Source organism: Bacillus sp. UNCCL81 (assembly GCF_900112535.1).
In the GTDB taxonomy this organism is placed as follows: Bacteria; Bacillota; Bacilli; order Bacillales; family Bacillaceae_G; genus Gottfriedia; species Gottfriedia luciferensis_B.
This window is the reverse complement of the sequence record NZ_FOMF01000004.1, coordinates 1-57671: the sequence shown is the minus strand read 5'-3', so window position 1 is coordinate 57671 and position 57671 is coordinate 1. Positions and strand designations below refer to the sequence as shown.

Genomic DNA, 57671 nt, shown 5'->3' with positions numbered 1-57671 from the left:
CCTGGATTTGTAGATAGCCTAAACAAATTACAAGTTGGAACGACTTCAATACCTTTAGCTATCGGATTAATTTTAATGATGTATCCGCCATTGGCAAAAGTACGTTACGAAGAGATAGGAAGAGTATTTAAAGATGTAAAAGTATTATTTTTATCATTAATTCAAAACTGGTTAATTGGGCCAGTATTAATGTTTTTATTAGCAATTTTCTTTTTAAGAGATTATCCAGAATATATGGTTGGTTTAATCATGATCGGTTTAGCACGATGCATTGCGATGGTGATCGTATGGAATGACTTAGCTGATGGAGATCGTGAATATGCGGCTGGATTAGTAGCCTTTAACTCCATTTTCCAAATGATCTTTTTCTCTGGTTACGCATATTTCTTCGTAACAGTATTACCAAAAGTTTTTGGTTTAGAAGGAATGTCAATCGATATTACAATGTCAGAAGTGGCAAAATCAGTTTTCATCTATTTAGGAATTCCGTTTTTAACAGGACTATTTACAAGATTAATTCTTGTAAGAGCCAAAGGTAGAGATTGGTATGAAAAAGAATTTATTCCTAAAATCAGTCCAATTACGTTAATTGCATTATTGTTTACAATTGTTGTGATGTTCTCATTGAAGGGAGAAGTAATTGTAGAACTTCCTTTAGATGTTGTTCGTATCGCAATTCCTTTATTAATCTATTTCATCATTATGTTCTTTGTTTCATTCTTCTTAGGAAAGAAATCGGGAGCAAGTTATGGAGTTTCAACAACTTTAGCTTTCACAGCTGGTAGTAATAATTTTGAATTAGCAATTGCAGTGGCAGTTGGAGTGTTTGGAATTAATTCAGGAGCGGCATTTGCAGCAGTAATTGGTCCATTGGTTGAAGTACCCGTAATGATTGCGTTGGTTAACGCAGCGTTGTGGATGAGAAGAAAATATTTTTCAAAAGAAACAACAATATAATTTTAAACAAAGGTGAAATAATCATGGCAGATAAAAAAACAATTTACTTCTTATGTACTGGAAACTCCTGCCGCAGCCAAATGGCAGAAGCATGGGGGAAACAATATTTAGGAAATGAATGGAATGTCTTATCAGCTGGGATCGAAGCACACGGTGTGAATCCAAATGCAATTAAAGCAATGGATGAAGTTGGTATCGATATTAGAAATCAAACATCAGATGTAATCGATCATACCATCTTAAACAATGCAGATTTAGTTGTGACTTTATGTGGTCATGCGAATGATGTATGCCCAGTAACACCACAACATGTGAAACGTGTTCATTGGGGATTTGATGACCCAGCAGGTCAAGAATGGAGAGTATTCCAAAGAGTTCGTGATCAAATTGGACTTCGTATTAAACAATTTGCTGAAACTGGGGAATAGTAAAAGAACCTTCTATCATTGAAGGTTCTTTTGTTTTCATTGATCTATGGGACTCTGGTATTCACCAAAAGATTCAAAACGGTCAATTTTCTTTTTGATGTCCTCTTTTTACAGCCTCTTCTGAAAGTGCTGTGAATATTTGAAAGGTAATACCGAATTTGTCGGTTACTATAGCGTAGGCAGGACTAAAATGAACTTGTTTCAGTGGCATCACCACTTGACCATCTTCTTTCAATAATTCGTAAAACTTATTTGTTTTCTCTATTTCATTGGTAGTAATACAGATGTTAACATTGTTTCCGTTTCGATATTGTAAACCTGGAAACATATCAGCAATCATAACATTGGTCTCGCCGATTTTTAAGATTGCATGTGCTACTAAATCCTTTAAATTTTCTGGTAGAGGGGAATTCGGATCTTCTGGTGCATCCCCGAATGTTTGGCAAAATAAAAGATTTGCATCGAGTGATTCCTTGTAAAAATCAATAGCTTCCTTCGCATTTCCATCCATCATCAAAAATGAATTCAGTTGTACTGTCAAACTAAACAACTCCTTTAGATTTTAGTGTATTATGTTTGTTTAAATCTTTGGTAAGGTTAGTAATCAAATATTTAAATGAGGCTGTATTGTTTCCTACATCAATATTGATTACACTTACAAGTGTAGTGCCTAAAGGTGACAAATCTAGGCACCATTAAGAGGTGTTTTTATGAAAAAATCAGAACGAATAAATCAAATACTTCGGTTCATCAATCAAAAACAGCAATTTACACTTCAAGATTTAATGCAGGAATTTCAGATTTCAAAAAGGACAGCGCTTAGAGATGTAGCTTCCTTAGAAGAAATTGGAGCTCCAATATACGCAGAATATGGTCGTTATGGAGGATATCGTTTACTTAATCAAATGAAGCTTCCACCTATTTATTTTAATAATCAAGAAATCCTTGCGCTTTACTTTGCAATGCAGTCTCTTCGAAGCTTTTCAAATTTACCTTTTCAAGTATCCTATCGTACAATTCATGAAAAATTCATAGATGTACTGTCGGAATGTCAAAAACAAGATATAGAGAGGATGCAAAATCGCGTATCCTTTCAACATACTGAACAAATTAAAGAAAGCATGCATTTAGAAATATTATTAATGGCAGCAGTTCAAAATATTGTACTAAAAATAACCTATCAAAACAGCGTTCGTACTATTCATCCGATTGCTATATACGTAATGAAGGGATATTGGTATTGTCAAGCATATGATATGGATAAAACCGCTTACCGTGTTTTTCGCTGTGATCGTATCACTTCGGCTGAAATAACAACCATTCAACCTTTGGAGGAATTAAAAGAAATTACTAAGCAAAATTCCCATTCACTTTGGAAGCCGTCAGAAAATGCAATACAATTTAAATGGTTGATCAATCAAGCAGGAATAGAACTATTTGAACAGGAACATTATCCATCCATGAAATTATTCTACGAGTTGGAAAATGCATATATTATTGGTACATATGAGCCAAATGAACTTGGCTTTATCATTAAATATCTTGCCAGATTTGGACAAACAGTAAAAATCATAGAGCCTACTAATTTAAAGGAAACTTTACGACAATATTATAGAGATCTTCTTGAAAATATATAATCGACGGGTTCCATCATGAAAAAGAAAAGGGTTTAAGCAATTAACGCAATGCTTTAGTTGAATAAGAGTTCCTAAAGGTTTTCAAATTAGACAACCTTTTATAATTCAAAAATCAACATTTATATTTTACTGAGACTTTTGTTTATTATTATTTTACTTTTTTCAGATTTATGGATTGTATTGTTTTTGAAATCATATTATGATTATACTTAATTATTCCGATACGAAAGGTTGGTTTTGTGTATGTCTAATTCAAAAATAAATACAATTCCATTACCTTTAGTTCGTACAAATCAATGGACGATCTTTATTTCTGTTATTTTGACTTGGGTCACTGGTCAGTACTGGCTACTACTTATTCCTTTAATTAGTGGTCTTAGTGGATTACTTTTTGATTTCCATCCAATCATAAAATTTGCTAAACTTTTTTTAAAAAAGAAACCATCGAGCTATCCGCAAGAAGATAAAGGCCAACAAAATTTTAATCAAACAATTGCAGTAACCTGCTTATCTCTAGCATTTATTGGTGCATTAGTTGGTTGGAACGTATTATTTTATGTGTTTTCAAATATGGTCGCATTAGCATCGTTTATCGCAATCAATGGATTTTGTATTGGATGTTATATTCATTTTCAATGGAACCAATATAAATACCGAAAAAGCTTAAGGTAAATTAAATAAAAATCAGAGTCTTCTCATTAAATGAGAGGGCTTTTTTTATGCTATGAAATCCAATATTCTTATCATAAATAGAAGTTGATTTTGAAAATATGGAAGAATAATTGAAACTCGTAACATATAAATAATTGGTTTATTCCAATTATTTGTATGATATATGCTATGATATAATAATAAGTCTTTTATTGGTGGTGATTTGGATGGAAAAAGCTCAATTCTCAGAAGAACTTATGAGATATATTTCAAATATGAATCGTGAGAATTCTGTTGTTCAGTTTTCTGTACCAGGCAAAGGACGATTCACACTTGTTCTTCAAGAAGAAGAAAATTCTATTAAAGCAGACATCGAAGCAAATCCTGAAATAGAGATTATGATTAGGAAAAGTCAGGAAGAGTACAAAAAAGGATTAGGGGTGTCAACATCTGAATTTTTAAAATCAATTTCCCCTAAGGATTTCATTTAATGATTTTTAGAAATGTTATATGGCTACCTAATGTACGAAATAAACTTACCCAATTTAGAAGTATAAGATTTACTCCAGAAGAAACATTTGATATTATTTCACAAATAGTCTTAGAAACAGAAGATTTATTAAAAAATGAAGTCATTGGAAAAGCATATACTGAAGAATTTGGAAATTATAAAGGAATATCAAGAGTCGTAATTAAAAAATTTCGAATTTATTTTGAAAGGGTCAATAACGATATAGTTATTGTAGCAATCGTATTTCCAAGTGAAAAATAATAAAAATCAGAGCCTTCTCATTAAATGAGAGGGCTTTTTTTATGATATGAAAACATAATTCGGTATAATAGAACTAATATTTGAAATTGTGGTGTTCTCCAAGGATTTTAAGGAAAGTTAAACGAAAAATAAGGGGTAACTTTAAAAATAAATGAAATAGATAAAATGATTGCTTCAGGAAGGAAGAATACAAATAATGATTAAATGGAAAGAAGATATAGTTATTAATACAAATATCGAAAAAGTATGGAGTCTATTTTTAGATAAAAATATTAAGAAAATAATGCCAAAAGTTGAAGAGCATAATTTAATCGATAAAAACGAAAACGAAGTAGGTGCAAAGCATCAGCAGAGTTATAGAGAAGGAAAACGTGTAGAATCTTATATTGTTGAAACTTTAGCATACGAAGATACTGAATCATATAAAAAAAAGCAAATCCATTTTGTTTTAGCAAATGCATTTGAAACGAATCTAACATTTACAGTAGAAAAAATCGACGAAACACATACAAAATTTATTTATGAAGGCACGAATGCTGGAGTAAATTTTATCGGACGAGCAATGTTAAAACTAGCTAATCCAAAGGGGAATAATTTAAAAGCAGTACATGATTTTTTACAAAGAGTCGAACAAGAAGCTTTAAAGGAACAGGATTAAGCTTCTAAACAACAAAAAGGAGAACATCAAATGCTCTCCTTTTTTATTATTTTGATACTTTACTTAATAATTCATATGAATATAAACGTGCTGCATGATCGAAAACAGAACCATTTACCATAATCTCATCCGCTTTTGTTATATTTAAAACTGTTTGTAGTTTTTCAGTAACGGTTTCGATTGTACCAATAGCAGATAGTTTCATTTGATTTTCAAGTGTTTCTTTTTCAAATGGATTCCAAATTTCATCCATATCATCAACTGGTGGTTTTAAAAGAGCTGGTTTACCACCTCGAACTAAGTTTAAAAATGATTGTTGCTGTGTTGTGAAAAGTCTTTTTGCTTCTTGATCTGTGTCAGCAACGACAACATTTAAACCAATCATTGCATATGGTTCATCTAATACTTCAGAAGGTTTAAAGTTATTATGATACAGCTGCATTGCTTGGACTGTATAGTCTGGTGCAAAGTGCGCTGCAAATGCAAATGGTAAACCTAATTCAGCAGCTAATTGAGCACTAAAGCCACTTGATCCTAATAACCAAATTGGTATATTTAAACCTTCACCAGGTACAGCTTGAACCGTTAAACTGCCTATTCCACCTGACGGATTAAAATAATTACGCAATTCTTCTAATTGAGCAGGGAAGTCTTCGTGGCTGCGTAAATCTCTACGTAATGCTCTAGTTGTAGACATATCACTACCAGGGGCACGACCTAATCCGAGATCAACACGACCTGGGTGTAGTGATTCTAATGTACCAAATTGTTCTGCTATGACTAATGGAGCATGATTTGGTAACATGATGCCTCCTGAACCAACACGAATCGTTGATGTTCCACTTGCAATATGTCCAATTACAACGGAAGTAGCTGAACTTGCAACTGCAGGCATATTATGATGTTCGGCAAACCAGTAACGGTGATATCCCCATTTTTCTGCATGCTGTGCTAAATCAAGACTATTTTTAAACGCATCAGCAGGAGTGCTTCCTTCAACAACTGGTGCTAAGTCTAATACAGATAAAGGTATTTCACTTAAATTCTTAGCAACTTTATCTTGGAAACGATTATTCATCATAAAATTTTCCTCCTAAAAAACGATTTTCAATATATGGAAATAACGAGACGTTTTCATTTGATAAACTGTGTTTTAATTATATACAGTATGCTAAGATTATAGAAAATCTAAAGAGATAATACAAGCTTTTGAACTTGGAAATATTTATACACGAAAACTTCAGATGGTAACAAGAAGTACTTTTGGTAAAAAGAAAAAAATTTGTAAATAAATGTATAGAATAAATTTTTAGAATCATACTATCTTTAATCTGATAAACAACATCAGAGCATCCAAAAGACAAAGGAGTCGACAACATGGCAAACAGAAGATCTTCAAATCAATATGCTTCACCAAATGCAATTTCAGCAATTGAGCAAATGAAGTTCGAAATAGCTTCTGAATTTGGAGTGCACTTAGGACCAGACACAACTTCACGCGCTAACGGTTCAGTTGGTGGAGAAATTACGAAGCGTCTAGTTCAAATGGCAGAACAAAGCCTAGGCGGATATGCTCGTTAAATAAAAAATTAGGATGGAAAGCAAACTTTCTATCCTTTTTTTATTGTCTAAAAACAACTAGATCCATCCAATTAATCGTTATCTACTAATTTAAACAAGATTCAAAACTACTATATACTTGCAAGGGAAACAAAAACGGGGGATAATAATATCACTGGATGGTGATAAATGATGTCAAGTTGTAAAAATTCCGTTACACCTAAGTGGTTCGGATTTGCTATTCAGGCATTAGTTTTACTAGCAACAACAGAAGGGGTTACACCAAGTAAAGCAATCGCAAAACATATTAGATCAGGTGTTTCATTTATGAGAAGAATCATGGCTCCCCTCGTAAAAGAAAAAATAGTAGAAGCAAGAGAGGGACGAGATGGCGGCTATTTATTAGCTAAGTCACCAGAGGAAATTACCTTAAAACAAGTCTACATTGCCCTACAAATGACAGAACCTCTATCAACCGCATTAATTGAATCCACATCTGACTGTACTAGTGGACGTGTAATGAACAACGTATTTTCAGACTTTGCAATTGAAGCAGAAGAGCACTTACTTGGCTTTTTATGTAACTATACTTTGGCGGATTTTGTAAGACGTGCCAGTCATAAAACAATCGAATCACTTTGAAAATATCGTACATTTGGATGTACGATATTTTTATTTTGTTGGAATCGTATTTAAATAGAGCCATCGCAAATAAAATAGTGCCATCGCAAATAAATATCAGGAATCGCAATTAAATTGTGCCAACGCAAATAAATTTCAGAAATCGCATTTAAATTGTGCCAACGCAAATAAATTTCAGAAATCGCAAAGAAAATAGAGCAATCGCAAATAAATATCAGGAATCGCAAATAAATATCAGGAATCGCAAAGAAAATAGAGCCATCGCAAATAAAATGTCAGGAATCGCAAAGAAAATAGTGCTATCGCAAATAAATGTCAGGAATCGCAATTAAATTGTGCCAACGCAATTAAATGTCAAAAATCGCAAAGAAAATAGAGCCATCGCAAATAAATATCAGGAATCGCAAATAAAATAGAGCCATCGCAAATAAATATCAACAATCGCAATTAAAATAGTGCTATCGTAAATAATTTTCGGAAATCGCAATTAAAAATAACAAAATCGCTATTAAAATATAAAAGAGAATCGTTTACGTTAGAAAATATCAAATTTTTGTATCAATTGAAGTGATTTTTGTTCAGATACACGATCGATTGGACTCTTTTAATGAATTAAAGTGAACTGATAATACATTTTTTTTAACAAAATTCTTTCTCTCAAAGGATTTCAACAAGCGTAAAATTCTAATTTTGAAAAATTGGTTAATCAAAATAATAAAATGCACTTGAAATGAGAACAGTTATCGCATATACTGTATTTAAATCACTAACTTACAAAAAGTAACCACTTAATATCAATCACACTATTTTTTTATACTTTACTGTCTTCGAATAAAGAACAGTAAACGAAATAAAATCAAATATAGTATAAAACTCTAAAAATAACTGCGCTTAAATTAAGTTCAGTATAAAACTAAAAAGGGAGAGATTTTTAAATGAAATGGTTTACCCGAATTATCCAAGGGATATTAATTATTGCATTTCTACTGTCTGGATTTGTGAAATTAAGTGGCAATACTCAGATGTTACATGATTTTAAAGAGGTTTATGGTTATTCAAAAAGTATGATGTATACGATTGGTTCATTTGAGGTGTTAGGGGCAATTGGTTTATTAGTTGGTTATTGGAAGATTATATTAGGTAAGCTTGCTTCAGTCGGATTGGCAATTATTATGGTAGGTGCTGTATTTACTCATTTACATGCGGGTCAAGGCCTGAGTGTTGCAATGGCTCCATTCATTCTGTTAGTGTTAACATTAATTGTACTATTTTCTAGAGGAGGTAAATTAAAATGAATTTTCATCAAAAGCCTAAAGTTTATGCTCCAACAGTAGAATTAAAAGTTGCGAATTTAGAGCGTTCATTAGCATTTTATCAAGAGGTTATTGGTTTAAAAGTTTTGGAACATTCAACTACAAATGCTAGCTTAACTGCGGATGGGGTAAATGTTTTAATAAGATTAGAGCAGCCAGACAATGTTACACCTAAAAATGAGCAAAATACAGGATTATATCATTTTGCGTTATTAGTACCTACTCGAAAAGATTTAGGTATCGTGCTTAAGCATCTGATTGAAACTAGAAATCCACTTCAAGGTGGTTCGGATCATTTAGTGAGTGAAGCAATTTATTTAGCGGATCCAGATATGAATGGAATTGAAATTTATGCAGATCGTCCATCGGAGAATTGGCAATGGCATAATGAGTATGTTGTTATGGATAGTAAACGATTAGATGTAGAGGGTCTTTTAGCACTTGCTGAGAATGAAGCTTTTACTGGACTACCAAAAGGCACAATTATGGGGCATATCCATTTACAAGTTTCTGATTTAAATAGCACAGAGAAGTTTTATTGTGAAGGACTTGGATTTGATGTTGTAACGAAATATGGAAGCCAAGCTTTATTTATTTCAACTGGACGTTATCATCATCACATCGGTTTAAATACTTGGCATAGCGCAGGAGGAGTTGCATCTTCTGATAGCAGTGCAGGATTAAAGAATTTTACGTTGTTATATCCAAGTGAAGAAGAAAAATCGGTGGTAGTCAATCGTTTAAAGAATATGGGCGCTTCTGTTTTTGTAGATAATGGCGTAACATTTACAAAGGACCCATCAGGCATAACAATCCAACTTTTAGTTGGTAATGAAAAATAAAAATACAAAATATTTGAGTACCAGACTGAAGAGAGATTTTCAACTACTATGTTGTAAATGTCTCTTTTTTTCGTTTCTCATTTTTTCGTTGCTTTCTATCATATTTTTTCAATAAAAATAATATATTTGAACAACATGTACATTTACTAACTATGGGAGACGGGAAGAAAAAGGGAGAGTGAAAAAGTGTTACATATTGTGGTTTGTATAAAACAGGTGCCTGATACAAAGATCATTAAGATGAATCCTAAAACGAATACGATGGACCGTGCGAGTGCTCCAGCAATATTAAATCCGTATGATGCTCATGCTGTAGAGGAAGCTGTTCGAATTAAGAATAAATACGGTGGAACAGTTTCGGTTATTACGATGGGGCCACCACCGGCTGTTAAAGCTATAAGAAAATGTATTGAAATCGGTGCAGATGAAGGGTATATGATTTCGGACCGTGCATTTGCTGGGGCAGATACTTTAGCGACAAGTTATGCTTTGACAAAAGCGATTGAGAAAATAGGACAAATTCAAGCGATTGATTTAATCATTTGTGGAAAGATGACAATTGACGGTGATACTGGACAAGTTGGACCAGGTATTGCACGTCGTTTAGATATACCGCCGTTAACATCAGTTAAGAAGGTTCAAGAAATTAATAAAGATGAAGGGTATGCAATTGTTCATCGGAAAATAGAAGATGGACATGAAGTAATTAAAACGAGTTTACCTTGTTTATTTGCAGTTGAGAAGGAAATCAATGAAGTTCCTTATTCATCACTTACAAATATGATAAAAGCTGCAAGGTATAACCCGACCATTTGGGCCGTGAAGGATTTAGAAGATATTGATATTAAACAATTAGGTTTAAAAGGTTCACCAACAATTGTATCAAAAGTATGGGCTCCACCAAAGGCTAAAGGTGGAACGGTTTTTGAAGGAACTTCATTAGAAAAAGTAAATGAACTGATGAAGATTTTAAATGAGAAGAAAGAGTTATTTGAAGTGAAAGGAGGGGTATAAATGGATTTCTCAGAGTACAAAGGTATTTGGGTGTTTATTGAAGAAAACGATAAAGTCATTGCACCCGTGTCACTTGAATTGCTTGGAGCTGGTAAAGAATTAGCTGAAAAACGTGGTTGCGAACTAGCAGGATTATTAATTGGTGATAATGTGAAATCATTAGCCTCTACGTTATTTGAATACGGTGCTGACATCGTTTATGTATATGATGACCCAATTTTTAAGGATTATCGTACTGAATCTTACATGAAAGCAGTACTTGAATGCTGTAACAAATATAAGCCCGAAATCTTACTATATGGCGCAACTTCTAAAGGGAAGGATTTAGCAAGTGCAGTTGCAACAGACTTACCTACGGGTTTAACAGCTGATACAACAGTATTAGATGTTGAAGAAGATACAGGACTATTATTAGCTAGTCGTCCTGCATTTGGTGGAAATATAATGGCAACTATTCTTTGTAAGAAATATAGACCTCAAATGGCTACCGTTCGTCCAAAAGTAATGAAAGCGCTCGCTCCGGTTCCTGGTGCTGAAGGAGTAGTGATTGAAGAGGAAATTGACTTAAAAGAAGAAGATATTCGTACAAAAGTATTAGAGATTGTACGTGCAACAACTAAGAAGGTTCGCATTGATGAAGCCGATATTATCGTAGCTGGTGGCAAAGGATTAGGTAGTAAAGACGGATTTCAGTTGATTCATCTGTTTGCTGAATCGATTGGAGCGGCTGTTGGAGCAAGTCGTGATGTAGTTGAAGCAGGTTGGGTTGAACATCATCATCAAGTAGGTCAGACTGGCGTGACGGTTACACCAAAAATTTATTTTGCAATTGGGATATCTGGCGCAATACAACATATTGTTGGGATGCAAAATTCAGGTCTCATTATTGCGATAAATAAAGATCCGAATGCGGCAATTTTTCAATCTTGTCATTACGGCATCGTAGGAGACGCATTTGAAATTGTTCCAATGCTGATTAACCAATTTCAAGAAAGTTTTTCTTTAAAGGAGGAAAATCACGATCATGCCGGAAAAATTTGATGTAATTGTCGTTGGAGCAGGCCCAGCAGGAATTTCATGTGCATACGAGCTCGCAAAAAATGGTGTTAATGTTGTCCTTATTGAAAGAGGAGAGTATCCAGGTTCGAAAAATGTTATGGGTGGTGTATTGTATCGAAAAATGATGGAGGACGTTATTCCTGAATTTTGGAAGGATGCACCAATTGAGCGTGTGATTGTAGAGCAGCGAGTTATGATGCTTGATAAACAATCCGCTACAACCTTTGGCTATAAAGGTCTTGAATTTGCTGAAGAACCTTATAATAATTTTACGGTTCTTCGCTCAAAGTTTGATCAATGGTTTGCTCAAAAAGCAGTAGAACAAGGTGCATTATTAATCAATGAAACGGTTGTTCTGGAGTGTATTGTTGAAAACGATATGGTTGTAGGGGTAAGAACAGATCGACCTGATGGTGATTTATATGCCGATGTGGTAGTACTTGCTGATGGCGTAAATTCACTTTTAGGAAAATCTTTAGGTTTCCATAAAGAATGGAGACCAGATGAAGTCGCTTTAGCTACAATGGAAATATTAAAGCTAGATAGTAAAATAATTCAAGATCGATTTGGTCTTGAAGGTAACCAAGGGGTAGCAATCGAGCTATTTGGAGATGCGACAAAAGGCATAGTTGGCACAGGATTTTTATATACCAATAATGATTCTCTTAGTATTGGGGTCGGTACATTATTATCAGGAATGATTGAAAACAAATTGAAACCTTATGATTTACTTGAATACGTTAAGAATCATCCGATGATTAGACCGTATATTCAAGGAAGCGAACCACAAGAATACCTTGCTCATTTAATTCCTGAAGGTGGGTACAAATCGATTCCTAAATTAGTAGGAAATGGAGTATTAGTAATTGGTGATGCAGCACAATTAGTAAACGCAATTCATCGTGAAGGTTCAAATATGGCAATGACATCTGGAAGATTAGCAGCAGAAACCATTATCGAAGCAAAAGCGATTGATAACTACTCTGATGTTGCTTTAAAACCGTACGCTGATAAATTACTAAATAGCTTCGTAGGACAGGATTTGAAAAAATATAAAGATGCAACACATCATTTTGAAAAATTCCCTCAATATTTCGAGCAATATATTCCGCTATTAAATAAATCTGCCAGCCAAATGTTTACAGTAGATGGTAAATCTAAATGGGAAAAACAAAAGAATATCATGAGTAATATTGGAGGAGCAAAAGCTAAACTTAAGCTTGCGAAAGATGTATACAAAGCATGGAAGGTGATGAAATAAATGAGTGAGACAAAAAAAGAAAGTACAATCGAAGAAAAGCAGTATCTCGTTCGTTTTAATGCTGATACAAAATCGCACTTAACTGTACTAGATTCCGATATTTGTATGACAAAATGTCCCGATAAAATCTGTACGATCTTTTGTCCAGCAGAAGTTTATAAATGGGAAAATATTCGAATGCATGTTGGATATGAGGGATGTCATGAATGTGGAAGTTGTAGAATAGGCTGTCCTCATCAAAATATTAAATGGGAATATCCGAAAGGTGGGCACGGAATTATATTTAGATTGGGGTGATCGAAAATGTTCTCGATAGGCAACTATGTTATGTTTAGCTTAGATGGTGCTGTGGGAACGGTTATGGAAACTAAAGATAATCATTGCTTAGTAGCTTGGGAGGATCGTGTTTGTAGTTGGGCAAGTTTCGATCTACTAAGGAAAATTAGTTGCGCAGAATTAATTCAACTTTTCACTCCAAAATAATTCACTTTTTTAAATGAATCGATATAAAGTTGGGGGCTATATGAGAGGTAAAACAACCTCCATATAGCCCCCATTTACATATTAAATCACGGATACAACCTCAAAATAAGACAACTACTACTAAAAAAAGGAAAACGGAAAAAATCTATCACATTAACCCGTATATCATAAAAACAATCCTATATGTTCCTTTTTCTATTTTCACTTTTTTTGGTTCTTGGATAGGTACTTTATCAGATTTGGATTTACATCCTACTCTATTCTTACAGGATTTAATTAAGTTATCGCTGTTTTTAGGTTTAGATAATTTTGTTTTTTCTTTTTGACCAGTTTCTAGCTTAGAGTCTTCAATTTTATAAATTATTTTGGATGGCTTAGTTGTTGTGTCTTTTTCTGTTGCTTCTATTTGTTCTGCTTCATTTGAAGGATCTGTAAAAGAGGTAAAAATAAATAAAACAAATAGGGCCCCAGTAATAATAAAATTCTTTATAGACTTTCCGTTCATTTTAAAGAAAGAGTTAATCCCCTTAATAATAAAAAATAGGATTCCTATAAGACATAGTAATTCAATAAAGGTGTACAATCGTTAGCCTCCCTATATTTCGCCACCTAATAACTATTCGTGATAGAGGACTAAATTCCCTTTTTAAAGTTAATTGGAGCGTTACTAAAGTATAGGTAAATTCCATCGGATAAAATAGTGGGTGCTATTTTCCTATGTGTAACTATTTTTTTTAAGTACTTTAGTTGTTATTGGCTTGTAATTAAAGATGGAGTGGGGTATACGTAAAATGTTCATAAAAAAATAACTCCTTTAGAACTACTTATGATCTTTTCTTTAAGTTCGTCCACTCAAACATTTAATAGGAAGATTTCTATTAATATAGAAGTGTCTAGTGTTTAGTTAAATTTTAAATTAACACCTGTCCACTTAGACGAAAAAGTCCCCGAATTGATCTAAGTTTTTTAATTTAGGATACATTATTACACAAACCTAGGGGACACTAAAGGAAATAATAAAATAATTACGTGCCAACATTTCATAACTATATACTTTTAAGTGCTAATGTTATTAATAGATATAGTATCTAACAACTATATCTTTTTTATTTGAAGTTTAAGGACAACGTCGAAACCGACATTAAGGTTAAAAGAATTAGAATTTACCAAAACTATACAATTCCAACGTAATAATTGAGAAAAGCAAAGCTATAATTAAATTCATTCAATAAAATACGAATAATATCATTGACTAAATAATAGATTGAATTTATATTTAATTTTAAATATTCGAACAATTAGGGGTGCTTAGATGGGAAATGCATTAGTGTTTCAGTCAGATTTTGGATTACTAGATGGAGCAGTTAGCGCTATGTATGGTGTTTCTTGTAGTGTAAATCAAGATATTAAGATTTACGACTTGACCCATGATATACCTCAATACAATATTTGGGAAGCTTCTTACCGACTTGTACAAACAATGAATTACTGGCCAGTTGGAACAGTATTTGTTTCAGTTGTAGACCCAGGGGTAGGTTCAGATCGTAGAAGTATAGTGGCTCGCACAAATACGAATCACTTCATTATAACACCTGATAACGGAACGTTAACACATGTAGGCAAAATATATGGAATCGACCAATTAAGAGTTATTGACGAAGAAATTAATAGACTACCAAATTCAAGTGAATCCTATACTTTCCATGGGAGAGATATATTTGCTTTTACAGGTGCAAGATTAGCTTCTGGAATAATCGACTTCGAAAATATTGGTCCAGAAGTTGATTCAAATTCTTACATAAAATTACCAATTAAAGAATGTCATAGTGAAAACAATTCGATAACAGGAACAATTGATATACTTGATGTTCGTTATGGTAGTATTTGGACGAATATTGATCGATCAGAATTTCTCAAACAAGGTGTTTCTCATGGAGACTTTGTCGAAGTATTAATTACACACCAAGGAAGAAAAGTATACAAAGAAGCAGTAAAATATGGAAAATCATTTGCCGATGTAGCAATTGGAGAACCGATCTTATATGCAAACAGTCTAGATCAAATGGCAGTTGCTGTAAATCAAGGCTCATTTACTGATGAGTACGGAATTGATACAGGTATAGAATGGGAAATAACACTTAAAAGTAAGTAGAGAAAGATCGTACAAGTACTTTGGGGTTAGGAGAAATAGTTTTATTTTTCCTAATTCAAAATTTTAGTAATTTTTCATTGGAATTTTAACTTGGAAGTTTACTTGTATTTAAGTAAGCTTCTTTTTTTGCAGTGAATTTAAATCGGGGAATAGGAGATTTTGAATTAAAATTTATACAATTACGTGAAAAAGTTCACGAAATATATATTTTTTAATCTATTAAATTTCTAATATCTAGGGGATTTGTAAAATTAATAGTAAAATTTTAGTGAATGTTTTCACAAATTATTCACAGACAATTGTATTTTCGTTTACTATAATTGGGTGTAACTTCTAGAGATGTTAAGTCCTTTTTTGAAAGCATCTTTATATGAAAAATTTTTGTAAGGGGTTTGATTAAATGAAAGTTTCAAAAATTGTAGCAATTGGCGTAGTAAGTTTTTCAACACTTGTAGGAGCGGCAAATACATCTTTTGCAGCTGTTACGTCTCAAGCAAATTCAAAAGCAGCTATTAATTTTACAGAAGGGTCTGGTCCTGTAACACCAGTAGATCCAACCGACCCATCAACACCATTAGAGCCAATTGGTCCTACTGATCCAACAGATCCACCTACAGGTGAAACAGGTCCGTTAACTTTGGACTTTGTTTCTTCAGTTCAATTTGGTTCGAAAGAAGTTTCAACAAGTGAACAGGTTTATTCTTCTACATCTAAAAAGCCTTTTATTCAAGTTTCTGATCGCCGAGGTACTGGTGCAGGGTGGAAAGTGACAGCAAAAGCTAGTAAGTTTACAAACGGTACAACTGAAACACTACCTGGAGCGATTCTTACTTTTAAAAATGGTTCAGTTGTAACACCAGGTAGTGGAACACCCCCAACGCCTGCTCAAACGATTACACTAAATACAGATGGATTAACTGAATCTTCAGTTGTTACAGCTGAACCTGGTACGGGACTTGGTACTTGGTTAACAAGATGGTTAGGCCCAAATCCTGATGTTAATGATGGTGCAGTAAATAATAATGTAACATTACAAATTCCTGGTGGTTCTGCAACAATAGGAAATCATGAAGCTGTTGTTACTTGGACACTAGTCGATGCTCCAGGTGTATAATTGAATCTACATATAAAAGCTTAATCGATTTTTTATTAGCCTGATAGGTACTTTCTATTAGGCTTTTATATTTTTCCGATTAAAAATTCTGTATAATTTAAACTGTCGTTAAGAACATCTTAGAAACTAAAGGTGGAGATTTTATTGGAATCGCATACTAAATTAGCAAGTAGATCAAGTAGGTTGTTAGCAATATTGGTTGATGGATTTATAACTTTTCTTTTTATTTTTGTCATTTCGATAATTACTGGAATGACAAAGTTTTCAGCATTTTTTAATCCTAATAGAGTAGACAAATTTGATATTGGATCTTCCATACTATCCATTATTAGTATCATTATAGTTTTTATACTGATCCCTACATTTGTTTGGAAAGGTCAAACAATTGGAAAGCGCTGGTTAAATATTGCAGTCGTTAAGATTGATGATCAAGAAGTAAATTTAAAGACGATGATTATTAGAGAAATTTTTTTCATTTTAGGATACATAAAAATACCATACTTTTCATTATTAGTAGGTTGTGTTGCATTTATTGATCCGTTTTTCATTTTTTCTTCTGAACGAAGAACACTACATGATTTAATTGCAAATACAATAGTAATTGATGTTTAAAATAAAAAGAAAGCTCATTATGTTATCTTTTTACAGGATGTTGAAATATAAAATGGTAAATAGGGAAAACGGATATAAAATGAACATTTATAATGATGAAATTATCATTTTTTGGATAATCTTTTAATGGTTTTAAATGTTAATATGTTTAAACAATTTATTATGCCAATAACACTAGAATTAGTTTTTTTCAGAAGATAAAAAATTATGAGCTAATTTTTACAAATTCAATTGATTAATTTAGTTTAATTAATGTTGCTTTCAATTGACCTACAAACTATCTATAAACAACTGTTAGATTACTCTAAGTAAAGGCTATTTGATTAGGATTTATGGCAGACTTTTTTTGATGAATAAGTTGATTGGAACGAAAGGGTGCTCGACTCCTATGGGATAAGCGGGAAGGCTGAGACCCCGCAGGCTTGCCGAGGAGGCTAAAGAATCTCGCCCCATGGAAAGCGAGCATCCTGTAGTGGAAATCAACATCACTCTACCCCTTTTACGAAAATTTGGTAATTTAATTGACAAGGTTGTTTTTCAACAACATGTAAAAAGAAAGCTCAGTGAGCTTTCTTTTTATTTTAATATTTTCATTTGGCTTATATGAGCACGAGTTTCTTCAGTACCTAATTCATAAATCATTGCATAGGCTTGTTTTAAAAAATAGTCATATCCATCATTGTTTTCTTGGCTCCAATTTGTGATTGGAATGATGAAAGCAGTTTGAATACCTGCTGCTTCATCATAACTGTCAATCTGATGGAAAATTCTTTCGAGTCTATGTTTTTCATCGATTGTAGCATCGATTTCCAACTCATAAGGTGCGTCCCCCTGATTTGGAACAATTGTTTTTGCTTGAACGGACACATAATATCTCCTTTTTTCCATATAAATCTCCCTTTTACGTATTTTTGGTTATCGTTTTTATTATCCTCACCGACCAGTGCTTTATTCAAAATTAATAATCAGCTCAAATAGAACTTAAAAAGGAATTACATAAATAATATTGAAATATAAATTTGATATTAAGATAATTTAGGTATAGATGAGGGGGGATTTTATGAAGGGACTATATCGAGACTTTTTTCTTCATTTCGATATTATTGTAATGGGGGTACTTTTTTTAGTTGGAATTATTTATAGTATAGGATTTCATTTTTCGTGGCTTACTGTCTTAATTTTTATTATAGGATTAATCTTTTTTATGTTTAGTGAGTACGTAACACATCGTTTCATTTTTCACATAAAGGCACCAAAAAATAAACTATTACTTAAATTTATGAAAAGAATTCATTACGATCATCATACGTATCCAGATGATTTGAAATTGTTATTTTTACCGATATGGTATAGCATTCCGAATTTAGGATCACTTTGTATAATTTATTTTTTGATATCGAAAGATCTAATTCAAACAATCGCATTTGGTTCAGGTTTAGTTTTTATGTTACTCGTGTACGAATGGAAACATTATGTAGCTCACAGGCCAATTAAACCTATAACGAAAGTAGGACGACAGATTAAAAAGCTACATATCCTGCATCATTTCAAAAATGAAAACTTTTGGTATGGTGTATCGACACCTATTTTTGATGGGATTTTTGGTACATTAAAGGATGAGAAGGAAGTAGTAACAAGTAATACCGCGAAAGCCTTAGAAGAAAGAATGTAAACTACAAGGGAAAAAGGTATCTTGGAGGAAAAATGATTTACTTTTTATCATTTTTAAATGGTAGTTGTTGCTGCATTATTGCCGGTTGTACGTTTTATATTATTAAAATAATGAAAGAAAATGCCTAGTGTTTACACTAGGTTTTTTTGTCGGTTTAAAGCTTCTTTTATTATGAAACAACCTCTATTTTATGAACTTTTCCTAATAAATTAATATTTTATAAAAATTGAAAAAAGGGTAAATATTTGATTGGTGTGCTTACTATACTGAGAATAAGGGGGGGATGATTGTGTCATTAGATCAAACTCATTTAGAAAATGTTTATAGACAGATCAGAAGAGAGAAATTCGAATGCCTAAACTAAATTACAAAAAAATTATGCTTTTAGGATTTGGATTTTTTGCAATCAGTCTTACTTGGTCGGTCTATAATGCTTTTATGCCAAAACTTTTAAGCGATTATTTAAAGTCATCTGCTTTAATCGGATTTATTATGACGTTTGATAATTATTTTGCACTATTTTTACAACCTGCCGTAGGAATGTATAGTGATCGTTTAGATACACGATTTGGTAGAAGAATGCCATTTTTAATGGTCGGTATGCCACTTGCAGCACTATTTACCTTTTTAATTCCAGTGCATAAAACACTTTTTATGTTGATCTTTTTTATTGTGTTTATGAATTTAAGTATGAGTATTTTTCGTTCTCCGGTAATAGCACTTATGCCTGATTTAACAAGAGTTGAACAAAGAAGCAAGGCGAATAGTGTCATTAATTTTATGGGTGGAATTGGTGCTTTAATTGCGTTCTTTGTAGGTTCAATTTTGTGGGATCTAAATAAAGGATTTCCTTTTTACTTGGCAGGATTTTTAATGTTATTTAGCTTTCTAATTCTTTTTTTCTTTATTAGAGAAAAAAGAGATGTCCTATATTATGAACAGGCTGAAGAAAAGGTAAAATTAAGAGAAGGTTTTCGTTCAGCAATTCAAAATAAAAGTGCATTATTTCTATTATTAGCAATTCTGAGTTGGTTCACGGGATTTAATGGAATTGAAACTTTTTTTACACGTTATGGGGAAGTTTATTTAGGAGTAAAAGTTAGTGCAGCGGCGTTTTCATTTGCTTTCATATCATTAGCATTTTTAATCTTTGCCATTCCTGCCGGGTTTATAGGAACAAAAATTGGTAAGAAACGAAGCATATTAATCGGTATATTTGGAATTATCATTGGTTTTGTTGTTTTATTTTTCTTAAAGGATTTATTATTCATCCGAATAGTCTTTTTGATTATGGGATGTTTATGGGCATTAGTAAATATTAATTCTTATCCTTTCTTAGCCGAGATGGCACCTATTGGATTTATTGGAACATATACAGGTTTATATTATTTGTTTTCATCAATTGCTAATATTATATCACCACCATTATTAGGTGCAATTATGGATTTTATTGGATACAAGTTCATGTTCTTGTATGGTTGTTTCTTTATTACAATTTCATTCTTTATGATGCTTAAAGTAAAAGATATTCATAAAACAGTTGAAAAAAATTCAAATGCATCTATATAAATTTGATGCTTTGAATTTTTTTGGCTGAGTTTTTTAAATTTTAAGCTCAGGTTTCACATAATTAAAATGAAAAAACAAATAATAATCAATGCTGATATTTCAGTGTCTTTAAAAGAGTATTTTTGAAAAAAACATTAGTTAGGAGCACTACAAAATGACAACTAATATCAATAAATTGATTGATCATACAGTTTTAAAACCTGAAACAACTAAATCTCAAATTGAAAAATTATGTCAAGAAGCAAAAGAACATAATTTTGCTTCGGTTTGTGTGAATCCAACTTGGGTCAGTCATTGTGCAAATTTGTTAAAGGGCTCTGAAGTTTTAGTTTGTACTGTAATTGGGTTTCCTTTAGGTGCCAATACAAAAGAAACAAAAGCGTTTGAAACGAAGAATGCAATTGAAAATGGAGCCGGAGAAGTCGATATGGTGATTAATATCGGAGCTTTAAAAGATCAGGATTATGACACTGTTGAACAAGATATAGCAGCAGTTGTTAATGCAGCAAAAGGTAAAGCATTAGTAAAAGTAATTATTGAAACAAGTCTTTTAACGAATGAAGAAAAAGAAATGGCTTCTAAGCTTTCTGTAAAAGCTGGAGCAGATTTCGTTAAAACATCTACAGGATTTTCAACTGGTGGTGCAACTGTAGAGGATGTAGCATTAATGAGAAAAACAGTTGGACCTGATATTGGGGTTAAAGCATCTGGCGGCGTACGTGATCTAGCAAGTGTAAATGAAATGGTTAAAGCCGGAGCAACTCGAATAGGCACAAGTAATGGAATCACAATTGTCCAAGGAAACGTAGCAACAGAAGGCTATTGATTCCTTTTAATGGCAAAGGGTGTTAAGTTTCAAACTTGACATTTACCTGTTGACCTATCAATAGTTTATGTATTATAATCGTAAAAGACATGTGGAAAAGTGTTTCTTTTTTACAGTGTTTTATTGATTGTAAGTGGTAGCTTGGAGGGAGGGAAAAGTAAGATGTCTAAAACAGTCGTTCGTAAAAACGAATCTTTAGAAGATGCTCTTCGTCGTTTTAAACGTTCAGTTTCTAAAACTGGTACGCTACAAGAAGCAAGAAAACGCGAATTTTATGAAAAGCCAAGTGTAAAACGTAAGAAAAAATCAGAGGCAGCGAGAAAACGTAAATTCTAAGAGAGGGTGTTACTATGAGTCTTCTCGAACGTTTGAATTCAGATATGAAACAAGCGATGAAGGAAAAAAACAAAGACAAGTTAGCAGTTATTCGAATGGTGAAAGCGTCATTACAAAATGAAGTAATTAGCTTAGGGAATAATGTGACATTGTCAGCTGATCAAGAGTTAACAATTTTAACTCGTGAAGTGAAACAACGTAAAGACTCCCTCCTGGAATTCGAAAAAGCTGGTCGTCAAGACCTTGTGGATAAATTAAAGCAAGAGTTACTGATTCTAAAAGAATACTTGCCTCAACAATTATCTGAAGAGGAACTTCTTGAAATTGTACGTGTTACAATTTCAGAAGTCGGTGCTACATCAAAAGCTGACATGGGGAAAGTAATGAGTGCAGTTATGCCTAAAGTAAAAGGACAAGCTGATGGCTCTTCTGTGAATAAAGCTGTAGCAAGTCTGTTAAAATAAACGTCTATTTTTAGACGTTTATTTTTTTTGAGTACTGCAGTACTTCGGAAGTACAATTAAAATGTTCAAAAGTGCAAATAAATTTCACTAACTGCAATTAAAATCTTCGAAAGTGCAAATAAAATTTCCGAAACAGCAATTAAAATCATCGAAAGTGCAAATAAAAATTCAAAAACTGCAATTAACTTCTTCAAAATGATGCTTCAGTCCATTAAATCACATAAATCTGCTTAAATTTTCACGAAAACAATACGGTTCACTAAAAAAATAACCTAATTTCTTATAAAACCGCTAATTAGTTCTTTATCCACAATCCCACAGCTTCACCTTCTTTAGTCAAGGTGTAAACTTTATCTTTTAATTAAGCTCCCATATCCAGTTTGGTTGTATATTTCTTCCTTCTTTTTAAAATCTGCATAATTCCAATTTAGAGAAAAATCCCATCTAAAGAGTCAATGAAAAAATTATTAATATTTTAGTCAATATTTAACTAAGTGTGTGATTTATATCACATATAAAATTAAAATTATTCGGTATGATGAATTCAGATAAACAATGCATTTGTTTAACATCTACTGGTAAGGGAGAGATGAATAATGACACCGTTCGGGGATTTACACAATGATCTTGGTGGAATAGCATTTGCTTTAGGTTGGTTAATAATTGTCGTACCATTTGCATTTACATTAATCTATATTACAAGAGAGATGGCAATTGGTGATGAAGAACGACTTCAAGATGAGATTAAGCAAGGGGTTCATGACTATGCTAGATTAAATAAAAAACTAGTCAAAACAGAAACAAATCATTCACCACAAATGGAAACAACTATGGCTAAAAGGCCGATATTTATTAAGTTGATAGTTTTGATCGTAAGTGTACTCATCACTTATGTTACAGTCAAAGGGATATACGGTGATGGGAAAAGTGATCTAACTTCAATTGGTCTTGTAGTAATGTGGAGTCTTTTCTTTCTCACACAAGGGGTACTTTGGTGGGTTGCTACTTCACAAGGAAAACAAGATGTTTATCAAGATGTTACAATCCAAAGAAGAATGTAAAAACGTAAATAAATTTAAACCGAGAATAGTTATTTGTTCTCGGTTTTTTACTATGTGCCATAACTGAAAATCAATTATAAGTGGGCTCATTTTAGAGACATTCGATACCTAAATTCTGTGGTTGATCTTCCGTACACACAGACGCCAGTACCCATAAAACCTAGCTTCCTCTCCATCATCTAAAATCAATAACCCATACATATAAAAAATCCAACTATTCATCTTAAATTTCCTTTACCTTTTTCTTTTTATATCATACCTTCTCAAAATTCATCATAAATATGATATGAAAGGGGGAGGAGTCTATCTTGAAAAGATTAGCGCATAATTTAAAAACATGGATGTCAAGTAAGATGGACTTACCACCAGATGTACTATTGGAATTACCACGTATTACGATGTTAGGTCAACTACATATTTATATTGAAAACCATAGAGGCTTACTTGTGTATTCGGACAATGAATTGCGTTTGTTAATGAAGCAAGGGCAGTTGTTGATTAAGGGGAAAGATTTTATTTTGAAGACGATGTTACCTGAGGAGATTTTGTTGGAAGGCGAAATTGAGCATGTGTATTTTATTAATGAATAACATCTAGAACTTACACCATGATCAGTCTAATGAACATGGGGGATTAGGATGAAAAACCAATGGACTTCAAAACTTACGGGGATGGTTCAAGTAAAAGTGATTGGGCTTGGACCAGAACGTTTTTTAAATGAATGTATGCGAAAGGGGATTCCACTTCGTGATGTGAAGAAAAGTGGAACAAATTCAATCACGTTTACAATTGAGTTGAAAGATTATAAAAGGATCAAGAATATTCCTCGCAAAAAAGAGTATAAGGTTTATTTTATTGGCAGGAAAGGGCTGCCTTTTGAAGTTAAACGAGCATGGAAGTATTTTGGATTTGTTGTAGGGGTTGTTGGCTTTTTAGTTGTATTATTTTTACTTTCAAATATGGTTTGGCGAATAGATATAAAGGGTGCTTCACCTGAAGTGGAATATAAACTCCGGAAAGATTTAACTGCGATGGGTGTTAAAACTGGAGCATCTCAATTTACTTTACCTAGAATGCAAACAATCCAGAAAAAGCTCCAAGATGATAATCCAACATTAACCTGGATTGGTGTACAATTAAATGGGACTACCTTTCATTTTGAGGTAGTTGAAAAGCATATACCTAAGCCTGAGAAGGCGTTAAGTCCACGTCATATTATTGCAAGTGAAGAAGCTGTCATTTCAAGTATGTTTGTTGAAAAAGGGAAACCTCTTGTCGTAAAGAATGACTTTGTGAAAAAAGGTCAAATATTAGTATCTGGAATAATCGGAACAGAAGAACATCCTATTTTAGTTCCCGCAGTGGGCAAAATCATGGGGGAAGTTTGGAGAGAGGAAATTATTAGTGTTCCTTTAGATACTCCGTTTACGGTGCTTACAGGAGAGAGAAAAACTAGTTATTATATTGGAACTAAGGAAAATAAAATAAAATTTTGGGGTTTTGATAAGAATAAATATAAGTCTTTTGAAGATGAAAATAGTTCGTATCAATTTAAATTTTTAAAATGGAAATTGCCGATTTTTTTCAGTAAAAAGACTACTCTGGAAAGTGAAAAATATGTAAGAACATACTCTAAAGTGCAGGCTGCTCAACTTGGAAAACAAATTGGTAAGAAGGAATTAATGAAAAAGTTAAGTCCGGATGCCAAAATTTTACAAGAAAAAGTTTTGCACGAGTCAATAGACAATGGTAAAGTTAATTTAAGAATGTATTATAAAGTTTTAGAAGATATCACAAAAACGAAAACTATTGTTCAAGGGGACTGAGTAATGCCAGAACAACTACTAACGATTAATCAACAACTAGAGGATCCAAACGAAGCAATTGCCTTATTTGGTACAAACGATAAGCATCTAGAAATAATTGAAAATTTGCTTGATGTTAAGATTGTGTCACGTGGTCAATCTGTACAAGTTTCAGGTACGAATGAAGATGTGAAAACTGTTGAGCAAATCATTCAAGCTCTTTTAGAGGTTATTCGAAATGGAGTGAGTATTACATCGAGGGATGTTACATACTCAATTCAAATGGCTAAAGAAGGAAGGCTGTCATCATTTGCTAGGTTGTATGACGAAGAAATTATTAAGAATTCAAAAGGTAAACCAATTCGAGTTAAAACTTTTGGACAAAGACATTATCTTCGTGCAATTCAATCAAATGATTTAGTATTTGGAATTGGACCTGCTGGTACAGGTAAAACATATCTTGCAGTTGTCATGGCTGTTCAAGCACTAAAAAATAATAAAGTAAGTAAAATTATTTTAACAAGACCTGCTGTGGAAGCTGGAGAAAGTTTAGGATTTTTACCAGGAGATTTGAAGGAAAAGGTTGACCCATATTTAAGACCATTGTATGATGCCTTGCACGATGTTTTAGGACAAGAGCATACTGTACGTTTAATTGAAAGAGGAACAATCGAAATTGCTCCTTTGGCTTACATGAGGGGACGTACGTTAGAAGATGCCTTTGTCATTTTGGATGAAGCTCAAAATACGACAATGGCTCAAATGAAGATGTTTTTGACCCGTTTAGGATTTGGCTCTAAAATGGTTATAACAGGAGACCCTTCACAGGTTGATTTACCTAAAGGAGTAAAGTCTGGTTTAATATCAGCTCAAAATACACTTAAAGGTGTTGAGGGTATTGGTATGACAATCTTGGAACAAACTGACGTAGTTCGTCACCCACTAGTACAAAAGATTATTCAAGCTTATGATTTAGCAAAAGAATGATTCGTAGTGACCCTACATTGATAGGGTCATTTCGTATTTTTATGATGAGGTGCATTTCTAGAAAGGGGAAACAATGAATAGTTTGCAAGCTTTAATTCAGCGTTTTAAGAATCAAACTCTTGTCATTTTACTATGTACTGTTGCATTCAGCTTATTAAGTTTTCTTCTTTTAGTTAGTCATGTTAGACCGGTAAAATACGACATTCAGCTATTATCAATTGCTGATGATAATATTTATTCACCTATCACGATTGAGGACAAAGGAGCTACGGCTAAAAAGCGACTTGAGGCTGCAGCAAGAGTTGAGGATGTATATAAATATGAGGAAAGTTATACACAAAAACGGATCGACATAGTAAATTCAATTTTTGATATTGTTACAGAAGTGAAAAATGAAAATGCAAAAAGTGATAATCCGACAGGACAAGCATTAATTGATAAAGAAACAAGTGATGTTAAGAAAAAACTGCCTGACGATATTCGTAAAAACTTAGAAGATAGTGTATTTAGCACTTTAGTTAGATCGTCAGAAGAACAGTTAAATATTACGAAAGCTTCGTTAAATACGGCGATTAACAATGTAATGTCTGAGGAAATCACGACGAACCAAATCGAAGAATCTCGTGGGAAGCTACGAAACGAATTATCATATGTAAGCGTTAATCCCTCACTAAAGGATGCGATGATCTCAATTGGTGAATTTGCGATTGTGCCAAACTACTTTTTTGATGCAGAGGAGACAAAAGAGAGAAAACGTCTAGAAAGTGAAAGTGTAGATAGTGTTTATATTTTACAAGGACAAGTCTTAGTAAAAGCTGGAGAGACAATTACAAAGGAAAAATATGATCAATTAAAATTAGTTGGCTTAATAAAAAACAAACAGTCGATTCAACCGTATATTGGATTAATTCTATTAATTGGAGTATTGGCGTACTTCGTATTGAAGCAAACGGCTTCATTGAAAGAAAAAGGGAATATATACATCGTTACATACTATAGCATTGTAATTTTTACAATCTTAATTTTGAAAATTGTAAGCTTGTTTCAAAAAGTTGAGTTTTCTGGCCTTGTATATGTAGCTCCAGTTGCGATTGGAACTTTATTGATAAAGTTTTTATTAGGTAATCGATATTTAATGGTTTCTTCTATTATTTTCTCTATTTGCGGTAGTTTAATGTTTAACGAAGATGTAAATGGCGCAATTAATTACTCGACTGGAATTTATATTTTATTTAGTTCAATCGCCGTTTTATTTTTAAATGAGGTCAAGAATAAGCGTTCAATGATTCTCCATGCAGGATTTTTAATTTCGCTTGTTAATATTGCTACTCTGTTTTCTTTGATTTTAATACGAAATGGACAATATTCATCAGTGGAAATTGGGATTTATTTATTAATGGGACTTACTTCCGGAGTTTTATCAAGTGTCATTACGATGGGGATTTTACCTTTTGTAGAAGATTCGTTTGGAATGGTATCCTCATTTAAACTTGTTGAGTTAGGTAGTCCAAATCATCCTTTATTAAGAAAAATATTATTAGAGGCTCCTGGTACATACCATCATAGTATAATGGTTGCAAATTTAGCTGAAGGTGCTTGTGAAGCGATTGGTGCAAATGGTTTGTTAGCTAGGGTAGGAGCATATTATCATGATATTGGTAAAACGAATAATCCAGGATTCTTTATTGAAAATCAAATGGGTGGTCATAATCCTCATGATCGTATTAAACCGATTCAAAGTAAAGATATCATTTTAAGGCATGTAAGTGATGGTGTAAAAATACTAAAAAAATATAATTTGCCAAAAGATATAATTGATATTGCAGCGGAGCATCATGGTACAACTTTATTAAAGTATTTTTATTATAAGGAAAAAGAAACGAATCCTGATGTTAAAGAAAGTGATTTTAGATATCCAGGTCCAAAAGCTCATTCAAAGGAATCGGCAGTTGTAGGAATTGCTGATAGTGTTGAAGCAGCAGTTCGTTCGTTAAAGGACCCTGATATGGAAAAAATCGAGGTATTAGTTTCTTCCATTATGCATGATCGTTTGAATGATGGTCAGTTTGCAATGTGTGAATTAAACTTAAAAGAATTACACATTGTTGAGAAATCATTGTGTGAGACTTTAAAAGGAACTTTCCATTCAAGAATACAGTATCCAGATGAAAGATAAGGTGAGAAAATGGTTCAACTAGAAATTGATTTTATAGATGAAACAAATGAAGTGACTAATGAACAACAATCTGATATAAAGGGTTTACTAGAGTGCGCACTTGAATATGAGGGTGTAACGGGTGAGGTTGAAATAGCAGTTTCATTTGTAGATGATGAAAGAATTCATGAAATAAATAAAGAGTATCGAGAGAAAGACCGTGCTACTGATGTTATTTCATTTCCAATGGAAGAATTAGGAGAAGGAGAAATTGAAATCATTGGAGTGGACTTACCACGTACTTTAGGTGATATTGTCATTTCGATTCCTACTACTAAAAGACAGGCTGAAGAGTATGGTCATTCGTTCCGACGTGAATTAGGTTTTTTAGCAGTTCACGGATGTTTACATTTACTTGGTTATGATCATATGAATGAAGCTGATGAGAAAGTGATGTTTACAAAACAAAAGGAAATATTAGAAAAATATGGCCTTGAAAGACTCTAAAAAAAGAGAGCCATTATTTAATTCTTTTGGTTTTGCATTTAGTGGTATTTTTAAAGTCATTAAAGATGAAAGAAATATAAAAATCCACTTATTTGCAGCTCTTATTTCAATCGGCCTTGCGTTTTATTTACATATTAGTCGAATAGATTGGTTAATCCTTCTGCTTATTATTACAATTGTCATTTCGCTAGAGCTAGTTAATTCTTCAATTGAAGCAGTTGTAGATTTAGCATCACCTAATAAACATCCTTTAGCAAAAAAAGCGAAGGATGTAGCAGCTGGGGCGGTGTTAGTCGCTGCAATCGTTTCAATCATTATAGGTGCTTTGCTATTTTTTCCGTATTTTACTATACTACGTTAATAAGACCCCACTTTCGTGTTCGGGCTTATAATAGGAGGCTACATAAATGGATAAACAACAACTTATAAATGAAGCGATAAAAGCTAGAGTAAACGCATATGTACCATACTCGAAATTTCAAGTTGGTGCAGCATTACTTACGAAGGATGGTCAAGTTATTCGTGGTTGTAATATAGAAAATGCATCATATGGGCTAACGAATTGTGCAGAACGTACTGCATTATTCAAAGCTTATTCAGAAGGCATTACGGAGTTTACAGCAGTAGCAGTAGTCGCTGATACCGAGGGACCTGTTGCTCCTTGTGGGGCATGCCGTCAAGTTTTATTTGAACTTAGTGGTCCAGATACAATCGTATATTTAGCAAACTTAAATGGAGCAATCCAAGAAACATCAGTAAAAGAATTATTGCCAGGAGCATTTACATCGGAGGATTTGAATGAATAAAGAAAGTTATAAATCAGGTTTTGTCTCAATTATAGGTAGACCAAATGTAGGGAAAAGTACATTCCTAAATCGAGTAATAGGTCAAAAAATAGCTATAATGAGTGATAAGCCTCAAACTACTCGTAATAAAATTCAAGGCGTTTTTACAGAAGATGATGCACAAATTGTCTTTATCGATACGCCAGGAATCCATAAACCAAAACACAAACTTGGTGATTTTATGGTAAAAGTAGCTCAAGACTCAATTAAGGATGTTGACGCTACGTTATTTATGGTAAATGCCAATGAAGGATTTGGTCGTGGAGATGAATTCATTATTGAGAAGCTGCAAGGAAGTCGTAGTCCAGTTATTTTAGTTATTAATAAAATTGATACAATTCATCCTGATCAGTTATTTGATTTAATCAATAAATACAAAGATTTATACCAATTTGCTGAAATTGTTCCGATCTCAGCATTACAAGGGAATAATGTCGATCGCTTATTAAAAGTTATTAAAACTTATTTACCAGAAGGTCCGCAATATTATCCTGCAAATCAAGTAACAGATCATCCTGAAAGATTTATCATTTCAGAATTAATAAGAGAAAAAGTATTGCATTTGACTAGAGAAGAGGTTCCACATTCAATTGCTGTTATTATTGAGCAAATTGAAAGAAGACCAGAAGGAAATGCGATCTACGTGAATGCAACAATTGTCGTTGAAAGGTCTTCTCAAAAAGGAATCATTATCGGTAAGCAAGGCAGCATGTTAAAAGAGGTTGGCAAGCGTGCTCGTTTAGATATAGAAAACTTGCTTGATACAAAAGTATTTTTAGAGTTATGGGTTAAGGTTCAAAAAGATTGGCGTAACCGTATGTCTCAATTAAGAGATTTAGGATTCCGTGAGGATGAGTATTAATAGGCAAAAATCAAGGAATTTGGGCTTAGTATCAGGGGTCCAGTAATATTACCACTTGTTCAAAAAGGCCCAACATATTTTTCTTGGTTTTGCAAGCTTTTTATTTGTTATTTTAATAAATTTTATACACATGAAAATCGGGAGAGAAGGTCACATTATAAGTAAGCAGGGAAAGTAATTGGCTATAGGTAATGAGCAATGAGTTGTAGCTATTCTTGAAAGGTGGTTTCTCAATGTTGAATTTTACCTGGGATGTCTTTTCTAAAACTGGAAATGTTGAGACATATTTATTGTTTAAGCAGCTTGAACAGGAACATGTGGATCAGAAAAGTTACATTGATGAAGAAATAGCTGATATTGATTCCCTACATACTTAACCTTCATCCAATTGGATGGTGAGTTAATTGTTACAGCGTGTAGAAGGAATTGTATTACGGGCAAACGCTTATGGAGAATCAAATGTTATTATTACTCTCTTAACAAGAGAATTAGGTAAGATAGGAGTTGTGGCAAGAGGAGCAAAGAAGACAAATAGTCGACTTGCTTCTGTTACACAACTCTTTACATATGGGTCGTTTTTAATTCAAAAAGGATCTGGCTTAGGTACTTTAAGTCAAGGAGAACTGATTGATTCATTTCGTGAATTAAGAAGTGACTTAGTTGCAACTGCGTATGCTTCGATTGTTGTAGAGCTTACTGATAAAGCGGTTGAAGAGAAAAAAAATAATCCGTATTTATTTGAATTAGTCCTTCAATTACTTCAGCACATGAATGAAGGTGCAGACGCTGAAGTTTTGACTTATTTATTTATGACGAAAATGGTACCTGTATTAGGATATCATCCATTTTTTGATCAATGTGTGAATTGTAGATGCAGTGCAAATGAAAATATATTTGTAGCCTTTTCAGTTAAAGAAGGTGGGTTTTTATGTCAGCGTTGTAAACACACTGATCCATATGCTTTTTCTGTTACTGAAAAATCGGTTAAGTTAATGAGGTTATTTTATCATTTTGATGTAAATCGACTTGGGAAAATTGAGGTTAGTGAAGCGACAAAGAAGAACTTACAACAAATTTTATTTTCTTATTATGATGAATATAGTGGAATCTATTTAAAGTCCCGCAAATTTTTAGAGCAATTAAAAAATATGGATAATTTTCTGAAAACTAATAAAAATTCAGAAACCTAAGGAAGGAAATAGGCTACCTATTTCCTTCTTTCTTTTTTAAATTGTAAAAATAGTATATAATATTTATTAGAGAGTATAACATATTGGATAGTTAGGGGTGAGGGAAATCGAACTGACAAAGCGACAAACTCAAATACTTGAAATTGTAAAAAATAATGGACCAATTACAGGTGAACATATAGCTGATAAGCTAGCACTTACAAGAGCTACGCTTCGCCCGGATTTAGCTATTCTTACAATGACTGGTTTTTTAGAGGCAAGACCACGAGTAGGATATTATTACACAGGAAGAACAAGCGGTGCACAAGTCATTGACAGAATAAAAAAATTGACTGTAAAGGAATTTCAGGCGATTCCTGTTGTAGTAGATCGAAGTTCATCAGTGTATGATGCAATTGTTACAATGTTTCTTGAAGATGTAGGAACGTTATTTGTTGTTGATCAAAATTCGATTTTAACAGGAGTACTTTCCAGAAAAGATTTACTCCGTGCAAGCATAGGAAATAAAGATTTGCATACATTACCCGTAGATATTATCATGACAAGGATGCCAAACATTACAATTTGCTATAAAGATGATACAATTTATAATGTAGCTAAGAGTTTAATTGAAAAACAAATTGATGCTGTCCCTGTTGTTCGTGAAAGTGAGCATGGACTTGAGGTAATTGGTCGATTTACAAAAACAAATTTTACTCGTGCGATTGTAGACTTAATGAACAATGATATGTTTTAGTAAAGTTAAGAGGTGAACATATGGGCAATTCAATCGTTTATGTTGTATCAGATTCTGTTGGTGAAACAGCAGAGCATGTCGTAAAGGCGGCTATTAGTCAATTTCATGAAAAATTCGAGATTAGACGTGTACCATACGTTGAAGATAATGCAACATTAATTGAAATAGTTCAAGTAGCAAAAGAAAATAATGGTATTATTGTATTTACATTAGTAAAACCTGATATGAGAAAGAAATTATTAGAAGAATCGCAAAGTGCTGGTGTAATCGTTTATGACTTAATCGGTCCATTAATCGACAAAATTTCAACGATTCATAAACTTGAACCTAGAAATGAACCTGGTGTTGTTCGCAAACTAGATGAAGATTATTTCCAACGTATAGAAGCAATTGAATTTGCGGTTAAATATGATGATGGAAGAGACCCAAGAGGTATTGAAAAAGCTGATATAGTCTTAATCGGTGTATCAAGAACATCAAAGACTCCTTTATCACAATATCTTGCTCATAAAGGATTTAAAGTTGCCAATGTGCCTTTAGTTCCAGAAGTTGATCCACCAGAACAACTACTTAAAGTTCCAAAAGAAAAGTGTATTGGACTAATGATTTCTCCAGAAAAGTTAAATCATATTCGAAAAGAAAGATTAATTTCATTAGGACTTCACGACGGAGCTAGTTATGCTAATATTTCAAGAATTGAAGAAGAACTAAAACACTTCAATAATGTTGTTAAACAAATTGGCTGTAAAGTTGTAGATGTTTCAAGTAAGGCAGTTGAAGAATCCGCTAATGTAATATTAAATTACTATTACCAAAATAAGCAGATTAGATAATTTTTTAAAATTAAAAATGATGATCGATCTATTTAGACTGACACATTAGAGTAATCTAATGTGTTTTCATCTTTTTTAAATAGGAATTTAGCTAAATTAGGAGCGTTTGTAAAAGATAAATTTCTTTAGTACTTATTGCTAGATTTCTTAATTAAAATAGATTATAATAAAAAATTGTATGAAATGAACTAATAATAGGTTTAACTTTTTATACTTACGAATAAACTATGAATATGTGCTTCCTAGTTTATTGAAAGATGGAAATAAAACTACATAAATCGATACATGTTTTGAAGGAATTACAAAAGACGTGTAGAAATTAATCATAAGCGATAAATAAATGGGTTTTAAGAAAACCAGAACCAGCAGTTGAATGCAATGCTTATGAACTACTGTTTAGCACTTCATTTTAGATAATTATTAATTCATATATGACTTTATAAAGTGAATTAACTTAAGTTAAAATATATGGAAATATTTTTGTCGAATCATGAAGGAATACAGTGAGTTTTATCGAATAAAATAGTATATGGAGCTGTCAGTATGGGAAACAGAATTCCCGATGAACTTGTCGAACAGGTTCGTCAGTCAGTTGACATAGTTGATGTAGTAAGTGAGTATGTTCCTCTGAAAAAACAAGGAAGAAATTATTTTGGACTTTGTCCTTTTCATGGAGAAAGCACACCATCTTTTTCTGTGTCTCCTGAAAAACAAATTTTTCATTGTTTTGGATGCGGTGCTGGAGGAAATGCGATTTCTTTCATTATGCAGCTTGAAGGACTTAACTTTCAAGAGTCTGTCCATCAGCTTGCAATAAAGGCAAATATCACTTTACCTTCAGATACAGTTGACACAGTCAAGAATCCACAAGCTACTGAACAAGGCATTATGCTTGAAGCTCATGAGTTTGTCAAAAAGTACTATCATCATCTATTAGTTAACACAACAGAAGGTAAACAGGCATTAGAATACCTACTTAACAGAGGAATTTCTAGAGAGGAAATAAAGCATTTTGAGCTTGGGGTTGCTTTAGATTCTTGGGATGCTGTTACTAAGGTGTTAGAAAAACGTGGCTATCCAATGCCGATCATGGAGAAAGCTGGTCTAGTTGTTCGAAGTGAACGGGATGGTAATTACTATGATCGATTTCGAAATCGATTAATTTTTCCAATTCATAACCATCAAGGAAAAATTGTTGCATTCAGTGGAAGAATAATGGGTGAAGGGTCACCAAAATATTTAAATAGTCCTGAATCTTCAATTTTCCATAAAGGAAAATTATTATATCAATTTTACCAAGCAAAGAATGTCATGCGAAAGCAAAATCGGGCAATTCTGATGGAAGGTTTTGCAGATGTCATTTCTGCGTTTAGAGCTGGTGTCCATGATGCAGTTGCAACCATGGGAACTTCATTAACAGAGGATCAAGCGAAAGTCTTGAAAACATCTGTTGATCAAATTATTATTTGCTATGATTCAGATCAAGCTGGTATTAACGCAACTGATAAAGCAGCTAAAGTTCTTCAAAAAGAAGGATTTACAATTAAAGTTGCACAAATGCCTGATGGCTTAGATCCTGATGAATATATAAGAAAATTTGGTCCAGAAAAATTTAATACCTCTATTATTGAAGCTAGTGTATCATTAATGAGTTTTAAAATGCAATATCATCGAAAAGGAAAAAATCTTTTAGATGAAACTGTTAAATTTCAGTATATAAAAGAAATGCTACAAGAAATTGCTAAACTAAGTCAACTGATCGAACAAGATTATTACTTAAACCAACTCTCTAAAGAGTTTTCTATCTCGATTGAAGTACTTAAGAAGGAATTTGGACAATATAGTAATCAGGCAAATCGTATATCTAATGTAACAGAAGTAAAAACTGATATCAAACGCGATATTACTACTAAGACACTTCTTCCTGCACATGTTCGAGCGGAACAATTACTTTTAGCTCATATGTTAAATAGCAGCGACGTGGCTGAAAAAGTAAGACAGCAATATCAGGGTCTATTCTACAATAATGATTATTCCGAGATTATAATCCATCTTTATGCTTATTATGAAGAGGGCAATGAGTCTAATATAAGTAAATTTATGAATTACCTTCCTTCAAAAAGGTTACTTGAAGTAGTTTCAAAAATTGTCAATTTACAGATAGCACCTGAACTAACAGAGCGAGAGTTAAAGGATTATTTAGATGCATTAAACAACTATGATAAACAACAACGTATACGTGAAAAAGAAATAGATCTGAAAAAAGCCGAACGTGAAGGAGATTTTGTAAAAGCTGCAACGATTCTCCAACAAATCACACAGCTAAGATCTAGTATGAAATATGTTAAATGATTCGCGAACTTTTCGAAGGAGGGGAACAGATGGCTGATAAATCGGCTCGTTCTAAAGATACGGAAACAGAAGTAACACTTGATCAAGTAAAAGCATTATTAATTGAAAATGGTAAAAAACGTGGTGTAATTACATATGAAGAAATTGCAGATCGTTTAAATGGATTTGAAATTGATTCAGATCAACTTGAAGAATTTTATGAGCAACTAGGTGAACAAGGTATTGATATTGTTGGTGACGCTGATGATGAACCTAGAGGAACTCAATTAGAGAAGGAAGAAGAATTTGACTTAAATGATTTAAGTGTTCCTCCTGGAGTAAAAATTAATGACCCAGTACGTATGTACCTTAAAGAAATTGGCCGAGTTGATTTACTTTCTGGACAAGATGAAATCAATTTAGCGAAACGTATTGAAGAAGGCGATGAAGAAGCGAAACGACGCCTAGCGGAAGCGAACTTACGATTAGTAGTAAGTATTGCAAAACGTTATGTAGGACGCGGTATGCTGTTCCTAGACCTTATTCAAGAAGGTAATATGGGATTAATTAAAGCCGTTGAAAAGTTTGACTATCGTAAAGGTTATAAATTTAGTACATATGCTACTTGGTGGATTCGTCAAGCGATTACTCGTGCAATTGCTGACCAAGCAAGAACGATCCGTATTCCAGTTCATATGGTGGAAACAATTAACAAATTAATTCGTGTTCAACGTCAATTGCTTCAAGATTTAGGTCGCGAGCCATCTCCTGAAGAAATTGGAGAAGAAATGGATTTACCACCAGAAAAAGTTAGAGAAATCCTTAAAATTGCTCAAGAACCAGTTTCATTAGAAACACCAATTGGTGAAGAAGATGATTCACACTTAGGTGATTTCATTGAAGATTCTGAAGCAACTTCACCAGCTGAGCATGCAGCTTATGAAATGCTAAAAGAGCAATTAGAAGATGTTCTTGATACATTAACAGATCGTGAAGAAAATGTTTTACGCCTGCGTTTTGGTTTAGATGATGGACGCACTCGTACTTTAGAAGAAGTTGGTAAAGTATTTGGAGTTACACGTGAGCGTATTCGCCAAATTGAAGCAAAAGCTCTTCGTAAATTACGTCATCCAAGCCGCAGCAAACGTCTGAAAGATTTCTTAGAATAGGATGTTTTAAAAAAGTTTATCCTTTATTGGGTAAACTTTTTTATTTTCATTTAAAAAATTAAAAATGAAAACGTTTTAATTAGTAAATATGTCATGATTAAAATTTTGTCAAAATATATCGAATGTCCGTACTAAATAGATAAATGTAGTGCTATGCTACATACTAAGTATTGCGAAAACGGGTGATCTTTTAATAATTTATTCTAAAGATGAATCAAAGAATAATTTAAGTAAAAATGGTTATTATAAATTATTATGGAGACGCTAGTTCGAATTCCATCATTTTAAACAATTGGATACCTATTTACTTTATTTTACAGAATTGTCTTTAAATTTGCAAATACTCATTTTCTTTACTTTTTTAATAATTTTTATAATTAGTTCAATACTACTAAATATAAAATAAATGGTTTGAAGACATATTACCTATATCGTAATAGCAATTATTTATTAGCGTTTTTAATAGAATAAGTTAAATTTTTTGCTTAAGCATTATTGTGTAAATAATTAAGATCAAAGTAAAAGTTTAATGGGTGACGATGGTTTTAAATGGTTTCTTAAAAAAACTTACTTATTTCATTTATCAAGAGGTGAGTTTATACAAATATAATTTGCAAATATGCTATACAGAATTTAATTCTTTATAGTAGGAAGGTTTATATAATTTTGAAATCGTTTAACAATTTTTAAATTTATCCAATATAATACTTTTTTTATTGTTTTTAATCGTATACAATAATAATGTTATAGTAATTAATTTTATTTTTTTAAGGGGTTACATAAGGGGGATCATAATGAAACGAAATCCATTAATTCCTTTTGCTCTAATTGCAGCACTAGGAATCGCAGTCATGCTAATTATTTCATTAAAAGGAGCAAAACAGGCTGATGAGATTGCTAACGGTGATAAAAAACCGGCGCAAACAGCATCAACTAAGCCAGATGAAATATATGCTCAAACATGTGTTAGCTGTCATGGTGATCAATTACAAGGGGTAGTAGGACCAAACTTAACTAAAGTAGGTTCTAGATACTCAGAAGATCAAATCAAAGACATTCTTAAAAACGGTAAAGAAGGCGGAATGCCAGCTGGTTTACTTCAAGGACCACAATTGGATGCTGTTGCTAAATGGTTATCTGAGAAAAAATAAGCAAGCATATAAAATGACCTCTTCGTTAAGAAGAGGTCATTTTGGTTTCTTGACTACTATAGTGTAAAATGATGTTATGAAAAATAAATTGAAATGGTGATTTTGTTATGAATGAAGTAAATTTATCAAAGCGTTTAAAAAGAGTATTTGATTACATACCAGAGGGCACGAAATTAGCTGATATTGGGTCAGATCATGCTTATTTACCTTGTTATGCAGTTTTAAATAAAAGATGTACCTCAGCAATTGTAGGGGAAATTACAGAGGGTCCATATAATTCAGCACGTTCTACGATCCGTCAAAGTGGTTTAGAAGGAATCGTAGAAGCGAGAATGGGAGACGGGCTAGAGGTTTTAGTGCCAAACGAAGTGGATGTCATAACAATAGCTGGAATGGGTGGTTCTTTAATTTCTAGCATATTAGAAAAAGGCAAAGAAAAACTTCAAGGTGTTGAAACGTTAGTATTGCAACCAAATATTGGTGCACATCATATTAGAAATTGGCTTGATTATGAAGGATATTCTCTTGTGGAAGAAGATATATTAGAAGAGGATGGAAAAATCTATGAAATACTAGTAGCTTCTAAATCAAATCCGAATAGTGCATACAGTGAAAAGAAAGAGATGGAGCTATTTATAGGTCCTTACTTATTAAAAAACAAAAATGATGCATTTAAGAAGAAATGGGAGCATGAAAAAAATAATTTTGAAAGAATCTTAACTCAACTTGAGTCAGCAAAACAAACAGAGGAATCGGTTCAGAAAATGAAAGAAGTTGATCAGAAACTTGAGTGGATAAAAGAGGTGCTTTCATGAAATCGATAAATGGTTTTCAAGTAGTACAGCAATTCGAAGAACTATTCCCTAAGCATTTAGCTGAGGAAGGTGATCCAAATGGCCTTCAAATAGGTACATTATCAAAACAAGTGACAAAGGTATTAATTGCATTAGATGTCACAAAAGAGGTGGTAGAAGAGGCAATTTCAGTTGGTGCAAACCTAATTATTGCTCACCACCCTATTATTTATCGTCCTTTAAAAAAGATTGATACAGACAGTGAACCGGGTAAAATTGTGGAGCTTTGTATTAAACATGATATAGCTGTTTTTGCAGCACATACAAATGTTGATATTGCAGAAAACGGTGTGAGTGATTTTTTAGCTGAAGCTTTACAATTAGAAAATACGAATGTTCTCGCTCCTACATATGTAGAAAAATTAATAAAGTTAGTTGTATATGTACCGAAAACACATGCTGAAATTGTTTTAAATGCAATTTGTGATGCTGGAGCGGGTCATATTGGTCAATACAGCCATTGTACCTTTAGTTCGAATGGAACAGGGACATTTATGCCGTTAGAGGGAACAACACCATTTATCGGGCAACAGGGTCAATTAGAAGAAGTTGATGAGGTAAAGCTCGAAACAGTTGTTCCACAATTAAAATTAAAACAAGTTCTTAAAGTGATGCAAAAGGCTCATCCTTATGAAGAAGTAGCATATGATACATACACATTAGAAAATGAAGGCAAAACATTCGGGATTGGGAGAATTGGAAGCCTTAAAGAAGAAATTTCATTAGAAGAATTTGCCCATTATGTGAAAGAAAAATTAGATTTACAAGGTGTAAGAGTGGTTGGGAACTTAAGCGATCGAGTAAAAAAGGTTGCAATTGTAGGTGGAGACGGAAATAAGTTTGCCTATCATGCAAAAAGAAATGGCGCAGATGTTTATTTAAGTGGTGATATCTATTACCACGTAGCACAGGATTGGAAAATGCTAAATTTAAATATAGTTGATGCAGGTCATAATATCGAAAAAGTAATGAAATCAGGTGTTAAACGTCTTTTAGATCATAAATTAAAAGAAAAAAACCTGGCTTGCGAAATTATCGCTTCAACGATCCATACTGATCCATTTACTTTTATTTAAACGTTTTTTGCGAATTAAAAAATAGGACTTCCGGGTTAAAAATCCAGAAGTCCTATTTTTTAGTCTTTAATTCTAACTTTAGGTAATATTTTACTTAATTCTACTCCTGATTTTGTATTCCAAGTGCTTTCATCGTTTGGATCATACTTCTCTAAAAATGCGATAACTTCACGAGTGATCGGTGTTGGAGTAGAAGCCCCAGACGTAACTGCTACAGTCTCAACGCCCTCTAACCATTTTAACTGAAGTTCAGTAATATCTGAAATACGAAATGCCTTTGTTCCTGCAATTTCATGCGAAACTTGTGCAAGTCTATTTGAGTTATTACTCATTGGGTCACCTACAACAATTGTTAGATCTGCTTGGGCTGCTTGATCAGCAATTGCTTCTTGACGAACTTGAGTTGCCATACAAATTTCTTTATGAACATGAGCAGTCGGATACTTTTTAATTGCGTATTGAATTAAATCTACTACGTCCCATTGGCTCATAGTTGTTTGGTTTGTAATGATAATTTTATCAGTTGGGATTTCTAAAGCATCGATATCAGATTTATTTTGAATTAAGTGAACAATAGAAGGTGCGATTCCAACTGCGCCCTCTGGTTCCGGATGTCCTTTTTTCCCAATATAAATAAAGTGATAGCCTTCAGCCATTCGTTCTTTAATTAGATCATGTGTTTTCGTTACATCTGGACAAGTCGCATCGATCGTCGTTAGCCCTTTTTTAATTGCTTTTGATTTTACTTCTGGAGAAACTCCGTGAGCCGTAAAAATAACAGTCCCTTTTTCAATTTTATCTAAGATATCTAATCTGCTTGGACCATCTAAAGTAATGATGCCTTCTTCTTCAAATGCGTCTGTAACATGTTTATTATGAACAATCATACCAAGTATGTAAATTGGCCTTGGTAGTGATGGATCTTTAGCTGCATTTCTAGCAATGACCATTGCATCTACAACTCCGTAGCAATAGCCTCGTGGGGTAACTTTAATAACTTTCATGGAGTAGCCCCTCCTTTATAATATTGTTTTCATTTTTTATTATAAAGGAGGGAGATACTACTATACAAAGAAAAAGAAAATTTACATAAACAATTTTGGTTTTGGATTTATGTTTGATGTAGTTTCTTCAATAATATTAGATGGTTCTACTACTTCTGACTTAATTGGAGCTTTTTTTCGTTTTTTTGGTTTTGTTTCTTCTGTTTGCACAACATCTATTATTCCATTTGAATCATTTTTTTTACTTTTTTTTGTATCAACCGGGTCGTCGGTATTTACTGCTTTAAATATTTTGTAGATTGAAGGGAAATTTTTAATAGCAGGAGCGTATTGTTGAATCATTGGCGTGACTTGTTGAGCTGCTTGAACAGCTTTTTGCATACCACCGATGACACCTGTAATAGAAGTGTCTCCTCCCATTAATCGCGAGAAAAAGCCTGGACTGCCATCATCTTCTTTTTCGGGTGGTTGCCCAGTCATTGGGTATTGATTCTGTGATCCTTGTTGCTGATAATTACTACCGCCTTGTGGCTGCATTACTGGCTGGTTTTGAAACGGAACAGGTTGTAAAATTTTATTTTGGCTTATATATTGTTGATGCGCGTTTAACTGCGGTTGATATGAAATTGGTTGCTGATAATGACCTTGTTGCCCAACAATTTGTTGGACAGGTGGATAAAACTGTTGTTGATGTTGCATATATGGTTGTTGCGGTGATTGGGGATATGGATATCGCTGATCAAAATTTGGTCTTGCACTGTATGGATTTTGTAAATTTTGATAAGGCTGTTGATAACTATTATAAAAATTTGGACCGTTCATTGGAAAAGGCTGTTTATTTTTTTTCTTAAATTTATCAAGTAATCCCAATCTAATACCTCCTTTCGAAAATACTCTTTATTACTTAGGCTATGCACATAATTTGAAATGGTTAGTATAGGACAGAATAAAAATAAAAATGCTACTAAAGAAGAAAGAAAAATTAGAATTAGCTTTATTGGGCAAATCTATTGTATAATAGATAATTGTAGCTATTTTGTACGAGGAAATAGATTCCTCATTACATAGAAAGTTTAAATTAAGAAGGTGAGTTATATGGCAATTTCATTTAAAAATTTTCAATTAAAACCATTTATTTTGGAAGCGATAGAGAAGAAACACTTTACAGAACCAACAGAAATTCAACAAAAGATCATTCCTCAAGTTAAAACTGGACGTAGTGTAATCGGTCAATCGCAAACAGGGTCAGGAAAGACTCATGCATATCTAATTCCGACAATTAATACATTAGATCCATCTTTAGATCAAGTGCAATTAGTAATAACTGCTCCAACTCGAGAATTAGCGACTCAAATTTATAATGATGTTCAAGCGATCATTGAATGTTGTCCAGAAGATGAGCAATTAACTGCAAAAAACTTCGTTGGAGGAACCGACTACAAACGTACTGTTGAAAAACTAAAAAAACAGCCACATATCGTAATTGGGACTACTGGACGTATTAAAGATTTAGTAAATGATAATGTATTATTAGTTCATACTACGAAGTATTTAGTAGTGGATGAAGCGGATTTAATGTTAGATATGGGATTTATCCATGATGTGGACCAAGTTGCATCAAAAATGCCAAAGAAACTTCAAATGCTTGTTTTTTCAGCGACAATTCCTGAAAAGCTTAAACCGTTTTTGAAAAAGTATATGGAAAATCCTGAACATATTCATATTAATCCGCAACAACTTTCAGCTCAGAAAATTGAACATATTATTGTTCCAAGTCGCCATAAAGACAAAGTTAAAATGGCTAAAGATATTTTATTAAGTTTTCAGCCATATTTAGCAATTGTCTTTACAAATACGAAGAAAAAAGCTGAAGAAGTTGCTACTCAATTATCATCATATGGCTTAAAAGTTGGTCAAATTCACGGAGATTTAAGTCCTCGTGAACGTAAAAAAATGATGAAGCAAATTCAAGATTTAGAGTTCCAATATATTGTTGCCACTGACTTAGCTTCCCGTGGAATCGATATTGAAGGGGTAAGTCATGTAATAAATATTGAACTACCAGCAGATTTAGATTTTTATGTCCACCGTGTAGGTCGTACAGGGCGTGCAAACTTCTCTGGAACTGCTATTACAATTTATGATCAAGAAGACGAACAAGCATTAGACAAACTTCAAGATCGTGGAATTACATTTGAGCATCGTGAACTAAAAAAAGGTGAATGGGTTGATTTAGGACCTCGCTCAAAACGTAAGCTACGTAAAAGAACTGATCGAAATCTAGATGCAGTTGCTGGTAAGGCGATTAAAAAGCCATCTAAAGTTAAACCTGGCTATAAACGTAAACTGAATGAACAAAGAGAATCATTTAAAAATAAAGTGAAAAGAAAAACGAGTAGATAGATAGCTTGCAAAAAAGAAAGGAAGAATATTCCTTTCTTTTTATTTTATAAGCAGGCGAACCATTTAACCATGATTGATTTTCATGTTAAAATGGTAAGTATGATTAATTAAGGTAGGAGCTGAAAGAATGTTACGAATAGGATCTCATGTTTCAATGAGCGGTAAGAAGATGTTTTTAGCCGCTAGTGAAGAAGCTGCAAGCTATGGTGCTAATACATTTATGGTGTATACAGGTGCGCCTCAAAATACACGTCGTAAAGCAATTGAAGATTTAAATATTGAAGCAGGTTTAAAACATATGGCTGAAAATGGAATTGCTGATATAGTAGTCCATGCACCATATATTATCAATATTGGAAATACTACAAATCCAGCTACTTATGAATTAGGTGTTGAATTTTTACAAAAAGAAATAGACCGTACCGCAGCATTAGGAGCAAAACAAATCGTATTACATCCAGGTGCTCATGTAGGCGCTGGTGAAGATGCTGGAATCGACAGAATTATTCAAGGCTTAAATGAAGTATTAACAGCTGAAACTCCAGTACAAATTGCGCTTGAAACAATGGCTGGAAAAGGATCAGAATGTGGTAAATCATTCGAAGAAATAGCGAGAATTATGGAAGGTGTACACTACAACGATAAATTATCAGTTTGTTTTGATACATGCCATATTAATGACGCTGGATATGATATCGTTAATGACTTTGATGGTGTCTTACAGCAATTCGATCAATTAATCGGGATCGGTAAAATAAAAGTACTTCATATTAACGATAGTAAAAATCCAATGGGAAGTCGAAAAGACCGACATGAGAACATTGGCTTTGGATCGATTGGATTTAAAGCATTAAACTATATTGTTCATCATCCACAACTAATGGACATCCCTAAAATTTTAGAAACTCCATATGTTGGTGAAGATAAAAACAACAAGGTACCACCATATAAATTAGAAATCGAAATGTTACGCAATCAAGAGTTCAATGAAAACTTAATTCAAGAATTATTGAAAGCTTAATATTCAAAGAAACCAGCTCATTTTAAATAATGGGCTGGTTTTTTATTTTCTTAGTTTAATCGTTCGAACTTCATCGTTGCTCAATTTAACAGATTTGAATTCTAAATAATGAGTGGCTATTAAATCCGTATATAATTAAAAAAGACGGTGTCTCCTTAGCGTATTAAGATATAGTATAGGTTCGAAATAGATTATAAGTGCAATTAAGTCAAATAAAGCTGCAAATTAGGAGTCCATCTGTGGGACTGCAAATAAATTCTGATAATCGCAATTAAAATTGGTAAAACTGCAATTAAATTTAGAAAACCGCAAATAAATTTAGCAAAACTGCAATTAAATTCCAAAGAATCGCAAATAAAAGCCAAAATTACCCATACCCCTTAAGGTATTACGACATGAAAATCAGATATAAGAAGATAATTTTAAATGAAAAACTAGTAAATTTGCTCTTATTCTTACTAAATTGAATAAAAAACTGCTAATTATATTTTAAATAGAGCGGTTTTATCAGCTACAAATAAAAATCGCTGTATAGATACTCCCCCAGTAATAAAAAAAGGGCACCCATATGTTAGTTAATCCAACATAAGAGATAGCCCATTCGATTTATTTTATAATTCTATTTCTACTACTTTCTTTAACTTACTATCCAAATATGAAGCGATTATTTTTCCTTCTTTAATTCTTTTCACAGTGACAACATTACTAACTAATTCGTGATCATGTTCGTCTAAGTGCAATAATTTAATATAGACCACATGTGCCTTGTCACGTTCGATTAAACTACTAGCGATATTAAGAGCTAAGTTATGGCTTAAATCATCCATATGAAACATGTGTTTGAATTTCACTTCGTCATCTGTTTCTTTGTCTAAATAAATTATTTCATAATGTAGCTCATGCAAATCCATATTAATCCCTCTCATTTCGTTTTAAAATAGTTAGGTGATTCTTTGTATGAGCATTATATGATTTGTGAAATGAGTAGAGTTATAAATTAAAGCTTTTTAATGAACATTTTAACCAAGCTTAAGTTAGCTTTTGAAAAATAATATCAATTTGTTGTGCAGTGGCTTTAGAGGTAACATTTGCAATTTGGGAAAGAATTTGTTTTTTATGTTCAGCGTCATAGATATTATAATTTTTCCCGTTTAATATTGCAGCCACTTTATTGGCTTGATCTGGCGTAATATACACTTGATATTGTTGGCTTAATTTTAATAAATCCTTTGGTGTTATACTATTTACCTTTTTATTTATGAGAGTTTGGATAATATTCATTCTGAACCTCCTCTTAGGTGAAATATTTCATCAATAAATTTTATGAGAGGTTATTCTAAATAATGAGCACAGGACACAAATCTCAATTGATTTTTCAAAAATAATAAGTATTGCAGTGGGAGGAAGTGCAAAAAACTTTGACATTTCTATGATTTCACATGGAGATTCAGAAGCAACCAAAATAAGCTCTTATTCACAGTAAATCTTCTTACTGGAAAACAAAAGCATTGTAAAAGCGAATTAAATGAACAACTCAATTAAACTATTAAAATAGAAAAGCTTGAATTCACGATAGAATTCAAGCTTAATTGTTTACTATTAGTGGATTGCTTTCTTCTTAAACTTTCCACCTTTAACGTCAGCTATATTTCCGATTGCTACAAAGGCATTTTCATCATAGTCTTCAACAATTGATTTTAATTTTGCTTCTTCAAGTCTTGAAATGACTGTAAAGATGATTTTTTTATCTTCACCCATAAAGCCACCTTCGCCATGAAAATATGTAACTCCTCGACCTAATCGGGCATTTAATGCATCACCGATTTCTTTATCATTATCACTAATGATCCAAACAGATTTAGTATCCTGGAATCCTTCAATTGTTAAATCGATTGTTTTAAATGCTACATAATAGGCAATTAATGAATACATAGCATTATCCCATCCAAATACAAATCCTGCACTTCCGAGAATAAATACATTAAATGCCATAACAACCTCACCAATTGAAAAAGGTGATGATTTTGTTAAAAGTATTCCTATAATTTCAGTCCCATCAAGTGAGCCACCATTACGAATTACTAAACCTACGCCAATTCCTAAACCTAATCCACCAAATAATGCAGCTAGTAAAGGGTCATTAGTTAAATGAGGAATGTCTTTAAAAAGAGAGGTAAATACTGAAAGGACAGTGATACCAAATAAAGTTGAGATAGCGAATGTTTTACCGATTTGCTTATAACCTACTATTACAAAAGGTAAGTTTAACAAGAATAGAAAAATACCGAGATTAATCGAAGTAATATGGGAGAGGATCAAAGAGATACCTACGATTCCACCATCAATGATATCAGTTGGAATAAAGAATGCTTTTAAGCAAGCTGCCATCAAAGCAGCACCTAATGTAATAAAAAACCCCCGTCTAATAATCTTAAAGTTTGAAAGCTTACGATGTGTAATAGCGTTCAAAAAACCACCTCTTTATCTATATTTATATGTTAATTGTAACATATTGTATTTTTCATCACAAAGTGATAAGGCTTATTTATTAAAAATACATTAAAAAATTTATCGGAAAATTAAGGGATTTAAAGTTTTGATGAGGATGAAATTAATTGAAAATCGAATATATATTTTGCCGAGTTTTCTTTGTTTACAAATAAGAAGTATTCTCTTATACTAAGAACTTGAAGTAAAACGTAATTATTCCTAAATAGATGAAGGTGTTTTAATAAATGAGTCAAGATATCATAAAAATTGAAGATTTGTCTTATAGCTATGACCGTCAAAAGGTATTAACAGACATTAATCTTCTAGTAAAAAAAGGAGACTTTTTAGGTCTAGTTGGCCCAAATGGTAGTGGCAAATCAACTTTACTAAAATGTATATTAGGTATCCAGCAACCAGATGAAGGAAAAATAGAGATATTTGGTACAGATATTCGAAAAATGAAAAACTGGGATAAGATTGGTTATGTATCTCAAAAAGCGAATAGTTTTAACTCTGGATTTCCAGCATCGGTTTTTGAAGTAGTATCATTAGGTCTTGTTTCTAAAATTGGATTGTTTAACGGTTTTAAAAATTCGGATAAACAAAAAGTCGCTGAAGCGTTAAAATCAGTTGGAATGTATGAATTTGCAAATCGTAATATCGGCGAACTTTCAGGTGGACAACAACAGCGTGTCTTTATTGCGCGCGCACTTGTAAGTAATCCCGAACTATTAATACTCGATGAACCAACCGTTGGGGTAGATGCTGAAAATGTAGAAAGCTTTTATCAATTACTTAGCGATTTAAATAATAAGCTTGGTATTACTTTATTATTAGTTTCTCATGACATAGGCATTATTACTGATAAAGTATCACATGTTGCATGTTTAAATAAAAGATTACACTTCCATGGTAGTCGAGATAAGTTTAAAGATGCTACTGAGAAGGATTTGTCTCTTCTATATGGCCATTCTGTGCATGTACTATCTCACAATCACGAGGATGGAGGAGATAGAATATGATGGATTTTTTTCACTATGATTTTCTAAGAAATACATTAATCACTGGTATGATTATTGGAGTTATGGCTCCATTATTAGGTGTATTTGTTGTATTTAGAAGATTATCACTTATTTCTGATGCATTGAGTCACGTGACTTTATCAGGAGTTGCAGCAAGTCTTTTACTTGAAAAATATTTCTTTACATCTGGCTTTATTAGCCCATTATTTATGGGTATGACATTTTCAGTTGCAGGAGCATTTTTAATTGAAAAATTAAGAAGTGTTTATAAACATTATCAAGAGTTAGCAATTCCAATCATTCTTTCAGGAGGAATGGGATTAGGTGTCATTTTAATTTCATTAGCTAATGGATTTAATACAGATCTATTTAGTTATTTATTCGGTAGTGTTAGTGCTGTGTCACAAGAAGATTTAATTACTGTCATAATTATAGCTGTTTTTGTAGTAATATCTATCATAGTACTTTATAAAGAATTGTTCCTATTATCATTTGATGAAGAATATGCAGTTGCTTCAGGAATTAATGCAAAATGGATTCATTATTTGTTTATCTTATTAGTTGCTTTAGTAGTGTCCATTTCTATGAGAGTTGTAGGTGTTTTATTAGTATCTTCTCTAATGACATTGCCAGTAGCAGCGAGTATACGAATTTCAAAAGGTTTTAAGCAAACAATTATTTTTTCAATTATTTTCGGAGAGTTTTCAGTTGTTGCAGGTATTTTGCTTTCTTATAATTTAAATCTCGCGCCTGGTGGTACGATTGTGATCCTGCAAATCCTTATTCTTATTTTTACTTTAGGTTTGAAGAAATTAAGAACGAGTCAAAGGTAGTGATTAAATGAAATTAGCAGATGCATCAAAATTATTAAAAGAAAGAGGCTTCAAAAATACGCCTAAACGATATGATATGCTTGAATATATTTTTAGGCAAAATAAATATGTAACTGCAAGAGATATTCAACAAGCATTAAAAGATAAATACAAAGGACTTAGCTTCGATACAATCTATCGTAATTTATCCACATTTATTGAGGTTGATGTAGTAGAAGTTACAGAACTAGATGGTGAAAAACGTTTCCGATCGAAGTGTTCGTCTTCAGAACATCATCATCATTTTATTTGTTTAGATTGTGGTAATACAAAAAGTATTTATCGATGCCCTATGGACAATTTATCTGTTGATTTACCTGGTTATACAGTACAAAGTCATAAATTTGAAATATACGGACTTTGTCCGGAATGTAGTTGAATTCGATCCACTTTTAGAGAGTACAAATAGTACTCTCTATTTTTTTTTGTTCGAGAAACAAATAGTGTATTACATAATTTTCCAATTTTGTTTATACTTTAAATTAGAACAATTTAATACACTAAAAAACAAAGGAGTATAAAAATATGGCTATAGGAGATTTAATCTTTCAGTTGATTGTATTTTTAATACCAGTTGCTATTATTAGTTTTGTTATATTTATTTTTAGTTCTATTAGAAAAAATAGGCTTCAAATGCAAAGGGTTGAAACAAAGCTTGATAAAATAAACGAAAACTTAAAAAAAGATTAGTTGGCCTTATCTAATTTTATAGTAATAAGTCTTACCAGTATTTAAACCACTATTTGAATATCCTACAGAACTCGTAATTAGGATTTAGAAAATGTATTTGGGAAACAATTGAACAGGGTAGAAAAAAGTGAATATTATAAAACGTACCGAATGATTGATATAAATTAATATCTATTCATTCGGTATGTTTTTTAACTTTTTCTAGAGTAACAATTCTTATCTTATCGTTCATGTTGATTTTTTCGACGTAGATTAATAGCTATATAACAAAGGAATTATATGTAGATCAGGCTTTTATTGCCATTTTTTTGCCTACATTTTAATAGAATTTACAAAAGTATTGCCGATTTTTTGCCTATATTTTAAAAAGATTTACAAAAATCTACTCATATATTTACATCCCCTCTCTACAATTGACATGTCAGATTATTTTAAATTGGAGGAAAAAATAATGAAATCTAACATGTTTAAAAAAGTAGTAGTGGGAACTTCATTAACTTTGGCGATATCACTTTCTGTAAAAAGTACATATCTCCCATTTAATGTTTTATCCAACAGTAGTATGTCGTCCGTTGCGTTTGCTAGTGAGGGAACAGTTCTTGACATTAATTTTGACAACAATGTTGAGGATAGCTCTTCAAGTACTATAACTCCTCAAATCAAAGGCAATCCAGGATATGTTCAAGGACGAATTAATCAAGCAATTAAATTTACATCAAAAGGACAATATGTGGACCTGGGCAATCGTGACGATTTACGTTTCGGAGAGACCACAGATTTTTCTGTTGCCTTCTGGGTTAAAGCAGACAATATTCAAGGAGATCCTGCTATCATTTCAAATAAGAATTGGAATTCTGGAAGCAATACAGGTTGGAATTTAGCGTTGAACAGTTCAAAACAACTTGATTGGAACTTCAAGACATCCGGAAGCGATCGGAAAGATTATAATATGGAAAATGTAGCTGATAATCAATGGCATTTCATTGTTGTAACGCATGATCGTGATGGGAGTGCACGCTTTTATAAAGATGGTAGCTTAGTTCATTCTATAGATATTTCTGGAATGAAAGGAACTCTTGATACCTCATTTACGACGAAAATCGGACAAGATGGTACAGGAAATTATGGTTCTACTCTTAATGCAGCAGTGGATAATCTTAAAATCTATCGAAATGTTTTGAGTGAATCGGAAGTCCGCGCCATGTATGATAATGCACCTCCACTTCAACCGACATCAGTAGAATCAATTTCTTTGGATCAGACTGAACTCAATCTGAAGGCAGGAGCACCTATGCCACTGACAGCAACGGTTTCTCCATCAGATGCGACGGTAAAAGATGTGGAATGGACCTCTAGTAATGGATCAGTCGCAAAAATCGAAATGCTTAACAACCGTCCTACGATTATTGCAGTGAAGGCGGGCGAAGCAACGATTACAGCCAAAACGGTCGATGGTGGTAAAACAGCTACAGCTAACGTACATGTATCCAACTCCATTGACGTGTCGGGAGATGGGTTGTTAACTGATAATGATCTAAAACTCATTCTGAAAAACCTAAATAGTCGTGAAGGTGACAAACGTTGGAAGCATGCACAAATAGCGGATATTAACAATGATAAAAAAGTGGATAAATTAGATGTGCAAATGATAAAAGATAAGCTGGCTCCTTACAAGAATGATTTTCTTTACAAGCGAGTAGTATTCATAGGAATCGATGGAGCAGGAAACGGGGTAAAAGACCCACAAGCAAATGCAATAAATATAAAGACGCTAATGAGTGAAGGCGCTGGAACATATGAAGCAAAAGCAATGATGCCGACGATTAGCGGGCATAACTGGGGATCCATGCTCCATGGAGTTGTACCTTCAAAACATGGTCTGAACAACGACAATCTAGGTAATCCTTACCCTGAAAAAAATCCTTATCCATCTTATATGAAACTACTAAAACAGGAGCGTCCTATGCTTAATCAAGCTTCCTTTACTACGTGGTCTCCAATCAACAAAGGAATTATTGAAGATTCTGCAGGTGCTTATAAAGTAAATGGTGGGAACGATAATAATACGACACAAAAAACAGTGGACTACATCAAAGCAGAAGGTAAAAACAGTCGTAATATATTTGTTCATTTGGATGAAGTGGATGGAGCAGGTCACAACTATGGCTATGGCAGCCAGAGATGGTATGAGGCATTACAAAAAGCGGATCAGCATGTTGGGCAAATTGTCCAAACTTTAGAAGAAGAAGGACTGATAGAAGATACTCTAATTATCATCACAGCGGATCATGGAGGGAAAGGTTATGGTCATGGTGGTTCCTCCCCAGAAGAACAGACCATTTTCTGGACTGCTAAAGGAAAGTCTATAAAGCCTGGCACCGTATTGTCGGATGTAGAAAATATAGATACTGCTGCCGTCGTTGCTCATGCTCTACGTTTAGATATCCCAGAAAATTGGGATGCACAACTTCCTTCAGGACTGTTTCAAGTCAAAAAATAGAAAGTAAAAAACAGGTACATTTTTCATTATTAAGAAAAATGTACCTGATTTCATGAATTCTCCTTTTAGTCCCTTTCATAAAAAGAGGAATGTTATTTCTAAAATCGTGACGACTAATAGGACTGTCTGCTTAAAAGGTCTAGAAGAAAAACTTAGTTATGCATTAAAAATTACAATACTTCCTGTGGATCAAGATGGAACCATCCGTAGTCTAGACACATTATAATTAGCCGTTGAACCATCCCGAATGAACATGGCTAACCTTCCTAAAGGTCTAACAAAAACAAAGTTATTCAAATATGAGCATAAAGAAGCAATAAAATGATAGTATTAGTAGTTATCAAAAATAATGGAAATATCTTCTTGTCAGACGAATATAATTTGCCTAGAACCATAATTAATTATTCCGATAAGGAGGATTCTTGTGCGTCCACGACCATTATCTATTGAAAATCCAGAGAATGATAGGTATGTTAGTCTTGTACCAGAGGGAGATATTATAGAAATACTTAGTAAGCAACGAACTAAGACCATTACCCTCTTAAGCAGCGTATCAGAGGAGTCAGCAAGGAAGGCATATGCACCAGGAAAATGGACTTTAAAAGAAGTGATTGGGCATATGACAGACTCGGAACGTGTTATGTCGTATCGAATGCTTGCCATTGCACGAAATGAAAGTGAACCACTCCCAGCAATGGATCAAGATCAATACGTTTCTGCGGCAAACTTCAACAAATTATCCTGGGAGAAACTACTAGCAGGTTTAGATACGGTACGCTCCAACACGTTAAACCTTATTTCCACAATTGATGATGCAGCGTGGAATCGTAATGGAACTGTAATGAACAAGCCTGTTTCGTTAAGTACCATTGCTTATGGCATTGCCGGGCACGAGTTACACCATATGAAAGTGATTGTTGATAAATACTTATAAGTATTTTTGAATTAATGAAAAAACCTAATTTCGCATTTGTTAGTTAAGAAGCATCAAAAAAAGAATCTTCCTGGAAGATCCTTTTTTTATTGCTATAACGTATTTATGAAAACTAGATTTACATACAATATTCAAACGAAAATGAAGTAGTTCTTGTTCAACTAATCTGCCATTAGTACAATAAAAAAGTCGACTATTTAGCCGACTTTTTATACAACATACGCATGCGTTAGTTCAATAAGAACATTACTCAATTGTTTGATAAAAACTCTAATATTTCATGCTTATCTTCATTAATGTGGTTGAAATTAATTAAACCACATAACAATATAAACCCAATATAAAAAAGTAAATTAACCATATAAAAGTGTGAATTTAAAGCAATCTTTAAAATAAAAATTACAATTAAGTTAAAAAGTAATATTAGAAGAACTACCGCCAAGTAGTTAGCTCCCAGATACTCCTTGAAAGAACCATTAATTTCTAACTCGTCATTTCTTAGAACTTCAACTTTCCCATAAAATTTTATAGATTTATAATTTTTATAAAACCTTGGTTTTCTTTTCACTTCAATTTGATTTCCAGAAATAGTTCCCCAAAATTTTTTATCATTAGCCTCAACAATTTGATTATCTAATTATTTTTAAGGTCTAGTAAGAAATCGTATCCCATTTTCTGCTTTAATAATTAATTGAATTTCTTTCAAATTTTTCATTTACTGACTTCTCCGATTAACGCCATTCTAAACATTTCTAATATAATTACTATATCATAATCACTAATTAACTTATTTAACTATTCCTCCACGCAGGCGCAGGCTTCTCTTGGTGAAGAAAAAGAAAGAAACGAGTGAATTCAAAGCAATCTGTATTATAAAAGAATATTTTCTATCGCTACATGATGCTTTGCGAAAACAAACACAGGATGTCGGACAAGTTTTTCATCGACATTTTCAAATGATCGAAAAGAATGGGCGCAAGTTCCATCGGTATGAGAAGAAAACGGTGTTTGACATCCTGGGTGTAGTATATGGGCATAAACAAAGACTTCAAACTATTGCATAGAAAAAAATGTAATGTCTGAAGGCTTATTTAAGTATGCCTAAAATTCTGGTTGGTTATTTGAAGCTCATGGAAAACAGCCCGATCTTATTTGGGATATCTTTTCTCTATCGTTACCTTGATGGACATGCGGCTGAACCCCAAAAAGAATTGATATTTAACATAAGTTTTATTAAAAGAAATACTTACTCATGCCATTTTTAAATATAGGTAGGGTCTTAGTCACTAGCTCTTCTGGTGAAATAGGTCTTCCATCCTTATTCCATGAGTATGTAGCTCCGTATATACTCCAACTCAGTATAGTAGATAGGGTCGTTACCAAATGTTTATCCTCTAATACAATGGTATTTTTAGTGCCTTTTAGCACAAAATCAGCTATTAGCTTTTGTAACTCTTCTTTTATTTTACTTTCTATAATAGTTCCTAAAGAATTATAACCTTTAGGACATAAGTCGCTTAACTCTTTATGGTGATCACACATGGCTAGAAAAATATTTGTAATGACTTCTTCATTGAATCCCTCGTGACCATTTAGTCCTTTTTTCAATTTGTCTGTAAAAGTATTGGTGATGGTGGAATGTAATAAATCAAATTTATCGTCAAAGTGCGCATAAAATGTAGCGCGGTTAATAGCAGCCTTTTCAGTGATATCACGTACCGTTATATTGTTGAAATCTTTTTCACTAGCTAACGAAATAAAAGAGTCTACAATCAATTGTCTAGTACGAAGTATTCTCGGATCTTTTTTTGGCATAATCAATTTTTTCTTCTCCTTTTTAGGCTACACAATGGTGTTTAAAAACGACAATACAATAGAAGTGTTGTGTAAACAACATATTAGCCATTTTGGTGGTTGTTAATAGTTCTTTTTCATCTTATCATCAACTATACAACGCGCGTTGCTTAAATAACACATGTTTTTGTGGAATGGTTTTGATCAAGAAAATTGTTGTGATCATTCAGAATCATACCCAAAAGATTGAAAATGCGATTGGTTCTTAATAAATAAAGTAGTACCTATTGTATCAAATGAACTCTCTTAGAAAAAATAATTAGCTAAGAAGTTATGGAGGGAATTATATTATGAAAAATATTGTAATTGTTGGGGCAGGACCAGGATTAGGAATGTCTATTGCGAAGAAGTTCGGAAAAAACGGATTTCGTGTAGCGCTTATAGCCCGGAATGAAGAAAAGTTGAACCAACTGGTTATTGAACTAGAACAATTAGGCATTGAAGCAGCATCATTTCAAGCTGATATATTAAATAAAGCCCAAATTAGTTTAGCTTTCGCAACGATCAAAGAGAAATACGGATTTATTGATGTGGTTGAATACAGTCCAACTCCAAGTATCGATACAGTAACAACCGCATTAGATGTAACAGAAGAAAATGCGCTATACCAATTTCAATTCAACGTTTTAGGTGCGATATCGAGTATTCGAGAAGTGCTTCCGGATATGTTGGATAAACAAAGTGGAGCTCTGTTATTTACGACAGGTGGAGCCGCAATCAATCCAGTACCAATGATGGGCAATGTCGGAATTGCAGTTTCGGGTCTTCGTAATTATATCTTCAATTTGAACAGTGAATTAAACGACAAAGGTATTTATGCAGGGCACATTTCGATCGGAATCTGGATGCAGCCGAATTCGGGAGTTCAAGACAAAATCGCCGAAATTTGGTACGACATGTACACCAAAAGAGATCGAGTCGAAGAATTTATTACGGAAGATAAAGTATGAATCGGGTAGATTAAAAATCAATCATCTCGGGTATAAATCCGTCATCAATCACCAAAAGGGTAGCCGTTTTTGATGTGAGAAACGGCTACGCTAATCGAGGCACAGAAATGGAAGGATTTTATTCAGGACACCATAACACAAGGAGGCAGAAGACCATGAACATCACTATTTTTGATGCAAGCGGTGCAATCGGTCAACTTCTAACGCGATTTGCATTAGACAACGGAGATTTCGTTACGGCATATGTTAGAAACCCTGAGAAAATCAAGCTAAATCATTCCAATTTGAGGCTTGTAACGGGGGAACTCTCGAACGCTTCAGCCATTGAAACGGCAGTTGCGGAAGCGGATGTCGTGATCAGCGCCTTAGGACCTCCGTCTGATATGTCGCGAAAGCTTAAAGGAACGCCGGTCGCCGATGGACATGACCTGATTATCAAAGCGATGAAGAAGTTCAATAAAAAAAGGTTGATTACGCTCGCGACACCGGCCTTGCAATCTGAAGACGATAAGAAAAACTTATCGACGGTGGTGCCGGGAATATTGGCCAAGATCTTTTTGCCAAACGGTTATGTCGAAATGAAAAAGCTGGAAGGAATTATTAAACATTCGAACCTGGATTGGACAGTCGTTCGAATTATTAATCCTAATGTCAAATACAAAGGGCAATCTTATGATTATTCATTCGGCGATCAGCCAGGTAAAATGTCCGTCTCTAGGGAAAATGTGGCGAAATTCATGTATACTGCTGCTCGGCAAAGCCAATTGATCAGAAGAATGCCCATTGTCTATAATAATTAAATCAGCTTAAAAGGGAGCATTCAAAATGAAAATTGAGATATGGTCGGACTATGTTTGCCCATTTTGTTATATTGGCAAACGTCAATTTGAAATAGGGTTAGAACAGTTTAAACACAAAGAAGAGGTAGAAGTCGTATTGCGTAGTTTTCAATTAGATCCATATGCGAAAAAAAATACAGGAATGGATATCCATCAAGTATTATCATCCAAGCATGGTATCCCATATGAAAAAGCAAAAGCATTGAATAATCAATTTAGACAGAAAGCGAAAGAGGTTGGGTTAGATTATCAATTTGATACAATGATTCCTACGAATTCATATGATGCGCTTCTCCTTTCTTATTATGCAAAAGAGAATGGGAAGATGCAGGAGTTTATGGAGCGTATTATGAAAGCTCACTTCACGGATTCACTAGATATCGGTGACCATGCAACACTTGCTCGACTTACAAGTGAGATAGGTCTTGATGCCAACGAAGCTTTGAATGTTTTAGCAAATAATAAATATAGCAAGAATATTGCAGCTGATAGAGCCGAGGGATCAAAAATTGGGATTCAGGGCGTGCCCTTTTTCGTAGTGAATGATAAATATGCCATCTCTGGAGCACAACCTAGCCAAGTATTTTTAGAAATATTACAACGGGTTTGGAAAGAAGAGTACGCGAATGCTAAGGTTGAAAAGTATAAATTAAAGTCGTCGCACGATGATTATTGTTCAGATGGAACATGTAAATTTTAATGAATACTCAAAAAAAGATACAGAAATCTCAAAAGAATAATATAGTATTTCAAGGATCAGGTATTGTTGTTCCAAATCTTGAAGGGTGCCGCCATCATTTTGGAATTTTTGTATCCTATGCAAATTTTAAGAAGGAAATGGACTGTTTTTGAGTCCGCTAAAGACTTTCAAAAAGGTTTTTGATTTGTTTTGATGGAAATTTGTTTTTGGGGAATAGGTTTAGGAACTAAAAACTAGCGATTTTGGGTACATTTTAAATTAACTAGTTTTTAGTTCCAAAACACTCGTTAACGGTACTTTCCTTTCATATTAAAGCTTGTAGCCTTAACGTACTATTTTTCCGACTTGTTGTCTGTACCCGGGTCCTACCAACAAAACACGGGAAACAGACGCTAAGTAAATTCCAATCTAAAAAAAGTCGAATTGCTGTGCGCTAAGGAACCGACTTTTTACTGTGGCTTGTTAAGCTAACGCATGCGTTAGCCACCCATGAAGCTCAAAAACGGAGCTTCACCACAGTGAATGAAAATGTATTGAATCCGACCATACTGATTCTAAGGCTAGGAGAAGAAGGTCGATCAACTATGGTGCCATAGAGCCCACGCGTTAGTCTGACTCCAACGACCACGGTGCACCACTGACTGTTGCTCCCTTGCGGGAAGCACTAATAGTAGATTAATCCTAATCTGATTGTTGCACTAGCCTCCATTTATGAGCCTAGAAAGGAAGATTTCAATGGATGTAATCATTGAAAGAGCGTGTGGTTTAGATGTTCACAAGGACAATATCACTGCTTGTATCATGACAT

Annotated in this window: 64 protein-coding genes (1 of these 64 running past the window's edge); 53 read left to right on the top strand and 11 right to left on the bottom strand. The window is 33.2% G+C overall.

The window, feature by feature from the left end; all coding sequences use genetic code 11:
• Together arsB and arsC are read left to right on the top strand one after the other, a co-directional pair.
• A protein-coding gene (arsB, locus tag BM319_RS09825; RefSeq protein WP_025568195.1) for an ACR3 family arsenite efflux transporter crosses the window boundary here: on the top strand, window positions 1-957 show its 3' portion. Its footprint begins 87 nt before the window's first position; the window shows 957 of its 1044 coding nt (coding positions 88-1044); its start codon lies off the left edge, out of view; it ends in the stop codon at window positions 955-957.
• A gap of 23 nt (window positions 958-980) precedes the next feature.
• Window positions 981-1385, top strand: a complete 405-nt coding sequence (gene arsC / locus BM319_RS09820) for an arsenate reductase (thioredoxin) (RefSeq protein WP_025568194.1) — start codon at window positions 981-983, stop codon at window positions 1383-1385.
• An 82-nt stretch (window positions 1386-1467) separates the two neighbouring features.
• Here the strand turns inward: arsC and BM319_RS09815 are convergent, their stop codons facing one another.
• Window positions 1468-1926, bottom strand: a complete 459-nt coding sequence (locus tag BM319_RS09815) for a VOC family protein (RefSeq protein WP_025568193.1) — start codon at window positions 1924-1926, stop codon at window positions 1468-1470.
• 169 nt (window positions 1927-2095) lie between these two features.
• Here BM319_RS09815 and BM319_RS09810 point away from each other — a divergent pair, with 169 nt between their 5' ends.
• The 5 genes from BM319_RS09810 to BM319_RS09790 all read left to right on the top strand — a co-directional run bounded on the left by BM319_RS09810 (window position 2096) and on the right by BM319_RS09790 (window position 5103).
• Window positions 2096-3022, top strand: coding sequence for a helix-turn-helix transcriptional regulator (locus BM319_RS09810; protein WP_091022365.1), 927 nt, complete (start codon window positions 2096-2098; stop codon window positions 3020-3022).
• Between the two features lie 243 nt (window positions 3023-3265).
• Window positions 3266-3694: a DUF4395 domain-containing protein gene (locus BM319_RS09805; protein ID WP_091022363.1), complete on the top strand. Its 429-nt coding sequence runs from the start codon at window positions 3266-3268 to the stop codon at window positions 3692-3694.
• Window positions 3695-3900: 206 nt separating this feature from the next.
• Window positions 3901-4164 carry a hypothetical protein gene (locus BM319_RS09800; protein WP_069034191.1) on the top strand — a complete coding sequence of 88 codons (264 nt, stop codon included), beginning with the start codon at window positions 3901-3903 and terminating at the stop codon, window positions 4162-4164.
• Entirely contained in the window at window positions 4164-4445 is a 282-nt protein-coding gene (locus tag BM319_RS09795) for a type II toxin-antitoxin system RelE/ParE family toxin (protein WP_091022361.1), read from the top strand. Before BM319_RS09800 ends, BM319_RS09795 begins: the two co-directional genes overlap by 1 nt.
• 196 nt (window positions 4446-4641) lie before the next feature.
• Window positions 4642-5103 carry an SRPBCC family protein gene (locus tag BM319_RS09790; protein ID WP_091022359.1) on the top strand — a complete coding sequence of 154 codons (462 nt, stop codon included), beginning with the start codon at window positions 4642-4644 and terminating at the stop codon, window positions 5101-5103.
• A 46-nt stretch (window positions 5104-5149) separates the two neighbouring features.
• On the opposite strand, the gene BM319_RS09785 is transcribed toward BM319_RS09790, so the two are convergent.
• Complete coding sequence (locus BM319_RS09785; RefSeq protein ID WP_286143712.1) at window positions 5150-6184, bottom strand: LLM class flavin-dependent oxidoreductase; 1035 nt, start codon at window positions 6182-6184, stop codon at window positions 5150-5152.
• Window positions 6185-6480: 296 nt separating this feature from the next.
• Between BM319_RS09785 and BM319_RS09780 the strand changes: the two genes are divergently transcribed.
• The 9 genes from BM319_RS09780 (at window position 6481) to BM319_RS09740 (ending at window position 13277) form a co-directional block, all read left to right on the top strand.
• The gene (locus tag BM319_RS09780; protein WP_025568187.1) at window positions 6481-6684 is read left to right on the top strand and encodes an alpha/beta-type small acid-soluble spore protein; all 204 of its coding nucleotides are present in this window, start codon (window positions 6481-6483) and stop codon (window positions 6682-6684) included.
• A gap of 171 nt (window positions 6685-6855) precedes the next feature.
• Window positions 6856-7305, top strand: coding sequence for an RrF2 family transcriptional regulator (locus BM319_RS09775; protein ID WP_025568186.1), 450 nt, complete (start codon window positions 6856-6858; stop codon window positions 7303-7305).
• A gap of 935 nt (window positions 7306-8240) precedes the next feature.
• Window positions 8241-8600, top strand: coding sequence for a DoxX family protein (locus BM319_RS09770; protein ID WP_069034189.1), 360 nt, complete (start codon window positions 8241-8243; stop codon window positions 8598-8600).
• Window positions 8597-9460, top strand: coding sequence for a VOC family protein (locus BM319_RS09765; protein WP_025568184.1), 864 nt, complete (start codon window positions 8597-8599; stop codon window positions 9458-9460). The genes BM319_RS09770 and BM319_RS09765 overlap by 4 nt, the downstream gene beginning before the upstream one ends.
• A gap of 186 nt (window positions 9461-9646) precedes the next feature.
• Window positions 9647-10474 (top strand): electron transfer flavoprotein subunit beta/FixA family protein, encoded by an 828-nt coding sequence (locus BM319_RS09760; RefSeq protein ID WP_025568183.1) that lies wholly within the window; start codon window positions 9647-9649, stop codon window positions 10472-10474.
• Window positions 10475-11515 (top strand): electron transfer flavoprotein subunit alpha/FixB family protein, encoded by a 1041-nt coding sequence (locus BM319_RS09755; protein WP_091022357.1) that lies wholly within the window; start codon window positions 10475-10477, stop codon window positions 11513-11515.
• Window positions 11499-12794 carry an FAD-dependent oxidoreductase gene (locus tag BM319_RS09750; RefSeq protein ID WP_091022355.1) on the top strand — a complete coding sequence of 432 codons (1296 nt, stop codon included), beginning with the start codon at window positions 11499-11501 and terminating at the stop codon, window positions 12792-12794. Before BM319_RS09755 ends, BM319_RS09750 begins: the two co-directional genes overlap by 17 nt.
• Entirely contained in the window at window positions 12795-13091 is a 297-nt protein-coding gene (locus BM319_RS09745) for a ferredoxin family protein (protein ID WP_025568180.1), read from the top strand. It abuts the gene before it with no gap.
• Window positions 13092-13097: 6 nt separating this feature from the next.
• Complete coding sequence (locus BM319_RS09740) at window positions 13098-13277, top strand: tudor domain-containing protein (RefSeq protein WP_025568179.1); 180 nt, start codon at window positions 13098-13100, stop codon at window positions 13275-13277.
• Window positions 13278-13425: 148 nt separating this feature from the next.
• On the opposite strand, the gene BM319_RS09735 is transcribed toward BM319_RS09740, so the two are convergent.
• Entirely contained in the window at window positions 13426-13860 is a 435-nt protein-coding gene (locus BM319_RS09735; protein ID WP_025568178.1) for a hypothetical protein, read from the bottom strand.
• 729 nt (window positions 13861-14589) lie between these two features.
• On the opposite strand from BM319_RS09735, the gene BM319_RS09730 reads away from it, so the two are divergent.
• The 3 genes from BM319_RS09730 to BM319_RS09720 all read left to right on the top strand — a co-directional run bounded on the left by BM319_RS09730 (window position 14590) and on the right by BM319_RS09720 (window position 17155).
• Complete coding sequence (locus tag BM319_RS09730) at window positions 14590-15429, top strand: SAM hydrolase/SAM-dependent halogenase family protein (protein ID WP_069034186.1); 840 nt, start codon at window positions 14590-14592, stop codon at window positions 15427-15429.
• Between the two features lie 400 nt (window positions 15430-15829).
• Window positions 15830-16543: a WxL domain-containing protein gene (locus tag BM319_RS09725; protein WP_025568177.1), complete on the top strand. Its 714-nt coding sequence runs from the start codon at window positions 15830-15832 to the stop codon at window positions 16541-16543.
• Between the two features lie 144 nt (window positions 16544-16687).
• Window positions 16688-17155 carry an RDD family protein gene (locus tag BM319_RS09720; protein ID WP_025568176.1) on the top strand — a complete coding sequence of 156 codons (468 nt, stop codon included), beginning with the start codon at window positions 16688-16690 and terminating at the stop codon, window positions 17153-17155.
• A 576-nt stretch (window positions 17156-17731) separates the two neighbouring features.
• Here the strand turns inward: BM319_RS09720 and BM319_RS09715 are convergent.
• Entirely contained in the window at window positions 17732-18043 is a 312-nt protein-coding gene (locus tag BM319_RS09715) for a hypothetical protein (RefSeq protein WP_025568175.1), read from the bottom strand.
• 172 nt (window positions 18044-18215) lie between these two features.
• Between BM319_RS09715 and BM319_RS09710 the strand changes: the two genes are divergently transcribed.
• From BM319_RS09710 to BM319_RS09690, 5 genes are all read left to right on the top strand, one after another.
• Window positions 18216-18827 (top strand): sterol desaturase family protein, encoded by a 612-nt coding sequence (locus BM319_RS09710; RefSeq protein WP_029715219.1) that lies wholly within the window; start codon window positions 18216-18218, stop codon window positions 18825-18827.
• Between the two features lie 351 nt (window positions 18828-19178).
• Window positions 19179-20396 (top strand): MFS transporter, encoded by a 1218-nt coding sequence (locus tag BM319_RS09705; RefSeq protein WP_025569240.1) that lies wholly within the window; start codon window positions 19179-19181, stop codon window positions 20394-20396.
• Window positions 20397-20550: 154 nt separating this feature from the next.
• Entirely contained in the window at window positions 20551-21222 is a 672-nt protein-coding gene (gene deoC / locus BM319_RS09700) for a deoxyribose-phosphate aldolase (protein ID WP_025569238.1), read from the top strand.
• 162 nt (window positions 21223-21384) lie between these two features.
• Window positions 21385-21558 (top strand): 30S ribosomal protein S21, encoded by a 174-nt coding sequence (rpsU, locus tag BM319_RS09695; RefSeq protein WP_003152957.1) that lies wholly within the window; start codon window positions 21385-21387, stop codon window positions 21556-21558.
• A 14-nt stretch (window positions 21559-21572) separates the two neighbouring features.
• The gene (locus BM319_RS09690) at window positions 21573-22022 is read left to right on the top strand and encodes a GatB/YqeY domain-containing protein (RefSeq protein ID WP_069034181.1); all 450 of its coding nucleotides are present in this window, start codon (window positions 21573-21575) and stop codon (window positions 22020-22022) included.
• Window positions 22023-22087: 65 nt separating this feature from the next.
• Here BM319_RS09690 and BM319_RS25045 read toward each other — a convergent pair whose 3' ends face one another.
• A complete protein-coding gene (locus BM319_RS25045; RefSeq protein WP_286143711.1) occupies window positions 22088-22216 on the bottom strand; it encodes a hypothetical protein in 129 nt (42 codons plus the stop codon).
• 402 nt (window positions 22217-22618) lie between these two features.
• On the opposite strand from BM319_RS25045, the gene BM319_RS09685 reads away from it, so the two are divergent.
• The 18 genes from BM319_RS09685 to BM319_RS09600 all read left to right on the top strand — a co-directional run bounded on the left by BM319_RS09685 (window position 22619) and on the right by BM319_RS09600 (window position 39584).
• A complete protein-coding gene (locus BM319_RS09685; protein WP_091022350.1) occupies window positions 22619-23083 on the top strand; it encodes a hypothetical protein in 465 nt (154 codons plus the stop codon).
• Between the two features lie 341 nt (window positions 23084-23424).
• The gene (yqfC, locus tag BM319_RS09680; protein WP_091022830.1) at window positions 23425-23673 is read left to right on the top strand and encodes a sporulation protein YqfC; all 249 of its coding nucleotides are present in this window, start codon (window positions 23425-23427) and stop codon (window positions 23671-23673) included.
• A gap of 48 nt (window positions 23674-23721) precedes the next feature.
• Window positions 23722-24909 (top strand): sporulation protein YqfD, encoded by a 1188-nt coding sequence (yqfD, locus tag BM319_RS09675; RefSeq protein ID WP_091022349.1) that lies wholly within the window; start codon window positions 23722-23724, stop codon window positions 24907-24909.
• Window positions 24910-24912: 3 nt separating this feature from the next.
• Window positions 24913-25875: a PhoH family protein gene (locus BM319_RS09670; RefSeq protein ID WP_091022347.1), complete on the top strand. Its 963-nt coding sequence runs from the start codon at window positions 24913-24915 to the stop codon at window positions 25873-25875.
• Window positions 25876-25948: 73 nt separating this feature from the next.
• The gene (locus tag BM319_RS09665; protein ID WP_069034176.1) at window positions 25949-28051 is read left to right on the top strand and encodes an HD family phosphohydrolase; all 2103 of its coding nucleotides are present in this window, start codon (window positions 25949-25951) and stop codon (window positions 28049-28051) included.
• A gap of 9 nt (window positions 28052-28060) precedes the next feature.
• Window positions 28061-28537 carry an rRNA maturation RNase YbeY gene (gene ybeY / locus BM319_RS09660; protein ID WP_056474934.1) on the top strand — a complete coding sequence of 159 codons (477 nt, stop codon included), beginning with the start codon at window positions 28061-28063 and terminating at the stop codon, window positions 28535-28537.
• Window positions 28518-28898: a diacylglycerol kinase family protein gene (locus tag BM319_RS09655; protein ID WP_091022344.1), complete on the top strand. Its 381-nt coding sequence runs from the start codon at window positions 28518-28520 to the stop codon at window positions 28896-28898. Before ybeY ends, BM319_RS09655 begins: the two co-directional genes overlap by 20 nt.
• Window positions 28899-28944: 46 nt before the next feature.
• On the top strand, window positions 28945-29343 hold the full coding sequence (locus BM319_RS09650) for a cytidine deaminase (protein ID WP_025671606.1): 399 nt from the start codon (window positions 28945-28947) through the stop codon (window positions 29341-29343).
• Window positions 29336-30244 (top strand): GTPase Era, encoded by a 909-nt coding sequence (gene era / locus BM319_RS09645; protein ID WP_069034174.1) that lies wholly within the window; start codon window positions 29336-29338, stop codon window positions 30242-30244. The genes BM319_RS09650 and era overlap by 8 nt, the downstream gene beginning before the upstream one ends.
• A 233-nt stretch (window positions 30245-30477) precedes the next feature.
• Window positions 30478-30621: a YqzL family protein gene (locus BM319_RS09640; RefSeq protein WP_069034173.1), complete on the top strand. Its 144-nt coding sequence runs from the start codon at window positions 30478-30480 to the stop codon at window positions 30619-30621.
• A 27-nt stretch (window positions 30622-30648) separates the two neighbouring features.
• Entirely contained in the window at window positions 30649-31434 is a 786-nt protein-coding gene (gene recO, locus BM319_RS09635) for a DNA repair protein RecO (RefSeq protein ID WP_091022342.1), read from the top strand.
• A 97-nt stretch (window positions 31435-31531) separates the two neighbouring features.
• Complete coding sequence (gene ccpN, locus BM319_RS09630) at window positions 31532-32170, top strand: transcriptional regulator CcpN (protein ID WP_069034171.1); 639 nt, start codon at window positions 31532-31534, stop codon at window positions 32168-32170.
• 20 nt (window positions 32171-32190) lie between these two features.
• Complete coding sequence (locus BM319_RS09625) at window positions 32191-33003, top strand: pyruvate, water dikinase regulatory protein (RefSeq protein WP_069034170.1); 813 nt, start codon at window positions 32191-32193, stop codon at window positions 33001-33003.
• 543 nt (window positions 33004-33546) lie between these two features.
• A complete protein-coding gene (dnaG, locus tag BM319_RS09620) occupies window positions 33547-35355 on the top strand; it encodes a DNA primase (protein WP_091022340.1) in 1809 nt (602 codons plus the stop codon).
• 29 nt (window positions 35356-35384) lie between these two features.
• The gene (gene rpoD / locus BM319_RS09615) at window positions 35385-36503 is read left to right on the top strand and encodes an RNA polymerase sigma factor RpoD (RefSeq protein WP_069034168.1); all 1119 of its coding nucleotides are present in this window, start codon (window positions 35385-35387) and stop codon (window positions 36501-36503) included.
• A gap of 794 nt (window positions 36504-37297) precedes the next feature.
• Entirely contained in the window at window positions 37298-37654 is a 357-nt protein-coding gene (cccA, locus tag BM319_RS09610; RefSeq protein ID WP_056474948.1) for a cytochrome c550, read from the top strand.
• Window positions 37655-37761: 107 nt separating this feature from the next.
• Window positions 37762-38469, top strand: coding sequence for a tRNA (adenine(22)-N(1))-methyltransferase (locus tag BM319_RS09605; protein ID WP_069034167.1), 708 nt, complete (start codon window positions 37762-37764; stop codon window positions 38467-38469).
• Window positions 38466-39584, top strand: coding sequence for a Nif3-like dinuclear metal center hexameric protein (locus BM319_RS09600; protein WP_069034166.1), 1119 nt, complete (start codon window positions 38466-38468; stop codon window positions 39582-39584). The genes BM319_RS09605 and BM319_RS09600 overlap by 4 nt, the downstream gene beginning before the upstream one ends.
• Window positions 39585-39643: 59 nt before the next feature.
• On the opposite strand, the gene BM319_RS09595 is transcribed toward BM319_RS09600, so the two are convergent.
• On the bottom strand, window positions 39644-40588 hold the full coding sequence (locus tag BM319_RS09595; protein WP_069034165.1) for a 4-hydroxy-3-methylbut-2-enyl diphosphate reductase: 945 nt from the start codon (window positions 40586-40588) through the stop codon (window positions 39644-39646).
• A gap of 81 nt (window positions 40589-40669) precedes the next feature.
• Window positions 40670-41458 (bottom strand): VrrA/YqfQ family protein, encoded by a 789-nt coding sequence (vrrA, locus tag BM319_RS09590; RefSeq protein ID WP_091022338.1) that lies wholly within the window; start codon window positions 41456-41458, stop codon window positions 40670-40672.
• Window positions 41459-41683: 225 nt separating this feature from the next.
• Here vrrA and BM319_RS09585 point away from each other — a divergent pair, with 225 nt between their 5' ends.
• Window positions 41684-42991: a DEAD/DEAH box helicase gene (locus tag BM319_RS09585; protein WP_069034163.1), complete on the top strand. Its 1308-nt coding sequence runs from the start codon at window positions 41684-41686 to the stop codon at window positions 42989-42991.
• Window positions 42992-43118: 127 nt separating this feature from the next.
• The gene (locus BM319_RS09580; protein WP_069034162.1) at window positions 43119-44012 is read left to right on the top strand and encodes a deoxyribonuclease IV; all 894 of its coding nucleotides are present in this window, start codon (window positions 43119-43121) and stop codon (window positions 44010-44012) included.
• A 611-nt stretch (window positions 44013-44623) separates the two neighbouring features.
• On the opposite strand, the gene BM319_RS09575 is transcribed toward BM319_RS09580, so the two are convergent.
• The 3 genes from BM319_RS09575 to BM319_RS09565 all read right to left on the bottom strand — a co-directional run bounded on the left by BM319_RS09575 (window position 44624) and on the right by BM319_RS09565 (window position 46481).
• Window positions 44624-44923: a hypothetical protein gene (locus tag BM319_RS09575; RefSeq protein ID WP_069034161.1), complete on the bottom strand. Its 300-nt coding sequence runs from the start codon at window positions 44921-44923 to the stop codon at window positions 44624-44626.
• Window positions 44924-45041: 118 nt separating this feature from the next.
• A complete protein-coding gene (locus BM319_RS09570; protein ID WP_069034160.1) occupies window positions 45042-45293 on the bottom strand; it encodes a DUF2624 family protein in 252 nt (83 codons plus the stop codon).
• 318 nt (window positions 45294-45611) lie between these two features.
• Window positions 45612-46481: a YitT family protein gene (locus BM319_RS09565; RefSeq protein WP_069034159.1), complete on the bottom strand. Its 870-nt coding sequence runs from the start codon at window positions 46479-46481 to the stop codon at window positions 45612-45614.
• A 266-nt stretch (window positions 46482-46747) separates the two neighbouring features.
• On the opposite strand from BM319_RS09565, the gene BM319_RS09560 reads away from it, so the two are divergent.
• The 6 genes from BM319_RS09560 (at window position 46748) to BM319_RS09535 (ending at window position 52520) form a co-directional block, all read left to right on the top strand.
• Complete coding sequence (locus tag BM319_RS09560; protein ID WP_069034158.1) at window positions 46748-47524, top strand: metal ABC transporter ATP-binding protein; 777 nt, start codon at window positions 46748-46750, stop codon at window positions 47522-47524.
• Window positions 47521-48357 carry a metal ABC transporter permease gene (locus tag BM319_RS09555; RefSeq protein WP_069034157.1) on the top strand — a complete coding sequence of 279 codons (837 nt, stop codon included), beginning with the start codon at window positions 47521-47523 and terminating at the stop codon, window positions 48355-48357. Before BM319_RS09560 ends, BM319_RS09555 begins: the two co-directional genes overlap by 4 nt.
• 7 nt (window positions 48358-48364) lie before the next feature.
• Window positions 48365-48775 (top strand): Fur family transcriptional regulator, encoded by a 411-nt coding sequence (locus tag BM319_RS09550; RefSeq protein WP_069034156.1) that lies wholly within the window; start codon window positions 48365-48367, stop codon window positions 48773-48775.
• Between the two features lie 146 nt (window positions 48776-48921).
• A complete protein-coding gene (locus BM319_RS09545) occupies window positions 48922-49086 on the top strand; it encodes a DUF4083 family protein (protein ID WP_091022335.1) in 165 nt (54 codons plus the stop codon).
• 451 nt (window positions 49087-49537) lie between these two features.
• Window positions 49538-51586 carry a LamG-like jellyroll fold domain-containing protein gene (locus tag BM319_RS09540; protein WP_091022333.1) on the top strand — a complete coding sequence of 683 codons (2049 nt, stop codon included), beginning with the start codon at window positions 49538-49540 and terminating at the stop codon, window positions 51584-51586.
• A gap of 424 nt (window positions 51587-52010) precedes the next feature.
• Window positions 52011-52520 (top strand): DinB family protein, encoded by a 510-nt coding sequence (locus BM319_RS09535; protein ID WP_069034154.1) that lies wholly within the window; start codon window positions 52011-52013, stop codon window positions 52518-52520.
• 1233 nt (window positions 52521-53753) lie between these two features.
• On the opposite strand, the gene BM319_RS09520 is transcribed toward BM319_RS09535, so the two are convergent.
• A complete protein-coding gene (locus BM319_RS09520; protein ID WP_069034318.1) occupies window positions 53754-54335 on the bottom strand; it encodes a TetR/AcrR family transcriptional regulator in 582 nt (193 codons plus the stop codon).
• 329 nt (window positions 54336-54664) lie between these two features.
• On the opposite strand from BM319_RS09520, the gene BM319_RS09515 reads away from it, so the two are divergent.
• The 3 genes from BM319_RS09515 to BM319_RS09505 all read left to right on the top strand — a co-directional run bounded on the left by BM319_RS09515 (window position 54665) and on the right by BM319_RS09505 (window position 56863).
• The gene (locus BM319_RS09515) at window positions 54665-55324 is read left to right on the top strand and encodes an SDR family NAD(P)-dependent oxidoreductase (protein WP_069034153.1); all 660 of its coding nucleotides are present in this window, start codon (window positions 54665-54667) and stop codon (window positions 55322-55324) included.
• Window positions 55325-55479: 155 nt separating this feature from the next.
• Complete coding sequence (locus BM319_RS09510; protein ID WP_091022327.1) at window positions 55480-56124, top strand: NAD(P)-dependent oxidoreductase; 645 nt, start codon at window positions 55480-55482, stop codon at window positions 56122-56124.
• Window positions 56125-56149: 25 nt separating this feature from the next.
• Window positions 56150-56863 (top strand): DsbA family oxidoreductase, encoded by a 714-nt coding sequence (locus BM319_RS09505; RefSeq protein ID WP_091022325.1) that lies wholly within the window; start codon window positions 56150-56152, stop codon window positions 56861-56863.
• The last annotated feature ends 808 nt before the right edge of the window (window positions 56864-57671 follow it).

Excerpts from the sequence above, each read along its gene's own strand:
- arsC (WP_025568194.1), top strand. The coding sequence starts at position 981 with ATGGCAGATAAAAAAACAATTTACTTCTTATGTACTGGAAACTCCTGC.
- BM319_RS09810 (WP_091022365.1), top strand. The coding sequence starts at position 2,096 with ATGAAAAAATCAGAACGAATAAATCAAATACTTCGGTTCATCAATCAA.
- BM319_RS09805 (WP_091022363.1), top strand. The coding sequence starts at position 3,266 with ATGTCTAATTCAAAAATAAATACAATTCCATTACCTTTAGTTCGTACA.
- BM319_RS09800 (WP_069034191.1), top strand. The coding sequence starts at position 3,901 with ATGGAAAAAGCTCAATTCTCAGAAGAACTTATGAGATATATTTCAAAT.
- BM319_RS09795 (WP_091022361.1), top strand. The coding sequence starts at position 4,164 with ATGATTTTTAGAAATGTTATATGGCTACCTAATGTACGAAATAAACTT.
- BM319_RS09790 (WP_091022359.1), top strand. The coding sequence starts at position 4,642 with ATGATTAAATGGAAAGAAGATATAGTTATTAATACAAATATCGAAAAA.
- BM319_RS09785 (WP_286143712.1), bottom strand. The coding sequence starts at position 6,184 with ATGATGAATAATCGTTTCCAAGATAAAGTTGCTAAGAATTTAAGTGAA.
- BM319_RS09780 (WP_025568187.1), top strand. The coding sequence starts at position 6,481 with ATGGCAAACAGAAGATCTTCAAATCAATATGCTTCACCAAATGCAATT.
- BM319_RS09775 (WP_025568186.1), top strand. The coding sequence starts at position 6,856 with ATGTCAAGTTGTAAAAATTCCGTTACACCTAAGTGGTTCGGATTTGCT.
- BM319_RS09770 (WP_069034189.1), top strand. The coding sequence starts at position 8,241 with ATGAAATGGTTTACCCGAATTATCCAAGGGATATTAATTATTGCATTT.
- BM319_RS09765 (WP_025568184.1), top strand. The coding sequence starts at position 8,597 with ATGAATTTTCATCAAAAGCCTAAAGTTTATGCTCCAACAGTAGAATTA.
- BM319_RS09755 (WP_091022357.1), top strand. The coding sequence starts at position 10,475 with ATGGATTTCTCAGAGTACAAAGGTATTTGGGTGTTTATTGAAGAAAAC.
- BM319_RS09750 (WP_091022355.1), top strand. The coding sequence starts at position 11,499 with ATGCCGGAAAAATTTGATGTAATTGTCGTTGGAGCAGGCCCAGCAGGA.
- BM319_RS09745 (WP_025568180.1), top strand. The coding sequence starts at position 12,795 with ATGAGTGAGACAAAAAAAGAAAGTACAATCGAAGAAAAGCAGTATCTC.
- BM319_RS09740 (WP_025568179.1), top strand. The coding sequence starts at position 13,098 with ATGTTCTCGATAGGCAACTATGTTATGTTTAGCTTAGATGGTGCTGTG.
- BM319_RS09730 (WP_069034186.1), top strand. The coding sequence starts at position 14,590 with ATGGGAAATGCATTAGTGTTTCAGTCAGATTTTGGATTACTAGATGGA.
- BM319_RS09725 (WP_025568177.1), top strand. The coding sequence starts at position 15,830 with ATGAAAGTTTCAAAAATTGTAGCAATTGGCGTAGTAAGTTTTTCAACA.
- BM319_RS09715 (WP_025568175.1), bottom strand. The coding sequence starts at position 18,043 with ATGGAAAAAAGGAGATATTATGTGTCCGTTCAAGCAAAAACAATTGTT.
- BM319_RS09710 (WP_029715219.1), top strand. The coding sequence starts at position 18,216 with ATGAAGGGACTATATCGAGACTTTTTTCTTCATTTCGATATTATTGTA.
- BM319_RS09705 (WP_025569240.1), top strand. The coding sequence starts at position 19,179 with ATGCCTAAACTAAATTACAAAAAAATTATGCTTTTAGGATTTGGATTT.
- deoC (WP_025569238.1), top strand. The coding sequence starts at position 20,551 with ATGACAACTAATATCAATAAATTGATTGATCATACAGTTTTAAAACCT.
- rpsU (WP_003152957.1), top strand. The coding sequence starts at position 21,385 with ATGTCTAAAACAGTCGTTCGTAAAAACGAATCTTTAGAAGATGCTCTT.
- BM319_RS09690 (WP_069034181.1), top strand. The coding sequence starts at position 21,573 with ATGAGTCTTCTCGAACGTTTGAATTCAGATATGAAACAAGCGATGAAG.
- BM319_RS09685 (WP_091022350.1), top strand. The coding sequence starts at position 22,619 with ATGACACCGTTCGGGGATTTACACAATGATCTTGGTGGAATAGCATTT.
- yqfC (WP_091022830.1), top strand. The coding sequence starts at position 23,425 with ATGTCAAGTAAGATGGACTTACCACCAGATGTACTATTGGAATTACCA.
- yqfD (WP_091022349.1), top strand. The coding sequence starts at position 23,722 with ATGAAAAACCAATGGACTTCAAAACTTACGGGGATGGTTCAAGTAAAA.
- BM319_RS09670 (WP_091022347.1), top strand. The coding sequence starts at position 24,913 with ATGCCAGAACAACTACTAACGATTAATCAACAACTAGAGGATCCAAAC.
- BM319_RS09665 (WP_069034176.1), top strand. The coding sequence starts at position 25,949 with ATGAATAGTTTGCAAGCTTTAATTCAGCGTTTTAAGAATCAAACTCTT.
- ybeY (WP_056474934.1), top strand. The coding sequence starts at position 28,061 with ATGGTTCAACTAGAAATTGATTTTATAGATGAAACAAATGAAGTGACT.
- BM319_RS09655 (WP_091022344.1), top strand. The coding sequence starts at position 28,518 with ATGGCCTTGAAAGACTCTAAAAAAAGAGAGCCATTATTTAATTCTTTT.
- BM319_RS09650 (WP_025671606.1), top strand. The coding sequence starts at position 28,945 with ATGGATAAACAACAACTTATAAATGAAGCGATAAAAGCTAGAGTAAAC.
- era (WP_069034174.1), top strand. The coding sequence starts at position 29,336 with ATGAATAAAGAAAGTTATAAATCAGGTTTTGTCTCAATTATAGGTAGA.
- BM319_RS09640 (WP_069034173.1), top strand. The coding sequence starts at position 30,478 with ATGTTGAATTTTACCTGGGATGTCTTTTCTAAAACTGGAAATGTTGAG.
- BM319_RS09625 (WP_069034170.1), top strand. The coding sequence starts at position 32,191 with ATGGGCAATTCAATCGTTTATGTTGTATCAGATTCTGTTGGTGAAACA.
- dnaG (WP_091022340.1), top strand. The coding sequence starts at position 33,547 with ATGGGAAACAGAATTCCCGATGAACTTGTCGAACAGGTTCGTCAGTCA.
- rpoD (WP_069034168.1), top strand. The coding sequence starts at position 35,385 with ATGGCTGATAAATCGGCTCGTTCTAAAGATACGGAAACAGAAGTAACA.
- cccA (WP_056474948.1), top strand. The coding sequence starts at position 37,298 with ATGAAACGAAATCCATTAATTCCTTTTGCTCTAATTGCAGCACTAGGA.
- BM319_RS09605 (WP_069034167.1), top strand. The coding sequence starts at position 37,762 with ATGAATGAAGTAAATTTATCAAAGCGTTTAAAAAGAGTATTTGATTAC.
- BM319_RS09600 (WP_069034166.1), top strand. The coding sequence starts at position 38,466 with ATGAAATCGATAAATGGTTTTCAAGTAGTACAGCAATTCGAAGAACTA.
- BM319_RS09595 (WP_069034165.1), bottom strand. The coding sequence starts at position 40,588 with ATGAAAGTTATTAAAGTTACCCCACGAGGCTATTGCTACGGAGTTGTA.
- BM319_RS09585 (WP_069034163.1), top strand. The coding sequence starts at position 41,684 with ATGGCAATTTCATTTAAAAATTTTCAATTAAAACCATTTATTTTGGAA.
- BM319_RS09580 (WP_069034162.1), top strand. The coding sequence starts at position 43,119 with ATGTTACGAATAGGATCTCATGTTTCAATGAGCGGTAAGAAGATGTTT.
- BM319_RS09575 (WP_069034161.1), bottom strand. The coding sequence starts at position 44,923 with ATGGATTTGCATGAGCTACATTATGAAATAATTTATTTAGACAAAGAA.
- BM319_RS09570 (WP_069034160.1), bottom strand. The coding sequence starts at position 45,293 with ATGAATATTATCCAAACTCTCATAAATAAAAAGGTAAATAGTATAACA.
- BM319_RS09560 (WP_069034158.1), top strand. The coding sequence starts at position 46,748 with ATGAGTCAAGATATCATAAAAATTGAAGATTTGTCTTATAGCTATGAC.
- BM319_RS09555 (WP_069034157.1), top strand. The coding sequence starts at position 47,521 with ATGATGGATTTTTTTCACTATGATTTTCTAAGAAATACATTAATCACT.
- BM319_RS09550 (WP_069034156.1), top strand. The coding sequence starts at position 48,365 with ATGAAATTAGCAGATGCATCAAAATTATTAAAAGAAAGAGGCTTCAAA.
- BM319_RS09545 (WP_091022335.1), top strand. The coding sequence starts at position 48,922 with ATGGCTATAGGAGATTTAATCTTTCAGTTGATTGTATTTTTAATACCA.
- BM319_RS09540 (WP_091022333.1), top strand. The coding sequence starts at position 49,538 with ATGAAATCTAACATGTTTAAAAAAGTAGTAGTGGGAACTTCATTAACT.
- BM319_RS09520 (WP_069034318.1), bottom strand. The coding sequence starts at position 54,335 with ATGCCAAAAAAAGATCCGAGAATACTTCGTACTAGACAATTGATTGTA.
- BM319_RS09515 (WP_069034153.1), top strand. The coding sequence starts at position 54,665 with ATGAAAAATATTGTAATTGTTGGGGCAGGACCAGGATTAGGAATGTCT.
- BM319_RS09510 (WP_091022327.1), top strand. The coding sequence starts at position 55,480 with ATGAACATCACTATTTTTGATGCAAGCGGTGCAATCGGTCAACTTCTA.
- BM319_RS09505 (WP_091022325.1), top strand. The coding sequence starts at position 56,150 with ATGAAAATTGAGATATGGTCGGACTATGTTTGCCCATTTTGTTATATT.